The sequence below is a fragment of the Paenibacillus sp. EZ-K15 genome, from assembly GCF_002573715.1.
GTDB lineage: Bacteria > Bacillota > Bacilli > Paenibacillales > Paenibacillaceae > Paenibacillus_AQ.
In genome coordinates, this window is record NZ_PDHM01000009.1 from 80,621 (window position 1) to 138,291 (window position 57,671).

50 protein-coding genes (2 of these 50 running past the window's edge) are annotated in these 57,671 nt (G+C 51.1%); 35 read left to right on the forward strand and 15 right to left on the reverse strand.

All coding sequences use genetic code 11. The annotated features are described in order from the left end of the window. The 14 genes from CRG97_RS06330 to htpG form a co-directional block, all read left to right on the forward strand. On the forward strand, positions 1–196 hold the end of the coding sequence (locus CRG97_RS06330; RefSeq protein WP_098742277.1) for an RNA polymerase sigma factor. Its footprint begins 272 nt before the window's first position; 196 of the gene's 468 nt are visible here — the last part of the coding sequence; its start codon lies off the left edge, out of view; the stop codon is at positions 194–196. After that, positions 193–1,401 carry a hypothetical protein gene (locus tag CRG97_RS06335; RefSeq protein ID WP_098742278.1) on the forward strand — a complete coding sequence of 403 codons (1,209 nt, stop codon included), beginning with the start codon at positions 193–195 and terminating at the stop codon, positions 1,399–1,401. Before CRG97_RS06330 ends, CRG97_RS06335 begins: the two co-directional genes overlap by 4 nt. Before the next feature lie 21 nt (positions 1,402–1,422). Next, on the forward strand, positions 1,423–1,620 hold the full coding sequence (locus CRG97_RS06340) for a hypothetical protein (RefSeq protein WP_054401000.1): 198 nt from the start codon (positions 1,423–1,425) through the stop codon (positions 1,618–1,620). Positions 1,621–1,787: 167 nt separating this feature from the next. Beyond that, complete coding sequence (locus CRG97_RS06345) at positions 1,788–2,405, forward strand: TetR/AcrR family transcriptional regulator (RefSeq protein WP_098742279.1); 618 nt, start codon at positions 1,788–1,790, stop codon at positions 2,403–2,405. Next, a complete protein-coding gene (locus tag CRG97_RS06350; RefSeq protein WP_053489646.1) occupies positions 2,380–3,072 on the forward strand; it encodes a YqeB family protein in 693 nt (230 codons plus the stop codon). The genes CRG97_RS06345 and CRG97_RS06350 overlap by 26 nt, the downstream gene beginning before the upstream one ends. A 276-nt stretch (positions 3,073–3,348) precedes the next feature. Then, positions 3,349–5,055: an amylo-alpha-1,6-glucosidase gene (locus tag CRG97_RS06355; RefSeq protein ID WP_098742280.1), complete on the forward strand. Its 1,707-nt coding sequence runs from the start codon at positions 3,349–3,351 to the stop codon at positions 5,053–5,055. Positions 5,056–5,268: 213 nt separating this feature from the next. Beyond that, positions 5,269–7,014 carry a cache domain-containing sensor histidine kinase gene (locus CRG97_RS06360; protein WP_098742281.1) on the forward strand — a complete coding sequence of 582 codons (1,746 nt, stop codon included), beginning with the start codon at positions 5,269–5,271 and terminating at the stop codon, positions 7,012–7,014. Next, entirely contained in the window at positions 6,992–8,167 is a 1,176-nt protein-coding gene (locus CRG97_RS06365) for a response regulator transcription factor (protein WP_481856185.1), read from the forward strand. The genes CRG97_RS06360 and CRG97_RS06365 overlap by 23 nt, the downstream gene beginning before the upstream one ends. 141 nt (positions 8,168–8,308) lie before the next feature. Further along, a complete protein-coding gene (locus tag CRG97_RS06370; RefSeq protein ID WP_053489642.1) occupies positions 8,309–9,586 on the forward strand; it encodes an ABC transporter substrate-binding protein in 1,278 nt (425 codons plus the stop codon). A 23-nt stretch (positions 9,587–9,609) separates the two neighbouring features. Beyond that, the gene (locus CRG97_RS06375) at positions 9,610–10,617 is read left to right on the forward strand and encodes a carbohydrate ABC transporter permease (RefSeq protein WP_053489641.1); all 1,008 of its coding nucleotides are present in this window, start codon (positions 9,610–9,612) and stop codon (positions 10,615–10,617) included. Beyond that, entirely contained in the window at positions 10,614–11,426 is an 813-nt protein-coding gene (locus CRG97_RS06380) for a carbohydrate ABC transporter permease (protein WP_098742282.1), read from the forward strand. The genes CRG97_RS06375 and CRG97_RS06380 overlap by 4 nt, the downstream gene beginning before the upstream one ends. Before the next feature lie 148 nt (positions 11,427–11,574). Next, positions 11,575–14,673, forward strand: a complete 3,099-nt coding sequence (locus tag CRG97_RS06385) for a glycoside hydrolase family 2 TIM barrel-domain containing protein (RefSeq protein ID WP_098742283.1) — start codon at positions 11,575–11,577, stop codon at positions 14,671–14,673. A gap of 53 nt (positions 14,674–14,726) precedes the next feature. Beyond that, complete coding sequence (locus CRG97_RS06390) at positions 14,727–15,968, forward strand: MFS transporter (protein WP_098742284.1); 1,242 nt, start codon at positions 14,727–14,729, stop codon at positions 15,966–15,968. A 249-nt stretch (positions 15,969–16,217) separates the two neighbouring features. After that, on the forward strand, positions 16,218–18,095 hold the full coding sequence (gene htpG, locus CRG97_RS06395; protein ID WP_098742285.1) for a molecular chaperone HtpG: 1,878 nt from the start codon (positions 16,218–16,220) through the stop codon (positions 18,093–18,095). Between the two features lie 112 nt (positions 18,096–18,207). On the opposite strand, the gene CRG97_RS06400 is transcribed toward htpG, so the two are convergent. From CRG97_RS06400 to CRG97_RS06415, 4 genes are all read right to left on the reverse strand, one after another. Continuing rightward, entirely contained in the window at positions 18,208–18,834 is a 627-nt protein-coding gene (locus tag CRG97_RS06400) for a DUF3298 and DUF4163 domain-containing protein (protein ID WP_098742286.1), read from the reverse strand. 219 nt (positions 18,835–19,053) lie between these two features. Next, a complete protein-coding gene (locus CRG97_RS06405; RefSeq protein ID WP_098742287.1) occupies positions 19,054–20,205 on the reverse strand; it encodes an MFS transporter in 1,152 nt (383 codons plus the stop codon). 48 nt (positions 20,206–20,253) lie between these two features. After that, on the reverse strand, positions 20,254–20,799 hold the full coding sequence (locus CRG97_RS06410) for a PadR family transcriptional regulator (protein ID WP_098742288.1): 546 nt from the start codon (positions 20,797–20,799) through the stop codon (positions 20,254–20,256). Between the two features lie 451 nt (positions 20,800–21,250). Further along, positions 21,251–21,637: a winged helix-turn-helix transcriptional regulator gene (locus CRG97_RS06415; RefSeq protein WP_098742289.1), complete on the reverse strand. Its 387-nt coding sequence runs from the start codon at positions 21,635–21,637 to the stop codon at positions 21,251–21,253. A 243-nt stretch (positions 21,638–21,880) separates the two neighbouring features. Between CRG97_RS06415 and CRG97_RS06420 the strand changes: the two genes are divergently transcribed. Both CRG97_RS06420 and CRG97_RS06425 read left to right on the forward strand, forming a co-directional pair. Beyond that, positions 21,881–22,426, forward strand: a complete 546-nt coding sequence (locus CRG97_RS06420; RefSeq protein WP_098742290.1) for an NAD(P)H-dependent oxidoreductase — start codon at positions 21,881–21,883, stop codon at positions 22,424–22,426. A 182-nt stretch (positions 22,427–22,608) separates the two neighbouring features. Beyond that, positions 22,609–23,139 (forward strand): GrpB family protein, encoded by a 531-nt coding sequence (locus tag CRG97_RS06425; protein WP_098742291.1) that lies wholly within the window; start codon positions 22,609–22,611, stop codon positions 23,137–23,139. Between the two features lie 12 nt (positions 23,140–23,151). Here CRG97_RS06425 and CRG97_RS06430 read toward each other — a convergent pair whose 3' ends face one another. Then, positions 23,152–24,213: a response regulator gene (locus CRG97_RS06430; RefSeq protein ID WP_098742292.1), complete on the reverse strand. Its 1,062-nt coding sequence runs from the start codon at positions 24,211–24,213 to the stop codon at positions 23,152–23,154. Further along, positions 24,191–26,059 carry a sensor histidine kinase gene (locus CRG97_RS06435; RefSeq protein ID WP_098742293.1) on the reverse strand — a complete coding sequence of 623 codons (1,869 nt, stop codon included), beginning with the start codon at positions 26,057–26,059 and terminating at the stop codon, positions 24,191–24,193. Before CRG97_RS06435 ends, CRG97_RS06430 begins: the two co-directional genes overlap by 23 nt. A 192-nt stretch (positions 26,060–26,251) precedes the next feature. Between CRG97_RS06435 and CRG97_RS06440 the strand changes: the two genes are divergently transcribed. The 8 genes from CRG97_RS06440 to CRG97_RS06475 all read left to right on the forward strand — a co-directional run bounded on the left by CRG97_RS06440 (position 26,252) and on the right by CRG97_RS06475 (position 34,473). Then, the gene (locus tag CRG97_RS06440) at positions 26,252–27,613 is read left to right on the forward strand and encodes an ABC transporter substrate-binding protein (protein WP_098742294.1); all 1,362 of its coding nucleotides are present in this window, start codon (positions 26,252–26,254) and stop codon (positions 27,611–27,613) included. A gap of 29 nt (positions 27,614–27,642) precedes the next feature. Then, on the forward strand, positions 27,643–28,608 hold the full coding sequence (locus tag CRG97_RS06445; RefSeq protein WP_098742295.1) for a carbohydrate ABC transporter permease: 966 nt from the start codon (positions 27,643–27,645) through the stop codon (positions 28,606–28,608). A gap of 60 nt (positions 28,609–28,668) precedes the next feature. Beyond that, a complete protein-coding gene (locus tag CRG97_RS06450) occupies positions 28,669–29,493 on the forward strand; it encodes a carbohydrate ABC transporter permease (RefSeq protein WP_098742296.1) in 825 nt (274 codons plus the stop codon). Positions 29,494–29,554: 61 nt separating this feature from the next. Next, entirely contained in the window at positions 29,555–30,421 is an 867-nt protein-coding gene (locus CRG97_RS06455) for a sugar phosphate isomerase/epimerase family protein (protein ID WP_098742389.1), read from the forward strand. Continuing rightward, positions 30,418–31,476, forward strand: coding sequence for a Gfo/Idh/MocA family protein (locus CRG97_RS06460; protein WP_098742297.1), 1,059 nt, complete (start codon positions 30,418–30,420; stop codon positions 31,474–31,476). Before CRG97_RS06455 ends, CRG97_RS06460 begins: the two co-directional genes overlap by 4 nt. A gap of 5 nt (positions 31,477–31,481) precedes the next feature. Beyond that, complete coding sequence (locus CRG97_RS06465; RefSeq protein WP_098742298.1) at positions 31,482–32,510, forward strand: Gfo/Idh/MocA family protein; 1,029 nt, start codon at positions 31,482–31,484, stop codon at positions 32,508–32,510. A gap of 15 nt (positions 32,511–32,525) precedes the next feature. Further along, positions 32,526–33,317: a glucosamine-6-phosphate deaminase gene (locus CRG97_RS06470; RefSeq protein WP_098742299.1), complete on the forward strand. Its 792-nt coding sequence runs from the start codon at positions 32,526–32,528 to the stop codon at positions 33,315–33,317. Next, complete coding sequence (locus CRG97_RS06475; protein ID WP_098742300.1) at positions 33,310–34,473, forward strand: N-acetylglucosamine-6-phosphate deacetylase; 1,164 nt, start codon at positions 33,310–33,312, stop codon at positions 34,471–34,473. The genes CRG97_RS06470 and CRG97_RS06475 overlap by 8 nt, the downstream gene beginning before the upstream one ends. Positions 34,474–34,735: 262 nt before the next feature. Here CRG97_RS06475 and CRG97_RS06480 read toward each other — a convergent pair whose 3' ends face one another. Beyond that, positions 34,736–35,518: an aminoglycoside 6-adenylyltransferase gene (locus tag CRG97_RS06480; RefSeq protein WP_098742301.1), complete on the reverse strand. Its 783-nt coding sequence runs from the start codon at positions 35,516–35,518 to the stop codon at positions 34,736–34,738. A 256-nt stretch (positions 35,519–35,774) separates the two neighbouring features. Then, complete coding sequence (locus CRG97_RS06485; RefSeq protein ID WP_098742302.1) at positions 35,775–36,722, reverse strand: helix-turn-helix transcriptional regulator; 948 nt, start codon at positions 36,720–36,722, stop codon at positions 35,775–35,777. 111 nt (positions 36,723–36,833) lie between these two features. Here CRG97_RS06485 and CRG97_RS06490 point away from each other — a divergent pair, with 111 nt between their 5' ends. The 3 genes from CRG97_RS06490 (at position 36,834) to CRG97_RS06500 (ending at position 38,789) form a co-directional block, all read left to right on the forward strand. Then, positions 36,834–37,322, forward strand: a complete 489-nt coding sequence (locus tag CRG97_RS06490; protein ID WP_098742303.1) for a DinB family protein — start codon at positions 36,834–36,836, stop codon at positions 37,320–37,322. 45 nt (positions 37,323–37,367) lie between these two features. Continuing rightward, positions 37,368–37,979 (forward strand): Type 1 glutamine amidotransferase-like domain-containing protein, encoded by a 612-nt coding sequence (locus CRG97_RS06495; protein WP_098742304.1) that lies wholly within the window; start codon positions 37,368–37,370, stop codon positions 37,977–37,979. 141 nt (positions 37,980–38,120) lie between these two features. Continuing rightward, on the forward strand, positions 38,121–38,789 hold the full coding sequence (locus CRG97_RS06500) for a DUF4097 family beta strand repeat-containing protein (RefSeq protein WP_098742305.1): 669 nt from the start codon (positions 38,121–38,123) through the stop codon (positions 38,787–38,789). A 159-nt stretch (positions 38,790–38,948) separates the two neighbouring features. On the opposite strand, the gene CRG97_RS06505 is transcribed toward CRG97_RS06500, so the two are convergent. From CRG97_RS06505 to CRG97_RS06515, 3 genes are all read right to left on the reverse strand, one after another. Next, complete coding sequence (locus CRG97_RS06505; protein ID WP_098742306.1) at positions 38,949–40,400, reverse strand: erythromycin esterase family protein; 1,452 nt, start codon at positions 40,398–40,400, stop codon at positions 38,949–38,951. Between the two features lie 164 nt (positions 40,401–40,564). Next, the gene (locus CRG97_RS06510) at positions 40,565–40,762 is read right to left on the reverse strand and encodes a helix-turn-helix transcriptional regulator (RefSeq protein ID WP_009594955.1); all 198 of its coding nucleotides are present in this window, start codon (positions 40,760–40,762) and stop codon (positions 40,565–40,567) included. A gap of 23 nt (positions 40,763–40,785) precedes the next feature. Further along, positions 40,786–41,301, reverse strand: a complete 516-nt coding sequence (locus CRG97_RS06515; protein WP_098742390.1) for a DUF6773 family protein — start codon at positions 41,299–41,301, stop codon at positions 40,786–40,788. Positions 41,302–41,732: 431 nt separating this feature from the next. Between CRG97_RS06515 and CRG97_RS06520 the strand changes: the two genes are divergently transcribed. Together CRG97_RS06520 and CRG97_RS06525 are read left to right on the forward strand one after the other, a co-directional pair. After that, positions 41,733–42,629: a putative RNA methyltransferase gene (locus CRG97_RS06520; protein ID WP_098742307.1), complete on the forward strand. Its 897-nt coding sequence runs from the start codon at positions 41,733–41,735 to the stop codon at positions 42,627–42,629. 111 nt (positions 42,630–42,740) lie between these two features. Continuing rightward, the gene (locus CRG97_RS06525) at positions 42,741–43,166 is read left to right on the forward strand and encodes a VOC family protein (RefSeq protein ID WP_098742308.1); all 426 of its coding nucleotides are present in this window, start codon (positions 42,741–42,743) and stop codon (positions 43,164–43,166) included. A gap of 85 nt (positions 43,167–43,251) precedes the next feature. Here CRG97_RS06525 and CRG97_RS06530 read toward each other — a convergent pair whose 3' ends face one another. Further along, entirely contained in the window at positions 43,252–44,301 is a 1,050-nt protein-coding gene (locus CRG97_RS06530; protein WP_098742309.1) for an S-layer homology domain-containing protein, read from the reverse strand. A gap of 377 nt (positions 44,302–44,678) precedes the next feature. On the opposite strand from CRG97_RS06530, the gene CRG97_RS06535 reads away from it, so the two are divergent. From CRG97_RS06535 to CRG97_RS06555, 5 genes are all read left to right on the forward strand, one after another. After that, positions 44,679–45,593: a hypothetical protein gene (locus CRG97_RS06535; protein WP_098742310.1), complete on the forward strand. Its 915-nt coding sequence runs from the start codon at positions 44,679–44,681 to the stop codon at positions 45,591–45,593. Between the two features lie 216 nt (positions 45,594–45,809). Beyond that, on the forward strand, positions 45,810–46,853 hold the full coding sequence (locus tag CRG97_RS06540; protein WP_098742311.1) for a LacI family DNA-binding transcriptional regulator: 1,044 nt from the start codon (positions 45,810–45,812) through the stop codon (positions 46,851–46,853). Between the two features lie 466 nt (positions 46,854–47,319). After that, entirely contained in the window at positions 47,320–47,478 is a 159-nt protein-coding gene (locus CRG97_RS33555; RefSeq protein WP_237566319.1) for a hypothetical protein, read from the forward strand. After that, on the forward strand, positions 47,475–50,033 hold the full coding sequence (locus tag CRG97_RS06550; protein ID WP_098742312.1) for a beta-mannosidase: 2,559 nt from the start codon (positions 47,475–47,477) through the stop codon (positions 50,031–50,033). The genes CRG97_RS33555 and CRG97_RS06550 overlap by 4 nt, the downstream gene beginning before the upstream one ends. Before the next feature lie 323 nt (positions 50,034–50,356). Beyond that, positions 50,357–50,899, forward strand: coding sequence for an alpha/beta fold hydrolase (locus CRG97_RS06555; protein WP_098742313.1), 543 nt, complete (start codon positions 50,357–50,359; stop codon positions 50,897–50,899). Between the two features lie 433 nt (positions 50,900–51,332). On the opposite strand, the gene CRG97_RS06560 is transcribed toward CRG97_RS06555, so the two are convergent. The 3 genes from CRG97_RS06560 to CRG97_RS06570 all read right to left on the reverse strand — a co-directional run bounded on the left by CRG97_RS06560 (position 51,333) and on the right by CRG97_RS06570 (position 56,197). Further along, positions 51,333–53,153: an ABC transporter substrate-binding protein gene (locus CRG97_RS06560; RefSeq protein WP_098742314.1), complete on the reverse strand. Its 1,821-nt coding sequence runs from the start codon at positions 53,151–53,153 to the stop codon at positions 51,333–51,335. Between the two features lie 79 nt (positions 53,154–53,232). Further along, on the reverse strand, positions 53,233–54,741 hold the full coding sequence (locus tag CRG97_RS06565) for an ABC transporter permease (protein WP_098742315.1): 1,509 nt from the start codon (positions 54,739–54,741) through the stop codon (positions 53,233–53,235). Between the two features lie 13 nt (positions 54,742–54,754). Next, positions 54,755–56,197, reverse strand: a complete 1,443-nt coding sequence (locus CRG97_RS06570; protein WP_098742316.1) for an ABC transporter permease — start codon at positions 56,195–56,197, stop codon at positions 54,755–54,757. Between the two features lie 147 nt (positions 56,198–56,344). On the opposite strand from CRG97_RS06570, the gene CRG97_RS06575 reads away from it, so the two are divergent. Next, positions 56,345–57,671 carry the 5' portion of an ABC transporter ATP-binding protein gene (locus tag CRG97_RS06575; RefSeq protein ID WP_098742317.1) on the forward strand. Its footprint extends 416 nt past the window's final position, so only the first 1,327 of its 1,743 coding nucleotides appear in the window; its start codon is at positions 56,345–56,347; its stop codon lies beyond the right edge, outside the window.

A 57,671-nucleotide genomic window follows, 5' to 3' on the forward strand; every position in this document is an offset into this window, starting at 1 on the left:
CCGCAATATAGAAATGACGGAATGGCTCGCCCGTTTGCCGCAATCGCAGAGCGATATCGTGTTTAAGCGCTTTTGGCTCGGGATGTCCAGTCAGGAAATCGGTGAGCAGCTGGGTATGCCAGCAGCCACCATTCGGTACAAATTGCAAACCGCCATCAAAAAATTGAGAAAACTATGGGAGGAAGATATGAAATGAGCAGAATGATTGAGAACGTAGGGATGCTGGATCTTACGCAGGCAACGGAGGAAACCGTAACAAGCATCGAACGGATCGGAAACGTGGGACTTGTGATCTACCGGGCAGAGACGGCACACCTGCTCACGCTGTTGAAAAATGCAGGCAATATCGGCAAGACGCTTGAAATTCCGGAGGGGCACCGTTATTACAGCGGCACGCTGCGATTGGACGAGGAATATTTTCAGCTTCTGGAGCAGCCGGACCGCGTGTTCGTTAACGGCACGGTCATTATCGATAAAGAAGTATCTCTTGAAGTATTCCAGAACGGTACGCTGCATCTGGTGGTCAACGGCCAGGTTTATGCTCCCAGGCATCTGGCCGGAGCTGTTACCGCTGCGTTGATCAAAGCGGGAGGAGCCAGTGCGGAAATACACGCGTATCAATACGAGCCCAGGTTCGAGTCCGGGAAGGTTCAATTGAATAATGCGTACCTGGCCTCCAGCAACGAGCCCATGGAGCTGGTGTTGAACGGCATAGTTCAGTTGGATAAGGAGCTGGATATGGAGCAGTTCACGGCCCGAATTGAAAGTCTCCGCGTTAACGGCAAGGCGGTTATTCATGAACATCAATCTTCCTATTTTTACGAAAAATTGAAAACGATAAACGGCTTGGTCGAGGTGATCCCGGCAGGCTTCGAATATGTAACCAAACCCGTAAGGCTAAACGCGAGAACCGCTCGGCGCTTTAAAGACCATAAGCTCTACACGAATAAGCCGCTCATTCTCGAGGCGGACGTCACCCGGGATGCCTTCAGCCAGGCCTTGTCAGAGATACAGTCGACTTCGTTCATCATTTGCAGCGAGGAGATCGAGGATCTGGTCTGGGAGCGCTGTCCCAACCTGAACACGGAGATCGTAAGTTATGAGCGGTTGTTTGTTTTCATCAACGGTGAGGAGACCTGGTCGAGGGATCAGCTGCTGGCTTTGGGGCAGCCGGCTAGCTTTATCGTTGACGGGACGCTGACCTTTGACGATGACGTGACAGAGGAAGACATTAAGGCTTCGCTGTCCTCCCTGGATCTTTTCGGCGAAGTCGTTGTAGGGGAAAAAAGAATTAAAGGCATTTTGTACCCTTACCTTCGGGTAAACAATGGAAGTATCATAGTGAAGGGGACGGAAGAGGCGCTTGCAGGTATTGGTAATGTCGGAATGTTGTCGCTATAAAAAGAAATGAGGAATGAAACCATGAATATCAATAATGAAGATATTGCCAAACAGCATGTTCGCGATCTCCGTCAGGAATTGGAACGATGCAGGATGGCAACGAAATTGCGCTCTAAACGCAATCAAGCGGCCAACACCGCAACGACTGCACGTACAGTCGATGGAAAGTGGAAGTCGCTGCTTGAAACCATCATCATGATGGGAAGAAGAATGCTCTAATCGGTTGAGCCGGTTAAGGCACCAAACGAATCTATACGAATCGTCGATGCGGTAAGCATCGGCGATTTTTAGTTTTATGCCTACCGATAGTTAAAAAATATTGACACCTGTCATCATCCAGTTTAAAATTCTACCTATCGGTAGGTAAAAAAGGAGCGGATGACATCGTGAAAAAGAAAGATTTAACCTCGCAGCAAATCGTTGAGGCCGCCATCGGATTGTTTGCATCCCATGGCATAGAGAAGACCAGCCTTGCGATGATTGCCGGCGAGGTGGGTATTACGAAACCGTCGATCTACTACCATTTTGCATCCAAGGATGAACTGGTGGAGCGCGTCTTTGATTATATGTTCAGCGATTATCATTTCGATCATTATTTCTCCCTGACCGAAATGAACGAGCATAACTTCGCAGAGAAGCTGTACCAAGGGGGATTGCGCATGTTTCCGGAGGAGGAAGAGGCTTTTGTGCCGGTCATGCGCCTATTGAATGAGTTCATGCTGACCGCAAACCGGAGTGCCAATTACGGCCAGCGGGTGATAGCCATGCAGCAATCGTTCCTGGACGGCTTTCGGGAACTGATGCGGTTAGGAGCAGACTTCGGGATCATTGAGCGGCAGAATGCAGATTCCAAAGCGTATGTTTTGGCACTGGTCATTGATAATATCACGAGTTATATCATGATGGATATTCGATTGGATTACCAAGCGATATGGAGGGAAGCGGTGAACAGTACCCTCAGGAAAGGAGCGGATATACTTGAATCACGGGATGGAATACAGTGACCTTGGATTATCGGCTTCTGACCGGATCCTGATTTGGGCGGTACCGCCGTTATTAGGTGCGGTGGTCGGCTGGTTTATACCTGCAATCGCGGAATGGGCAACGGGCCTCGCCTGGGTGCCTTTTCAAGGACCGCTGGAGTTAATCGCATCCATACAGGGACCTTGGGTCGTCATCGTAACCGCTATTCTGGGCTTGCTTGCGGGCATGGTACTCTCCCACATTGCCATTAAAGAAAGCCTTGCCGTTCGCCTGTCGGATCAAGAGATCAGACTCCGCATGCATGATGCCGAACAAACGTTTACGAGAGACGAGGTTTCTGCGGTCTTTCTGGATGGCAAGCAGCTGGTCCTGCTGGGCACGGAGGGGCAGGAACTCTATCGGGAGAAACCCGAAGCCAAGCGGGATGCCGTGGCCGAAGCCTTCAAGCGGCACGGTTACTCCTGGAGAGAACGCGATCCGTTCGCCGATCATTATGTCCGATGGGTTGCCGATTCGCCGGAACTGACGCCCAGCCTGAACGCGCTCTTCCTGGCACGGGAGAAGGCGATGGAGAACGAGGAAAAAGAGGATGCAGCCGATCTGCGCAGGGAACTATCGAAGCTGGGAATTACGGTGCGGGATGAGGGAAAAAGACAGTATTGGCGGCAGCACGGCCAGCGGCCATAACGGCCTTAGAAGCAGTTGTAATTGTTCCGATCATACGCTACACACTCATCACGCCTACCGCCGATGCCGCGATCATCGGCGGTTTTTTATAGGGTCTTCACGTCGCTGTTGTTTTCCATAACATTTATTCCCCCTCTGATCGAACAAAATGACACCTCTCTCGCTCAAGCGAGCCTGCGGCAAACAATATCCCTCTTTTGGCAAGACATCCGGCAGTCCTCTCTTCCCATGAGAAGTTTTACAATGAAAGCGATACCTCAGCGAAGGAGATGTCTTATGAATTTTGATCTGAATATCGTACCTTTCAGCCGAAGAGAGTCTTTCTTGGCAATTTCCCTCCTGCCCGCGGCAAAGGACCGCAGACCAGGACTTTACCTGCGAACCGTCCGCGGAGGAGATGACAAGTTTGGCGAGGCGTTTCTGATAGAGCTGCTAAACCGGCAGAGCGAGCCGGTTCCGTTTGAACCTATGGCATCACCAGACCAAATCAGGCTAACGGCCTCCGATTCGGAGGGCCATGCGGACATTTGTTTATCGGACTCCCGGACCGTCCGATTCCGTTCGGAAGGCTGCGGCATCCGGCTTACCTTTTTTCCAGCAGCGTATGATTACGCCTATGAGACCCATCCGGACAGCTGGGAGGTGAACAGCTTCACGCATGGCTGCCGCTTCATGCTGACCCGGCTTGCAGGCCAGATGGGCATGGAGGTCGAATGGAACGAGATCAAGAGCTCGCGGGTGACCGCCGATTTCTCCGTGGACGCATTAACCAATATGGCGGAATTTGCGGTAGAGGAGTTCATGACCGTCATGACCCCACGCAAGGAATGGGAGTCCTTCGATGAGGCGGTTCATAGCGTCCGGGAAGATTATGCCGCATGGCTGAACAACACCCTTATCGTCTCTGAGCGGTGGCAGGAAGCAAGGGAGCTCGCGGCCTATATCACCTGGTCCTGCGTGGTTCCGGCCGAAGGCTGTCTGACCCGCCCAGCCATGTATATGTCCAAGAATTGGATGACCAATATCTGGAGCTGGGACAACTGCTTTAACGCGATGGCCCTTGTGCGGCATCAGCCGGAGCTGGCTTGGGATCAGTTCATGATCTTTTTTGACCGGCAGGATGAGAGCGGCCTGATCCCGGACTTCGTGAACGATAAATACGAGCTTTGGAATTGCAACAAGCCGCCGATTCACGGCTGGACACTGGCCTGGATGATGCGTCGGACCGATTTCATTAAGGAGACCCAGTTGCGCGAGGTCTATGGCCCATTATCGAAATGGACGGAGTGGTGGTTCACGCACCGGGACCATGACGGCGACGGCATTCCCCAGTATAACCACGGCAACGATTCAGGCTGGGACAACAGCACGGCGTTCAATAACGGCATTCCCGTCGAGAGTCCTGATCTTGCCGCCTATCTCATTATTCAGATGGAGACGCTGGCCGAAATCGCAGGCTTGCTCGGCCTGTCCGAGGAGTCGAGCCAATGGAGACGGAGAGCGGACGATACGTTGGACCGCATGATTCGACACTTCTGGAGGGATGGCCGGTTCACGGCCTGCCGTTCGGGAACGCATGAAATATCCGAGGGAGACAGCTTGCTGCTGTTCGTTCCCATCCTGCTGGGAAGACGCCTTCCCGAGTTTATTCGCAAGGCTCTACTGGAAGGACTTCGGGATGAAAGCCGATTCCTGACAAGCAACGGCTGGGCTACCGAGAGCGTAAGCAGCCGCTATTATAAGGCGGACGGATATTGGCGCGGGCCGATCTGGGCTCCTTCCACGATGCTGCTGGTCGAAGGGGTGGCAGCAGCAGGCGATATGGAGCTGGCGACGGAGATTGCGCAGCGGTACTGCCGGATGGTTAGTCTCAGCGGCATGGCCGAGAATTTTGATGCCCTGACCGGAGCGGGGCTTCGCGATCGAGCGTTCACCTGGACCTCCAGCGTATTTTTGATTCTTGGACATGAATACACCTTATAACGATGACGGACAAACACTTCTTCCCGGGCATTTTGCCTTGCGGGGGAGGTGCTTTTTCCGTTTCCTCTCCGTTTCCAGTTGCCGCCTAATTACAAGCCCTTTGTTCGGGTTTATAATGAAAGCGGTATCACGGGCGGATTAGCAGTCCTGCCGCATGACCAACGAGTTGGACGGAAAGGTTCACGATACGATACGACAACGGGGAGAGTAACCATGAATCTTCAGGGGATCAAAGATCGAGTGGGCCGGCTGTTCACCGGCACCTATCACAGTATACGAACGAAGCTGCTTACTTGTTTTTTAATCGTCACCCTGATTCCGCTGTTCTCGCTTGGCGGACTTTCCTATTATCAATCCGCTAAAGTGATTAACTCCCAGTTCGGCAAATACGGCGATAATGCCGTAGCGCAGCTGGAGCAGCAGACCAGTTCGGCATTAGGGCGGATGAAGCAGACGGCGGAAACGATTTATTCCTATTTACTGGACCCGAGCCATTCGGGGATCGGAGCCGGGACGCCATCCACATACGGCGACATTATGGAGAAGAACGACTTCGAATCGTTATTGAAGTCTCTTCGGACGCAGCTGACAGCGGGAATTTATATCATTACGACCTCCGGCTATTACTATGGGGAGAACAATCTGGATGTGAATAAACTCGGCAATATCCCGATGTGGAGCACAAGGCCGAAGGCCTATGCCGGGACTTATTGGCTCGGTTTTTACAAACAGGATCATTCCATTAAGAGCAGTGATAGCGATAACGTGCCGGTCATCGGGCTCGCCGTACCGATCCACCACCCGGATAAGGCTCAGGACGGCAGCATCATCCTCATTGAGGAGAGTGCCGAGGAACTGCTGCGCAGTTATGCCAAGTTCGAGGCCGACACGCACGCCCACCTGCTCATTACATCGCCGGACGGCACGGTCGTGTATGAGACGGATGCTCCGTATACGCCCCATGACAACGATGTGACCTGGTCCCGGACGCTTGGCGTCAACCAATGGACCATGGAAGCCAGAGTTCCCGCCAAGGCTTTCTATCAATCCTCGGGCGTTATCCGGGCGAACACGATGGTTGTTGCCATTGTCTCCTGCTTGCTCGCTTTTGGCATTGCTTATCTGTTCTCCTCCCGGTTCACCTCACGAATTCGGACCTTGAAGGACTCGATGCAGAAGGTGAGCTTTGGCAAGCTGGATACCCGTACGCCAATCGAGGGCAGGGATGAACTGGGCAGTCTCGACATGAGTTTTAACCGGATGGTTACGGGCGTGCAGACACTGATTGGCGAAGTGGAGCAGAGCGAGCGGCTGAAAAAAGAGGCGGAGCTGCGCGCATTCCATTATCAGATCAACCCCCATCTGCTGTTCAATACACTCAACTCCATCCAGTGGAAAGCCAGGCTGGAAGGCGCGGAGGACATCCGTCAGATGCTGTATCATCTGACGATGGTGCTGGAGGGGAATTTGGATATCTCGCAGGAGCTGGTCACGTTGAACAGGGAGCTGCGCATGATCGGTCACTTTTTGAAAATCCAGGAGATCAGGTACGGCGAGGTGTTCCGTTATGAGCTGGATTGCGATGAGGCGTTTCTGCCTTATTTGATTCCACGGATGACGCTTCAGCCGCTGTTTGAAAACATTTTTTTCCATGCCTTCACCGATGGTCAGGGAGAGATACATGTCAAGGTCGAGGAGGATCATGACGAGCTGGTGCTTACGCTTCGCGATAACGGGGCCGGCATCAAGGAGGAGAAGCTCGCTCAGTTATTCTCGCCGGAGATGAAGCGGAAGGGACGCGGCGGGCTTGGCGTGCGGAACGCCGATCAGAAATTTAAGCTGCATTTTGGTCCGCTATACGGACTGAAGGTACATTCGATTAAGGGAGAAGGAACAACGATCACCATACGCTGGCCGAAAAAGGAGGAGTCTTTCGATGATGAAAGCAGGGTACATTAAGGTGATGATTGCCGACGATGAGAGCATTGTGCGTAAGGGACTCCGCTCCACGGTGCCGTGGGACCGATTCGGGATGGAGGTTGTGGCGGACAGCCCCAACGGTCAGGCGGCTTGGGAGGCGTTTCTGGAGTTTCGCCCGCAGGTCGTCATTACGGATATCGTCATGCCGGAGATGGATGGAATCGAGCTGTCGCGCAAGGTGAAGGAGGTCGCGCCGGAAACCCGAATCATTCTGCTCAGCTGCCACCGGGATTTCGAGTATGCCCAAGAGGGGATGCGGCTTGGCGCCTCGGGATATCTGCTGAAAACCGCCTTCGAGGACGAAGAACTCGAAGCGATGCTGGGAAAATTCCAGCGTGAGCTGTCCGATACGCCGTCCTACGGGTACGAGCTGGCAGAGCAGGTTTCCGCTCACCTGTTTGCTTGGCTGAACGGTCATAGCGATCGATTCCCGGGAGAACTCCGGCAGCTCTGCAGCCGTGTGGGGCAGGGGGAGGGCAGGCCCATCTCCCTCTATCTGATCAAGACGGCGGGCTGCAGCAGCAATTGGGAGGGGCTGCTTCAGGAGCAGGGCTCCGACGAGCCGGGTTTGCGCTGCAGCAAGCTGATTCACTACGGCGCGGACAGCTGCTATTGGGCCGTACCGGAGGAGTTTAAGGGAGCGGCTGACAGCTTGCTGGTGGAGATCAAGAGCCGGTGCGGGAAGCTCGCATGGAATTCGCGGGAATGTCTTCACGATTCGGAGGATGTGCAGGCAGCTTTTCAATCCTTGCATAAGGAAGCCGAGCTGGAACGGGTGTACGGTCTTAGCGGGGAGCAGTGGCCTGAGCCGATTCTGCACGCGGTCCATCTCCTGCATGAACATCCCGCGGACGAGTGGTCGGCAGCGGAGCTGGCCCAGAAGGTGGGGCTGAGCCGCAGCCATTTTTCGATCCTGTTCAAGAAAACGGTTGGCGACAGCTTCATCACATTCCAATATAAACGCAAGCTCCGCCTCGCCTATGGCCTGCTGCGCGAAACCTCCTTAACGATGCAGGAGATCGCCGAGAAGACCGGGCTTGGCGACAGCAAATATTTCAGCAAATGGTTCAAGCGCTGCACAGGTCAGACGCCAAGCCAATACCGTGCCGAACAAAAAGGGGAATCATTGTAAACAAATGAACACCCGAGAACGAAAGTTCGAACAAAAATACGATCATCTGCGAATCAGCGCACGTTTTGAACCGCTTTCATCCGAGTTATGATGAAAGCGGTTCAATTCATATCAACTCAATACTTTAGGGGAGCTGACAATATGAAAAAGAAAATGTCATGGATCGCGTTGGTTTCGGTTATGACGTTAATGGCATCCTTGCTGGCCGCATGCGGCGGCAGCGGCGGGACCGGAGCATCGAAGGAGCCGGACGGCAATGCATCAGGCGCGGCGACAACGCTTCGCTTCGCTACCTGGGATACGGGAGATGCGCTGAAGATCGAGCAGGAGATCGCCAAGAAGTTCGAGGAATCGCATCCCGGCACGAAGGTGCAGGTGGAGGCTTATGCCGACGGATTTGATCAGAAGCTGGCCGCCGGTTTTGGCGCAGCCAATCCGCCGGACGTGATGTATATGTGGGATTTTCCGACGTATCACCAGTCCCTGGAGCCGCTGGACGGCTACGCGTCCAAGGACGAGGATTTGAATATCGATGATTTTTACCAAGGATTGTTTAACTACGGCAAGATCGATAATCAGCTGTACGGAATCCCGGCGGGCTTTACGACCCGGGTGGTGTACTACAACAAGAAGATGTTCGATGATGCGGGCATCGCCTATCCGAGCGATGGATGGACATGGACGGAATTCCAGGAGAACGCCCAGAAGCTGACGGATAAATCCAAGAAGCAGTATGGCTTCGGCGTACGAGCCGAGAACGATACGTATGACCTGCAAGGGTTCGTATGGAGCAACGGCGGTTCCTTCATTTCCGAGGACGGCACAACGATTGAAGGCTACATGAACAGCAAGGAAACGGCGGAAGCCATTCAGATGCTGGGCGATATGCTCAAGAACGGCTCAGCCGTCCTAACCGGAGGCAAAGGGCAGCAGAGCGGGGAGGATATTTTCAAAGCCGGCAAAATCGCCATGTGGGAGAGCGGTATCTGGCCGCTGGAATCCTTCAGGGAAGCTGGAATCGACGTGGGTACGGTGGAAATGCCGGCCTTCGAGGGCAAGCCTGTAAAGGGCGTATTGGCCGAGTCCGCGCTATCCATAGCGAAGGATTCCAAGAACAAGGATCTGGCGTGGGAGTTCATCAAGTTCTACGTATCGGATGAAGCGATCAAAATGCGCGTGGCCGACCTTCCGGTCCGGGTCAGCGTGGTGAACGAGCTGAAGAAGGATCAGGATCCGCTCTACAAGCCGTATTACACGATGCTGGAGCGTTCGGACAATACGCCGGCCTTCCTGCTGAATCCGAAATGGAACGAAGTGAACCGCCAGCTGTCGGCAGCCGTGGAATCCGTCATGTTTGGCAGCGATGCCCAGGAGGTTCTGAACCAGGCGGTGAAGGATAGCGAACGCTATTTGAAATAAACGAAGAAAGAAGGTTCGCGAATATGGCCCATACTGAAGTGCCTTACTCACAACAGCAGACAGCGGCCCCGAAGCGACTTGGACCAAAACGTTGGGGTGGGGCCGTGCCCTACCTCTTCATTTTTCCATGGATATTCGGATTCCTGGTTTTTACGCTTGGTCCGCTGCTGTTTTCCCTCGTTATTTCGTTTTTTGATTGGCCGATCGTAGGCCAAGTGACCTTTGTCGGCATCGACAACTATGTGGAGATGTTCTCGAACGATCCGTTGTTCTGGAAATCGCTGATGGTTACGTTAAAGTTCGCGGCTTTGTTCGTGCCGCTAAACATCATTGTAGCCTTAGGGCTCGCCATGCTGCTGAATCAAAAGGTAAAAGGGAGCGCGTTCTTCCGCACCGCCTTCTACCTGCCGTCGGTCATTTCCGGCGTAGCCCTCGCCATGATCTGGTCTTGGGTGTACAGCGGGGATTACGGGATCCTGAATTTTTTCTTATCGCTTGTCGGCATCGAAGGCCCGGACTGGCTGAACGATACGAAGTGGTCCTTGGTCGCCATGGTTATTGCAAGCCTGTGGGGACAGGGCTCGATGATGCTTATTTTTCTGGCGGGTCTCAAAGGCATTCCGAAGGACCTGTATGAGTCGGCCTCGATAGATGGAGCGGGCAAGATCAGGCAGTTCTTCAATGTGACCATCCCGATGATCACGCCGACCCTGCTGTTTAACCTGATTACGTCCATCATTGCGGCCTTCCAGCAATTGACGCTAGCGCTTCTGCTTACGGGCGGTGGCCCGCTGAAGTCGACGTTTTTCTATGCGATGTACATGTACGAGAATGCGTTCAAGTATTTCAAGATGGGTTATTCCGCAGCCAATGCCTGGTTCATGTTCCTGATCGTGCTGACGCTGACGTTCCTCGTGTTCAAGTCTTCGGAAGCCTGGGTGTTCTATGAGGGCGAGATGAAGAAGGAGAAGGCGAAGCCAAAGCGTAACAAAGCAGGCGTACCTGCCGGCAGAGAGGGGCGTTCCGCATGAAAAAAGTAATCACGTACACACTGCTCATCTTGTGCTCCCTGCTGTTCATTGCGCCGCTCTTCTGGGCGATCACGACAGCACTGAAGTCGCAGCAGGAGCTGTATCTGTTTCCTCCAAAATGGTTACCTTCCGTGTGGAGATTCAGTAATTTTGTGGAAGCCTGGAGCATTCAGCCGTTTAACCTGTTTTTGAAAAATACGCTGATCGTGACGCTGCTGTCGACGCTCGGGCAGCTCATATCGTGCACGCTGGTGGCATACGGGTTCGCCCGGTTTCAGTTCAAGGGACGGGATGCGCTATTTCTGATCGTGCTTGCCACCATGATGATTCCGTGGGAAGTGACGATGATTCCACAGTATATGGAATTCAACTACCTGGGCTGGATCAATACGCTCAAACCGCTCATCGTACCGTCCTGGTTTGGTTCCGCTTATTTCATTTTCCTGCTGCGCCAGTTCATCATGACTTTGCCGAAGGAGCTGGATGAAGCGGCAACGATTGACGGGGCGGGCAAAATGACGGTTCTGCTGCGGATCATCGTGCCGCTGATGGGTCCCTCACTCATTCTGGTGGCCGTGTTCCATATGATGAGCTGCTGGAACGATTATCTGGGTCCGCTCATCTTCCTGAATGATCAGACGAAATATACTCTGACGCTGGGGTTATCCCAGTTCAAGGGCATGCACGGCGTCGATATGCAATCCATTATGGCGATCACCTGCCTGATCTCGATCCCGCCGCTGGCCGTATTTTTCTTTGCGCAGCGTTATATCGTTGGCGGCATTGCCACGACGGGGATCAAGGGGTAAATGGGTGCCGGGGATAAATGCATCCACGATGATATGAAGCATGAAACAGCATCAGAACATAGAAGTGCGTGTTCAAAAAGTCATGGAGAGATGACTTTTTGAACTACCTCTAGAAGCCTAGACTGCTTGGGAAAGGATGGAGAGATATATGAAAGACCATCGTATCGGCCGCGACTGGGATGACCTAAATGTGCTGGAACGAAACCGGGCGAAAAGCCGGGCCTATTTCATTCCGTTCGCGGATGCGGACGGAGCGTTAAGTTATGACAGAGGCAGTTCGGCCTGGTATCAATCGCTGAACGGGGTGTGGAAATTCCACTATGCCGAGGAGCCGGAGACTGCTCCTGAAGCATTTTATGAAGAGGATTACGATGTATCGGCCTGGGATGACCTCCCGGTTCCGGGACACTGGCAGCTGCAGGGCTACGGGCATCCGCATTACACGGACCTGTACTATCCGTTCCCTGTGGATCCGCCGCATGTGCCAAACGCGAATCCGACCGGAAGTTACGTACGCGAGTTCGAGCTTCCGGAGCATTGGGACGGCAGAAAGATTTGCGTCAAATTCGACGGGGTGGACAGTGCGTTTCATGTGTGGCTAAACGGGTCGTTTATCGGCTATAGCCAGGGAAGCCGGCTGACCTCCGAGTTCGATCTGACGCCTTATGTAAAAGCCGGCGTAAACAAGATATCGGTTCGGGTATACCAGTGGTCCGATGGAAGTTATCTGGAAGATCAGGACATGTGGTGGATGAGCGGCATTTTCCGGGATGTGTATCTGGTAGCCGAGCCGTCGGCGCTTCGCATCAACGACTTCCGCGTAACGACCGATCTGGATGCGGAGTATCTGAATGCCAAGCTGAACGTGCGTTTGGAACTGGAAGGAAGAGAGCACGGCTCCGTCCAGTTGCGGTTGTTGAACGGAGCCGGAGTGGAAGTAGGGTCAGCGGGGAAGGATGTCCCGCACTCCGCCGTGGAGGACTTTGAGATCGAGGTAGCCGGTCCGGATTTATGGAGTGCCGAGTCCCCGGCGCTGTACCACTTGGTAATCATGTTGCAGGATGCTCAAGGGGGGACGCTCGAGACGGTGGCGCAGCGCGTCGGATTCCGCACCATTGAAGTGAAGGACGGACAGCTCCTGGTAAATGGCAAGGCGATCCTGCTTAAAGGCGTCAACCGCCATGACCATCATCCGAATACGGGCCGAACCGTCACCCTGTCCACGATGCTCGAGGACATCCGTTTGATGAAGCAGCACAACATCAATGCCGTCCGAACCGCTCATTACCCGAATGATCCCCGGTTCTACGAGCTGTGTGACGTGTATGGGCTGTACGTGATGGAAGAGACGGATCTGGAGACCCACGGCTTCGAGCCGCTAGGCAACATTTCCCGCCTGAGCGATGATCCGGATTGGAAGGAAGCCTATGTGGACCGTGTCCGCCGAATGGTGGAACGGGATAAGAACCATCCGTCCGTGCTGTTCTGGTCCCTCGGCAACGAATCCGGCTTCGGCTGCAATTTCCGTGCAATGGCGGACTGGTGCCGGGAGTTTGATCCAACGAGGCTGATCCATTACGAGGAGGACCGCGAAGCCGAGGTGTGCGACGTGGTGAGCACCATGTATTCCTCCGTCGAGAAGATGGAAGGCTTCGGCAAAATGACCGATCATCCCAAGCCGCATATTCTGTGCGAATTCGCGCATGCGATGGGCAACGGTCCCGGCGGCCTTCGCCCCTACTTCGATACCTTTGAGGCGCATCCCCGCCTGGCGGGCGGTTTCGTGTGGGAATGGATCGATCATGGGCTGAGCAGAAGGACGCCGGACGGCAGGATGGATTACGCATACGGCGGCGATTATGGCGATGTGCCAAACAACAGCAATTTTGTTATCGACGGTTTGGTCCGCCCGGACCGGACACCTTCACCCGGACTCTTGGAATACAAAAAGGTCATTGAACCTGTCCGTATGACGATGCCAAATCAGGGTCTGCTGCACATGATGAACCGCTATGATTTCATTTCGCTGGATGATCTGGTGGCCCATTACCGGGTGTTGGCCGATGGACAGCTTGTCCATAGCGGAGCGCTGGAGCTTCCCCGCATCGATGCAGGCACAATCGCGGAGTTAAGCCTCCAGGAGGTTTTGGAGCAGGCGACAATAGGCGTGAGTCCTTATGCCGAGCTGTGGCTTGAGGTATCCCTCTCGCTGGCTGCTGACTGCCGCTGGGCGGAACGGGGACATGAGGTGGCGTGGTCCCAGTTTCTGCTGCGGGAATCGTCCAAGCCTGAATTCGAGCAAACGGCAGCATTGCGGCGGGGACCACTACAGCTCACCGAGGAGAAGCACAAGCTTAAGGTGGGGAATGGCAGCTTTCAGCTGTCACTCGGTTCGCTTCATTCCGGATTTGAGAGCTTATTCCTGCATGGCAAAAGAATCACGCTTGGCGGACCGGCGCTGAATTTCTGGCGTCCGCCAATTGATAATGATATGTACGTGCTTCCGGATTGGCGCAAGGCCCATCTGGATCGACTCTCCGAGCGGATCGATCATTTCGAATGGAAGCGACTGGACCAAGACAGCGTGGAGGTACGGCGGATTTCCCGGATTGCGCCACCGGTATATGATTGGGGCTTCCGCTGCGAAACGACCTATACGATCACTTCCAGCGGCCTGATGATCATGGACGTGAAGGGTGAGCCGATCGGCACACCACCCGCCATGCTGCCGAAAATCGGATTGCAAATGCAAGTCGCGGGAGACATGGAACATGTCCGGTGGTACGGCAGAGGACCTGGGGAAAGCTACCCGGACAGCCTGGAAGCGGGACGGTTCGGGGAATATCGCAGCACTGTGGACGGGTTGTTTACGCCTTATATCTATCCGCAGGAGAACGGGAACCGATCGGATGTCCGCTGGATCTCGCTCGCGGATGGGGATGGATTGGGGCTCCTCGCCGTTGGCGATCCTGTCCTGAATTTCAGTGCGAGCCGGTACACCGACCAGGATGTGGAGACCGCGGCGCATGCCAGCGACCTTGTTCCACGCAGCTTCGTTACGCTGAATCTGGATTACCGGCAGAACGGACTAGGCAGCAACAGCTGCGGTCCGGCACAGTCTCCGGAGCATTCGATTAAGCCGGAGCCGTTCTCGTTCCGCATTCTCCTTAAGGCTTACGCTGCCGAGGATACCGATCCGGTAAGGTTGAGCCGGCGGATGCGCTCGGAAGCGGAATTATACAAGTAACCGACTGATTTCATTTCAGATCGTGATCGGATTTTCTGGAGAAGGGGAATAACATGTCCTTTTACATCAAAGACCTGCTGCAGCTGTCTACGGGGGTGCGCCGCTTCCTTATAAGCGAGGCCTTCTACGGCATTGGAATCGGCCTCTATACACTCGTCCTGAATCTGCATCTGCTTTTTCGGGGGCTAAGGGAGGACGAAATCGGCGCGTTGGTGTCGATGGGCATTCTGATCATGGGCGTGTTCGCCATTCCGGTATCTCTCCTCGCTAACCGGACCGGAAGGAAAAAACTGCTGGTTACCGGCGTATTCTTTATCGCCGCAGGCAATGTGCTGTTTGCCGTCAGCGATGATTTGCTGTGGTTCTATGCCGCTCAAATATTGGTGTCTACCGGCTTGACGCTTGTGGAGACGACGGAGATTCAGCTTCTCTTCCATTATTGCCGTTCCCGTAAGGAGGAGGCCCGTGCATTTTCCTTGATGTTTGCCGTCTTTACGGCTTTCACGGGTCTCGGAACGCTGGCTGCCGGATATATCTCGAAGGGATTTGAAGGAAGCAGGGGCTATGAAGTGTCACTTCTGCTGACCGGGCTGGTGCTTGTGCTTCACGGCATTATCCGGGCATTCTGGCTGCCTTCTGAGCGCAGGGACTTGGATGAGGAAGCGCCGACGGCTTCATCTTCTAAGGGAATATCCAGGTTAACGGGGCCTCTGTCGTCCGGGACCTTATGGCTGTTCGCCGTGTTTACGGCGCTGCTCGGCGGCTGTATTGCCATGACTGGCTCATTCTTGAACGTCATCGTGAAGTTCCGCCTGGATTGGATGGATGACCAGGTATCTTTAATTCTTGCCATCGGCGCGATCCTTCTGTTTATATGCTCATTGATGACGCCGTACGTCATGGAGCGGTTCGGTTATAACACGGCCATTATCTCGGTATTTATCGTTAATATGCTGCTGTTTGCCGCTCTATACATGATTCTCCCCGTATGGCTGTTTGTCGGGCTGTTTCTGCTGCGGGGCGGTGGCGTGACCATGCTGTCCAATCTGCTGGACAGTCTGCTGATGTCGGCTTTCAATGAGAAGGAACGTAATCTGTATGCCGGCATGCGGTCGGTATTTCGGAGTTTAGGCTCGTCCGGGGCAACCTTTGTTGCCGGACTGATCCTGGCCCGGCAGGATTATCGGCTTCCCTTTCTGGCCACGGCCGGCGTGCTGCTCCTATGCGGCCTGTATTACGTATGGTGGATTCGTCCTGTCTTATCCAAGAGATTAAACAGCGGTATCGAGCCGTGAATGTGAAGGGCCGTCTAAAAGGGGTATTCCCTTTTAGGCGGCCTTTTTGCTGATTGCAGCATGCTCCTTTCATATTCATCTTACATCGTCAGCTTCATCACTTCAGGCTGAACCCGTATTTGTTCCAGAGAAAGTCTTTAAACATATTGACATCAAAAATTGGTACATGTTTAAATAGAAGAAGTGTTAGCACTCTGCTGTAAAGAGTGCTAAAAGAAACCTCGTTCAGATTGGAAGGGAGATTTTTTCATGGCGAAAAAACAGTTTAAAGCTGAGTCCAAACGGCTGCTCGAGATGATGATCAACTCCATCTATACGCAGCGTGAAATTTTTCTGCGTGAGCTGATTTCAAATGCCAGCGACGCGATTGACAAGATTTACTATAAAGCGCTGACTGACGACAACTTGACCTTTAACAAAGAAGATTACTACGTTAAGATTACCGCAGATAAAGCAAACCGTACGCTGACCATTACCGACACGGGGATCGGGATGACAAAGGAAGACCTCGAGAACAACCTCGGCATCATCGCGAAGAGCGGTTCCCTTGCATTCAAGAGTGAGAACGAAGCGAAGGACGGCCACAACATTATCGGTCAGTTCGGCGTAGGCTTCTACTCGGCTTTCATGGTTGCCGATGTCGTTACCGTGACCAGCAGAGCCCTCGGCAGCGACGAAGCATACAAGTGGGAATCCGAAGGCGCGGATGGATATACCATTATGCCGGCCGAGAAGGATTCCGTCGGAACCGAGATCGTGCTGAAGATCAAAGAGAACACGGAAGACGATCAGTATGACGAGTATTTGGAAGAATATCGTCTAAGAGCGATCATCAAGAAGTACTCGGACTTCATCCGCTATCCGATCAAGATGGACGTGAAAACGCAGCGTCCTTCAGATGCTGCCGAGAATGAGTTCGAAGAAGTTCAGGAAGAGCAGACGATTAACAGCATGGTGCCGATCTGGCGCAAGAATAAAAGCGAGCTGACCGACGCGGATTACGAGAATTTCTACAATGAGAAGCGGTACGGCTTCGATAAACCGCTCAAGCACATTCATGTCAAAGCGGACGGCGCTGTTGTATACAACGCGATTTTGTTCATTCCCGAGAATACGCCATTCGATTATTACACCAAGGAATACGAGAAAGGGCTTGAACTCTATTCCAACGGCGTCCTGATCATGGACAAATGCGGCGACCTCCTGCCGGACTACTTCAGCTTCGTGAAAGGGATGGTCGATTCCGAGGATCTGTCGCTGAACATCTCCCGCGAGATGCTCCAGCATGACCGTCAGTTGACACTGATCGCGAAGAACATCAAGAGCAAAGTGAAAAGCGCGCTGCAGGGCATGATGAAGGACGAACGAGACAACTATGAGAAGTTCTTTGCATCCTTCGGCAGAGGCCTGAAATTCGGCGTCTATAACGATTACGGCATGAACAAGGAAGATCTTCAGGATCTGCTCCTGTTCACTTCCTCCAAGGAGAAGAAGCTGGTCTCGCTGGATGAGTACGTATCGAGAATGCCGGAGGATCAGAAGTATATTTATTATGCTTCCGGTGATTCCATCGACCGGATCGAGAAGCTCCCGCAGACGGAAATGGTGCTCGATAAAGGTTATGAAATCCTGTACTTCACCGATGATGTTGATGAGTTTGCAATCAAGATGCTCATGAAATACAAGGAGAAGGAATTCAAATCGGTATCTAGCGGGGATCTCGGCATCGATTCCGAGGCCGACAAACAGGAGAATGAAGCCGAAGAGAGCGACAACAAGGAACTCTTTGAAGCCATGGGCAGCTTCTTGGCCGGAAAAGTGAAATCCGTTAAAGCCTCCAAACGACTGAAATCTCATCCGGTATGCCTATCCACGGAAGGCGATGTCTCGATCGAGATGGAGAAAATCCTGAAGGCAATGCCGAACGGACAGGATATCCAAGCCGACAAGGTGCTGGAGATCAACACGAACCATGAGGTATACAAATCCCTGAAGGCATTGCAAGCGGATCAGGATAAGCTGAAGCTTTACACGAATCTGCTGTACAATCAGGCGCTGCTGATCGAAGGCTTGCCGATTGCCGATCCGGTGGAATTCACGAACGATATTTGCAAAATCATGGTGTAACCGGCGCAGCTGGATTATAAGATAATAACAAACAAACCCGAAACTCTGGTGTAAGGAACCAGGGAATCGGGTTTGTTTTTTTGTACATCTAATCTGAGTGCGATGTAGATCGTTACACTACGTCGGCGGCGAGATCCGATAACAGTCCGTTCTCGGGCGCAAAGCCTAGAAGGTCGTACACCGATATTGGGAACATCGGAAAGCCGACATAGTATGGGGTGATGGCATATAGCGGATAGAAGATCACCAGTGACTTATCCGCCAGATAGAAGTCCTGATTCGGCGAAACGGCAACCGGACTGTTCTCCAGCACGGGAATGCCGCGTTCCTTGATCTGACGGTTCACTTCGGCAGCCAAGACGGCTTGATAGTTGGAGCCTGGGAGGAACAAATCGGATAAGGCATAGGATTTTCCGGTGGCCGTCGTAAAGGTCAGGCCTTTCGTCACCGTATACCCGTGCGCCATATGCTCGGAATAGGTGTAGTTCGTCAGCACGAGGCTAAGAATGCCGCGCTCGTTCGTTTTGATCTCAAAGGTGCCCGTCGTTTGCGGGTTGGTGCCGGTCTGAACCTGCTGCTGTTCACGCTGCATTTCCTGGATTTGAAGAATAATGGCCCGGTTGATGGCTTCTTCCGCCCCCGGATTCATAAGGCCGTATACCTGCGGATAATGAATCACGAGACCGGGTGCCGTATGCGTAAAGGTATGGATACTTACCGGGGGTACATATTGCGCCATGCGTACAATCGCTCCAATCTAACATCAGATACGTTAGGCTATTCCGAAGTGGGCGCAGAGGTTACGAAGCTGGAGGGTCGTGGAGACTTGACTTGAGACTTGGAGCTTTAGTGACTCGGTCACCCCGACTCGCCAGAAGGGTCCCGGGCAGGCAGAACGCTCCAATGCGACAGCAGTAGTCCAAGGCAGCGGGCGTGTTTGTTGTAAATCAGCTAGCCTTCACTCCTTGTCTGTAACGCCAGACGTAAGCAACCTTCTCACAAAGATCGTGAATATGACTAAGGAAACGACTACCGATGCTGCCGTAACCGTGAACAAATACGTATAGCCGATACGCTCGGAAACCAAGCCGAGTATAATGGCGCCAAGTCCGATACCGAGATCGAATGCCGTCATGAACGAGGCATTGGCTGCGCCTCTCCGGTTCTCCGGAGCAATGCGCAGGGTCGCTGCTTGAAGCGCGGGCTGGGCCGAGCCGAAGCCGATGCCGTATAGAATGGCGGCCGTAATCAGCCCGGGCAATCCCTTTGACATACTTAAGACGACCAGAGCCGCCGCCGTCACGACAAGGGACGGAATGATGACAGCCGCTTCGCCGAAACGGTCCGACAGCTTCCCGGCAAAGGGCCTGATCAAGGTAAGAGCGACGGCGTACACCAGGAAAAAGGTTCCCGGATTGACCCGGATGGACTCGGCAAACAGCGGGAGGAAGGTCGTGATTCCCCCGTAAGCGACAGCCAGGAAAAAGATTGCGACCGTGACAGGGAGAACGGATTTCTCGACTAACTGAATTCGCCCTGCCGAGGGTTTGGCTTGATAAGGTGCTCTGGTCATGTAGGCCAGTATGAAGGCAATCAGAGAGAGCCCGGTAGCGACAAGAAACAACGTCTGAAACGAATACCCGCTGACGATAAAAGTACCCAGCATGGGGCCGATGGCCATCGCAACCGTCATCGCCATACCGTACCAGCCCATGCCTTCCCCGCGGCGGGAGGTCGGGATTAAATCCGTAATGACCGTTCCGATGGAGGTTGTCGAGAAAGCCCAACTCGCTCCGTGCAAGATCCGCAGCGCAAGCAGAAGCAGAATGCTGCCAACCCAATCGTAGAGATACATCGAAAGAACAAAGAAGATAAGACCCCAAATGTAAAATGCTCTTCTGCCGTACCGATCCACCAGTCCCCCGACCATCGGGCGAAAGACCACAGCCGTCAGCGTGAACGCACCGGCCGCCAAGCCCACCTGGGTTTCGGAGCCGCCTAAATGCTTGATATACAGCGGAAGCGTAGGCAGCAACAGATAGAAGCCCGTAAACAGAAATAACATCCCGATCGTCATTTGAATAAACGGTTTCGTCCATAAACGTTCCATTTCGTTCCCTCCTTATTTCCAATTCCCCAATGCAAAAACGTCTGAACTCTAGTCTTCTTCGGACTTAACAGCCGATATTTCTTTCCGGATCCACTCGATATTCGTTATTCCTATCTGCTTCCGGTGATCGAGTACCCGCAGCAATTGAAGCCGCTGTTTCTCAGGATCAGGTTTATAAAACGTGATCTCCGCTTCAAAGTCCGTCACATGTTTCAGGTTGGTCTCCAGATAAATCAAATACTGCTCTAGACAATCGAGTCGAACCTTCTTCGGAACATACCGGAAATAGACCATTTTAAAATGGAATATCTGCTCCGTATCCATGTTGTATTCCAGGGGGTTCTCCATGAGTTCAAGAAACTTCTTCCGTCCGGAATCGGTGATCCCGTAGATTTTGCGGGGGCGTTTGCCTCCGCCGGATTCGTCCAGACGAAGATGGATCCACTCGTGATCCACCATCCGTGAGAGCAGGGGATATAACGTTCCGGAACTAATCTGACGGTAAGGACCACCTGCATTTTTTAATATTTCTTGAAGCATATAGCCGTGTTTATCCCCGGTCATCAATTCACCCAACACAAAAATTTCATACATATGAGCGCCTCCAACAATATGTCGATACGATATAAATATATATCGTATCGACATAATTATGCAATACCTGGAAGTGAATTTCTGCAATCGATTTTCAAACTATCGTCAACCGTTGGCTGACATTTGTTTAGATATGCATAGGTGAAGAGAAGCAAGTGGCGATACATTTAAACTGCGTCAGACACAAAAAATAGGAAGGATGGATTAGCGGCTTAAAACGGAGTCTTTTAAAAAGCTGATCACGATTAGAAATACCAAGATAGAGGGGACCTAACAAATGAAGCCAATCCGAGTAGGTATCGGCTGGAAGAATGCGAAGAGGGAGGAGGAAGCCAACTGTAACATGAGGTGTTTGGCAGGCACGAATCCGTTGTGCCAACAAGGAGTAAATGCATTCGTTCGTATAGGTGGGCAGTGCCCAGCATAAGCCTTAAGGGTTTTACTTCTTACTTTACAGTCCGCCTGCGTTTTTCCCTTGACTTTCACCTTGTTGTCCGTTGTTCTTCTCGACATAATCCAAATGTAGAAACCCCCAGGTGCACATGTCGGTCAGAACGCTGCCCAAGCTCTTTCCGTGCTCCGAGATGGAATACTCTACCTTGGGCGGAATCTCCTGATATACCTTGCGTACGACCAGCCCATCCTGTTCCAGTTCGCGGAGCTGATTTGTGAGCATGCCTTGGGTCACGCCCGGAAGCAGACGCCGGAGCTCCCCGAACCGTTTGGTTCCGTCCTGCAGTAGTATAAACAGAATCAGCGGTTTCCACTTGCCTCCGATTAATTGCAGCGTTGTCAGGATGCCTTCGGTGTTAGGCCGTTCATGATCGCTTGTTCTCATATTCTCATCTCCCATAGGAAGTGTCGGTTTTTGTTCATGTGATGTTAGTAATGTAGCACAGTATTCAGTTTAAACCCAGTACTATTCTTATTCGTACTTAGTACGTTTTATCGTACTATGCATGGGATGAATAGGTACGCTAAAACCGACTAAGTACATAAAAAGAGCGTACTTTTCAACGAAACGGATCCGAAACATAATGGGGGTGTCAAACAAACCAAATGAGACAGGAGAGACCTGAATATGAAAATCATGGTGATTGTGGCTCACCCGAATTTAGACAACTCGCGTGCGAATCGAGTGCTGATGCAGAACAGCAGGCTGTATGCGAATGGAAATGTAGATATCCGGGATCTTTACAAGGAGTATCCGGACTGGAATATCGATATCGAGCGCGAGCAGAAGCTTCTTCTTCAGTATGATCGGGTGGTGTTCCAGTTCCCGTTTTACTGGTATAGCTGCCCGCCACTGTTGAAGAAATGGTTCGATGACGTGCTGACCTTCGGCTGGGCGTTCGGACCGGAAGGCAACAGTCTGAAGGGCAAGGAGTTTATGCTGGCCACGACGGCAGCAGGCACGGAACAGGAGTATCAGGCAGGTGGGGACAATTGGTACACCGTCAGTGAGCTGCTGCGCCCGATTCAAGCCACGTTGGACCGGTGTAAAGTCCGTTATTTGCCGGCCTTCGCGACCTATAACGTGGAGCGGGTAAGCGATGAAACCCTCCAGGCGGAGGCCGACAGATATGCCAATCAGGTTCTAGCACCTGCAGCCGAAAGCCGATACTGAGGCTCGCTTCTCCGTTAACCGATAGAAGATTGGCTCTTGCCGGCCGAAACCATTAAGGGCATGATAGAGTCATATATGACATGACCTGAAGCAGTTCTTATGCTCTTTTATGGGGGCCCGCTACTTTTGGCTCGTGGCAGCTTCATAAGCACATGCGCACCAAATTGGAAGGAGGAAGCTTTATGACGATTGATGAAGATATTCATTTGGAGCCCTATGACAAGCAGTGGGCGGATTGGTTTAGCGACGAACATCAGAAGTTAACTAAGGAGATAGGTCCCTATACAGCTGCTATCGAACATTTCGGAAGCACATCGGTGCCGGGGATGACGGCTAAACCCATCATCGATATTCTGGTGGGCGTGGAGAACGTTTTGCATACGAATGAAATCATCCCCAAGCTGACCGGTATGGGTTACGAGGACTTGGGAGAAGCCGGGATTCCCGGCCGTTTATATCTGCGCAAAAGAGGTAGGCATGCCTATAATGTTCACATTGTGTTATACCGTGGCGATATTTGGAATCATAACATCATGATCCGGGAGTACTTGCGAGCGCATGCCGTGGAAGCCGAGCGTTACAGTGAGATCAAACGGCGGATCTTTTCGCAAGGAACCCGGACCCTGCTCCGATATTCCGATGAGAAGAATGCGTTCGTTGAGCAGCTTCTTGCCAGAGCGAAAGCCTGGATGAATGGTGTGCAATCCGAATAAGCGCCTGCTAAGTCATCCTCCATTCATGGCCTTGCACTGCTTTCGGTAAGCGGAAGGGGTGAGGCCATGAAATTTTTTGAACGTCTTGCTGAAATGGACATAGTCCGAGAAGCCGACGCGGTAGGCCGTTTCCTGGGCGGAAAGCTCAGACTCCTCCAGCAATTCCCTCGCTTTTTCCATGCGGACCTGTACCAGGTATTTCACGAAGTTCATATTCGTTTCGCTCTTGAAGGTACGGCTTAAATAAGTGACCGACATCCCCACTGAATCAGCCACCTCCTGTAAGGACAAATCCTCCATCGCGTAATTCTCTTCAATGTATCGCTTGGCTTTCTGAATATTGTGGCGAGACCCTAGATTTCGGGAGCCCTTAATCAACGCCAGCATTTCCTTGACCTTATCCTCGATTTGACGGCGGCAGGCCATGGGATTGTCCTGCGGCCATTGATCCTCGCCGATATCCATTGCAAGAAGCAAACCGCGTTCTTCAAGCGCAGCCAGCAGATCCTGCATCAGCATATGAGCATATCGTGATAAGCTCACCTCTTCAGGTCCCCTCGTCTCAAAAAGAGCCATGATCTCGCGGATTTGTTCCAATGCTCCCTGCTCATCGGCAGAATACAGCAGCTGGGCGAGCCTGGCTTTATGGCGCTGCTGCGCAAGCGTCCATTCCGTTTGCCGGGAGAATCGCGCTTTCCGGTTATCCAGCTCCTTGCAGGCACGTTCCAGTGTTGTATGGAACTGCCCCGGGTCGAGGGGCTTTAGCAGGAAATCCGCTGCACCATAGCGCAGGGCCTGACGTGCAAACTCGAAGTTGTCGTGGCCCGACAGGATAATGAAATGCATCTGCGGGTGGGATTCCCTGACACGGCGGATAAATTCCAGTCCATCCATTTCAGGCATGCAAATATCGGTCACGATAATATCAGGCCGGCTGTTCTCTAGCATCTGCAGGGCTTCAACCCCGTCTTCGGCTTCTCCGGTGACCACCAGTTGAAGACCAGACCTCTCAACAAGCTTTCGCAAACTCAAGTGAATGGCGTATTCGTCATCAATCATCATTAACCGGTACATGGTGTCCCTCCTCGCTAGTACTATACGGCAGTCTAATCTCAAATATCGTGCCTTCCAAGGGCACGGACTCCACAAGGTGCAGGCCATACTCGTCACCGAAGGTAAGCTGAAGTCTTTGATGTACGTTTAAGAGCCCGATGCCGCCGGTGGTTTCCTCCCCGCCGTTACGCATCATGTCTTCACCCGGCTTCTCTCGGGTTTGCAGGATTCGCCTGATCTGCCACAGCGTTTCCGCTGTCATGCCAATCCCCTTGTCACGGATCATGATGGCAAAATAGCCCGCCTCCGCACGGGTATTTATTCCAAGGTAGCTTGGCTTCTTGCCTCGGTATCCGTGTATGAACACATTCTCTACGATCGGCTGCAGTGTCAGCCTGACGGCGTTTACGCGATCCAGGTCCTGTTCGCTCACGTTCATATCGATCTGGAGTCTGCGGAAACGGGCGCTTTGAAGATCGAGGTAATACTGGACATGCGTCATCTCCTCCCGCAGCGGCACGACAGACCCGGCATGGCCGATATTGTAACGGAACATATGGGCCAGCGCCCGCGTCATGCGACTTATCTCCATATGATCGTCCGCAATGGCATATGAATTAATAATCTCCAGTGAATTGTACAAAAAATGCGGGTTGATGTGGGACTGCATGGAGCGGAGCTCGGATTCCTTCTGCTTGATCATGAGCTCCCGTTCCTTCAGTTGGGAATCCTGGACCTCCCGGATCAGCCGCTTCAGCTCTCCCGTCATGCTATAAAAGCTCTGGAATACGGCGGTCATTTCATTGTTGCGGAAACGGTTCATTTTGGTAGGAAGCACAAAATCACCCCGCTCGACGCGGGCCATCAATTTCTGGAGCATGGATAGTGCTCTCGTCAAGGACAAGGAGAATCCGCCCACAAGCGCCAATGCAATGATCAAGAGAATGGCTGCGGCCGCAAGCGAGTAATTACGCTGGGTGATCAAACCGCCGATGAGATTGTTCAGCGGCAGGTCGGCGACGACCGTCCAGCCGGTGATCTGCGAGCGTTCATGCAGGACCATCTTTTCGGTGCTGGAAGCTGCGTCTTGATGCCGGAAGAAGGAGGAGTCCCGGTTTTGAATATGCGTTAACAGCCCCGGTTCGACTTGGGTTCCGACCCGACTCGGATCCGGGTGGTAGATCATCTGCCCATCCTTGCCCATGATCCAGACGTCAAAGCCGCCCAGCGAATCATTAGAGCAGATGGCTCCGATTTGCTTCAGATTGAGATCGACAATCAATAAGCCTTTATAGAGAAAGGAAGAATTGTCATAGAGCTTCCGGGCCACGGTAAGGGCTGGCGTGTTTCCTACCCGGCTGAGGCCGATGATTTGAAAATCGTTGAATTGATCCAGCTGCGCTTGAAAGGAACGGTTGCGTTTGCGGATTTCACTCATATCGAGCAGCCCCGGCGCGCTTTCGTAATCGGTGATTTGTCTCTTGTTCTCAGCGACGAGCGAGATTCCGATAATATCGGACCTGCCGTAGATCATCTGGGCAAACAAGTCGTCCTCCACTTTTTTGGCAAGCTGAAAGTACGCATAGGGGGTAAGCTGGGTGGTCGAGAGAAATTGCTGGATCTGCGGGTTGTGGATAAAGGGATAGGTAGAATTCTCCAGATTGGATATGTACGAATCCAGCGAGACGTTGGTTTGCTCGATGATACGCTTGTTAGCGCCTGCGGCAAACCGTTCAATCGCTTCGGTAGACGACTGGTACCAGAAGCTGCCGAGCAGAAAGAAGGGGAGGCCAATGAATAGGATGATCAGAACGAACAAACGTTGGTTAATGGTCAGATTACCTGTGGAAACGCCTTGGATCTTCATCGCTCTTCCGCCTTCCTCGCATTGAAGTAGGGAATGTAAGGAACATTGTAGCAAAAAAACACAAGTTGTAAATAAAAAACCATGATGCCGCAGCAAGAAATCACAAGTGGGCTAAGAAAGCACATGGGCGCATTGGGTCGTTATCAACTACAATCTCATTAATCCATTTTAAACAATAGGGGGCGAGGATTTGTGAAAAAGAGAAAAGGGCTTTACAGCTGGTTAACAGCCTTATTGCTGATAGCCGTTATAGTAAGCGGTTGCAGCAATGCTGATGAAGGAAAGGGCGGTACTGCCACACCCGGCACCGGAGGCGATGAAGGGAAAAAGGTAGAAATCCTGCTCGGGTATTATTCCAGCGACAGCTCCGATACGAAGATGAAGGAGCTGATCGAGCAGTTCGAAAAACAGCATTCGAACATTAAGGTGAAGACGCAAAGCGCGCCATACGGGCAGTTCTATCAAAAGCTGGATACGCAGATCGCGGCCGGCCAAGCGCCGGACGTATGGCTGTCCGACGGCGTCTACGTCATGAAATACGCCCAGCGGGGCGCCGCCAAGGATCTGACGGATTGGATCGCACGAGACCTGAAAGCCGACGAGTACTACGGCCTCGATTTTAATAAGGACGCGGACGGGCGCTATTGGGGTGTGCCGCAGGGCATTCAGGTCGGCGTGCTGTTTTACAACAAGGAGCTGTTTGATAAAGCAGGCGTAGCATATCCTTCGGATGAATGGACCTGGGAAGACCTGAAATCGTCGGCAGCCAAGCTGACGGTGGATGCCGGTGGAAAAACCGCTGAGGACAGCGGGTTTGACGCCGCAAGCGTGAATCAGTTCGGGCTGACGTTCTTCAGCATTACCGAAGGCTGGTTCTCCGTGATGAAATCCTACGGCGGCGGTGCCCTTGACGAGAAAGCGGAGAACTCCATCATCAATTCGCCGGAGAACAAGCAGGCGTTCGAATGGATGGTCGACGGCATGCAGCGCGGCATCATTACGGATCCGGTCGACCTGAAGAGCTTCCAGAGCAATACCGCCGTGTTCCCAAGCGGATCGGCAGCCATGCGGATCGGCATCTATGCCCGGGTACAGGCAGCGAATGAAGCCGGCCTGAATTACGATGTGACGCTGCTGCCGAAGGGACCTGACGGCAAGCGAGTGTCCCCCGTCATCGCCAACTCATGGGTGATTAATCAGAAGTCGAGCGACGAGAAAGCCGAGGCTGCCTGGGAGTGGATTAAATACTGGGCTACGGAAGACGATGTGCAGAAGCAGTGGACCGAACTGGGTGAAGCCGTGCCCGTCAAAAAATCCGTAGCGGAATCCGAAGTGTTCCTCAAGGCGGGAGAGCAGCCGGCTAACCGCCAGGCCTTCCTGGATAGCCTGGAGTTCGCACAGACACTCGACAATAACGCGGTCTGGGAAGAATGGGTAGGCAAATTCAACGAACATGCGGAGCGTGCTTTCCTTGGGGATGCAACTATCGATCAAGCGCTCAGCGAAGCGGATGCTGCCGTTCAATCGATTCTCGATGATTTTTATAAAAAATAAAACAAGGGTGGAAGAAAGGCGGGAGTGAAATGGGCAATACATTAAACGACAATGCAGCACTCAAAGCCGATCCGATGCCGCACGGAAAGCCCGCCCGAAAACGGAAATGGGATCATGAGGGGAGATGGGGGCTGCTCATGGCCTCCCCCTATTTTCTCCACTTTATCATCTTTGTGGCGGGTCCTCTCGCCGCATCCCTGTACTTCAGCTTTTCCGATTACGATATGCTGAATCCGCCCGAGTGGAGCGGACTGGATAATTTCCGGCGCATGGCCGAGGATTCGATGTTCTGGCGTTCCCTGTGGAACACCTTGTATTTTGCAGTTCTGTTCGTACCGCTCCAGACTTTTCTCGCTTTAGTACTGGCTGTCGCGCTAAACCAGCGTTTGAAAGGGCTTAAATGGTTTCGAATGGCCCATTTTATCCCGGTGATCTCCTCATGGACCGTCATCTTGTACGTCGCCGACGCCATATTCAACCCTCGCTTCGGTCTGGCGAACACGCTGCTTGCCAAGCTGGGGCTGGAAGGGCAAGGCTGGCTGCAGGACCCGAAGCTGGCCATTCCGCTGCTTGTCTTCATCGCGGTCTGGAAAGGGATCGGCTATATTATGGTCATTTATCTGGCGGGTCTGCAGAGCGTTCCCGGGGATCTGTATGAAGCCGCGGAGATGGACGGTGCCGGAGCTTTACGCAAGTTCCGCTACATTACGGTTCCGTTGATCTCGCCGACCACCTTCCTGGTTGTCATCATGAGCACGATTTCCACCTTCCAGGCATTTGAACAGATTTATGTACTAACCGGCAGAGGCGACATCAGCTCGGCGGGAGGCCCGAATAACTCCAGTCTGGTCATGATGCTGTATTTATATCGTGAAGGGTTCACGTTTATGAGGATGGGTTATGCTTCCGCCATTGCCTGGGTTCTGTTCATGATCCTCTTCCTGTTGACGCTGATACAGCTCAGGGGTCAGAAGAAGTGGGTGCACTATGACTGATCAAGCGATCAAGATGGAACTGCAGATATGGAACCGCATCGGAGGAAGGAGGAGCCTCACATGAGAAGAAAGCTGCTGGGAAAAAGCATCGGTTACGTGCTGATCGGGATCAGTTCGCTCATCATGATCGTGCCGTTTCTGTCGGCGCTCATGAATTCATTGAAAACCTACAAGGAATATACAACCGTTCCGCCCCGCTGGATTCCCGAAGTATTCCAATGGACTAACTACGCGCAGGTGTTTCAGCTTGGGAATATTGGCGGCTACACGCTAAACAGCATCTTCGTAGCCGTATTGTCCGTCGTCGGCGCCCTGATCTCCTGCTCGATGGTCGGGTATGCGTTCGCAAGGCTGCGCTTTCCGCTGAAAAGTGCGCTGTTCGTGATGGTGCTGGGAACGATGATGATTCCGGCGGTGGTCATCATCATCCCGCATTTCATCATTTTTAATAAGCTGAACATGCTGGATACGCTCACGCCGCTGTGGATTATCGAATGGCTGGCTCAGCCGTTTGGGATTTTCCTCATGCGGCAGGCTTTTATGAATATACCTAAGGAGTACGAGGAGGCGGCCAAGATGGAGGGCTGCAATCCGTTCCAGATTTACCTGCGAATTTTTATCCCGATGGCCAGGCCTACGCTGGCGACACTGGCGATCTTTACGTTTATGGGCAAGTGGAACGAGATTCTGACGCCTGTCATTTATTTGACCTCGAATGAGAAGTATACACTGCCCATCGGCATTCTCTCCTTATCAGGCCAATGGACCGGCAATGAACAGCTTATGATCGCGGCTGCACTCGTCAGTCTCGTTCCGATCCTGCTGGTATTCCTGTTTGCCGAGAAATATTTTGTACAGAACCACAATATGGCCGGGATTAAATAATGGAACGTTACTATCGGCTCCGGAAGGAGCCATGTCTGTGATGGAAAGGATGAAAGACGAAATGAAAATAGCGGCATTCAGCGGATCACTCATCGACTACAGCGTCCATGAAGCGATGTCGATCGCGGCCGGGCTCGGTTTCGACGGAATCGAAATCGCCTGCCGCGAACCGCACTTAAGTCCGAAAGCTTCGCTGCCGCGGGTTCGCAAAATGAAGGCTGTTGCGGAAGGTCATGGCTTGGAGATTCCGGCATTGGCAGGTTATATGGGACATTTCTCGACAAGCGGAGATGCGGAATGCGCTGAGGCTTATGATCAGTTTTTGGGCCTGCTGGAACGCGCGGTAATGTTGGAGGCGGGAATGATCCGGATCTTTCAGGGAGGGCCTAATGCTTTTCTGGCGGAGGATTATCATTATGCCAAGGCGGCTTTCTGGATTCGGAAATGCGCGGAGGAAGCCCGCGCTGCGGGAAAACGGATCGTGCTGGAGATTCACAACCAGAGCCTGGTAGAGACGACAGATAGCGCTCTGCGACTGCTGGATTTGATCGGCGATGATCAGGTTGGCCTGATTCATGACGCAGGGAATATGTACATCACGGACACGGAGTTTGGGGAAGCGTCGGTCCGGCAGCTCGGAAGCCGTTTGTTTCATGTGCACATCAAGGATGAACGGCGGATCGGGCAAGGGGGGGCGCCGGGAACGTTCAAGAATTTGACCCGTCACGGGGAAGAGTTCTTCCTGCAGTGCCGCCTTGGTGAGGGAGAAGTGGATCACGGCGGGCTGCTCAGGGGACTCCGGGAACAGCGGTACGCAGGCTGGCTTACGCTGGAATGCGCAGCTCCCTATCCGCCGAAGGAACGGCTTGCTTATGATCTGTCGGTCATCAAGGAATGGCTGCAGGCTGTGGAGGTGTCGACAGGATGACGGGGAATGCGCGTAAATTTGGAATCATCGGCTGCCAGCATGCCCACATCGGCATGTTTATCGAGGAGATGCTGGCACTGGGCTACGAATGTGCAGGAGTATACGAACCGGACAATAAGCCGTTAGCTCGTACACTCGCCGACCGGTACGGCCTGGAGCTGACGTGGGATCGGGAATCGCTGCTGAGCGATGAAGGAGTGAGTGTTATCGGCTGCGCGGCCATCAACCATGAGAAGATGGATGTCATTGAGCTGTGCGAGCTGCATGGCAAACCTATCATGATCGACAAGCCCGCCGTGACGAATCGGGCGGGGCTGACCCGGCTGCGCGGCGTTCTGGAGCGGGGAAGGATTGAGGTAGGCATGATGCTCACCGAGCGTTTTCGTCCTTCCCTGCATACCGTTCAGCGGATGATCCGGGCGGGTGATCTGGGGGACATTGTCCATATCTCGATGCGTAAGCCGCATCGGCTAAATCCGGAAGCCAGGCCGGCCTGGCACTTTGACAAGTCACAATCCGGGGGCATCATTAACGATCTCTTCGTGCACGATTTTGACCTGTTACGGTGGCTGACGGGCCGGGAAGTGGAGACGACATCCGGTTATCTGGCGAAGAATATACTGCCTGAATATCCGACCTTCTATGATACGGCCGGCGTGCAGGTATTCATGGCTGGCGGCATAACGGCACAGCTTTACGCGGACTGGCATACACCGGCAGGCAGCTGGACTTGGGGAGACGGACGGATATTCATTACGGGGACGCACGGCATTGCGGAAATTCGGCTGGAAGGTGATCCTTTATTATCGAGCAATGAGGTTGCGCTTGTGATCACCGATCAGGAGCTGCGCTCTTTGCTTTTGGCACCGCCTCCCCTCTCCCTTGCACAGGATTTCCTGAACCGGGTGGAGGGAGAAGAGGGCATCATCACGCATGACGATATTTATAAAGCCTCGGAGGCTACGGTAACTGCCGATGAGGAGGCTCGGATCCTGATCGGGAATAGGGAATGTATGCGACTTTCACCGCAAACAGAGCGTATTGAGGAGGCGTAGGATACATGACAAAGGAAAAGCTGCCCGTCCGATTCGGTATCATCGGCTGTGGGATTATTGCGGATATTCATGCTCAGGGCATCTTGAATACGGAGGAAGCTGAGCTTGCCGCCGTATTCGATACGAAACGGGAATCTGCGGTCAAACTGACTGAAACGTACGGAGGAGATATCTGCGACACCTTGGAAGAACTGCTGGCACGCGAGGATGTGGAGGTAGTCTGTATCTGCACGCCAAGTGGAATGCATGCAGATCAGACGGCGATGGTTGCCCGGGCGGGTAAACATGTGCTGGTGGAGAAGCCGATGGCGATCCGCCTTGACGATGTGGAGCGTATGATCGAGGTATGTGCGGAGAATGGTGTGCTGCTGGCAACCGTCTTTCCGAGGCGCATGTCCCCGCAGGCCCGATACGCCCGGCAGGTCATTCAAGAAGGACGGCTTGGGAAGCTTAGCTTATGCTCGGCGTATGTCATGCTGTACCGCGATCAAGCCTATTATGACAGTGCGGGCTGGCGCGGGACCTGGGAGATGGATGGCGGCGGGGCCATGATGAATCAGGGAATTCACACGGTGGATATGCTGCAATGGCTCGTTGGACCCGTTGCCTCCCTGTCTGCGAAGGCCAAGGCCGTGCTGCGCAGCATCGAGGTCGAAGATACCGTTATTGCTGCGCTTGAATTTGCGAGCGGCGCGCTCGGCGTCATGGAGATTACGACGACGGCCTGCGACGGGAAAGGGCAGCGGCTGGTCATCCATGGAGAGAAGGGTGTGCTCGTCATTGAAGAAGATACGATCGTATCCCTTGAGATCGATGGTCAGCAGGTTCAGCTGCCTGAATTCGAACCGTTTAAAGTTATACCTGACGGACACCGGCTGCAAATTCGAGATATGGCGCTTGCCGTTCGCGAAGGCCGCGAGCCTGTCATCACCGGGAAGGACGGCCTGCATTCATTGGAGATTATTCTCGGCACATATGAAGCTTCCCGGCAGCGCAAGGAAATCAAACTGCAGCCCGGAATGCCGGTATTATAGGGTGGAGGAGAGTCTATGATGTCTCAGCGCAGCATAAAGCCTGTTCTTGAAGACGTGCAAGAACAACTGAAGATTCGCGTTTATGACCAGCGCGAAGCGATGGGGAGAGCGGCAGCAGCCGATATCCGCGCGGCTATGCAGCGCCTGCTGGCAGAGAAAGAGCGCATTCGCATCGTCTTTGCAGCCGCCCCGTCCCAGAATGAGTGCCTGGCGGCGCTAGTTCAATCGGAAGGATTGGACTGGAGTCGGGTCACGGCTTTTCATATGGATGAATACATCGGCCTTCCTCCGTCGGCACCGCAGCGGTTCGGGAACTTTTTGTCTCGGCAGCTGTTTGATCTGGTATCTCCAGGAGAGGTGCATTTGATCGACGGCATGAATGATCCTGAGGCGGAGTGCGACAGATACAGCGGATTGATTACCGCTGCGCCGATCGATATGGTGGTCCTGGGTATTGGCGAGAACGGGCATATCGCCTTCAACGATCCGCCCGTTGCCGATTTTGCGGATCCGTTATGGGTAAAGCGGGTGAAGCTGGACGAGGATTGCCGCCGACAGCAGGTGAATGACGGCTGTTTCGCAAGCTTGGAGGAGGTTCCGGAATACGCCCTTACGCTCACCATTCCGGCGTTAATGTCAGGTGCCCATCTGTTCTGCGTCGTTCCGGGTGCAAGCAAGCGGGCAGCGGTACAAAGGACGCTGCACGGCGATATACACGAGGCCTGTCCTGCCAGCATTCTTCGAAGGCATGCGGATTGCAAGCTGTACGTGGACCGGGAGTCGTATGGGGAAATCCGGAATGGATAGCCATACCCTTGTTCGTGTGGGCCGTCATTACGCAACAGGTGAGCGGATAAAGCTAACATGGACTCCTGACGGCCGGATCGAGCAGATGCTTCCGCACGATGGTGACGAGGACGCCTGGATCGCTCCCGGACTTGTTGATCTTCAAATTAACGGCGGGTACGGCCATGATTTCAATTCCTTGCCGCTCACAACGGAGACGGTTATCCAGGCAACCCGGCGTTTATGGGAAAAGGGTATAACGCTTTACTACCCAACCGTCATTACCAATGACGATGAAGAGATCGAACATTTGCTGCGGGTTATCGACGCCGCTTGCCTGGAGGATGAAGCGGTCGGTTCAACCATTGGCGGGATTCATTTGGAGGGCCCCTTTCTTTCTCCGGAGGAAGGGCCCAGGGGAGCCCATGATTCCCGGTACATCAAAGCGCCGGATTGGGCGTTGTTTACAAGATGGCAGGCGGCATCGGGAAATCGGATTCGGATCGTGACGCTATCGCCAGAGTGGCCGGAAGCTGCGAGTTTTATCCGGTCGTGCGTAGAGGCGGGAATCACGGTATCGATCGGGCACACCGCCGCGACGCCAGCGCAAATTCGGGATGCCGTGGAAGCGGGAGCGACGATGTCCACGCATCTTGGCAATGGCGCGCATCTAACGCTGCCGCGCCATCCGAATTATATATGGGAGCAGCTTGCGCAAGATCAGCTGTGGGCAGGGATCATCGCGGATGGGTACCATCTGCCGGACTCGGTCATCAAAGTGATGCTCCGCGCCAAGTCCTCCAAAGCGCTGCTCGTCAGCGATGCCGTCTATTTAAGCGGTATGCCGCCAGGCGAATACGAGACCCATATCGGCGGCAATGTCGTATTAACACCCGAAGGTCGATTGCATCTCGCCCGCAAGCCCGAGCTGTTGGCCGGCTCGGCCATGATGCTTGCCGATGCGGTATGGCGGCTGGCTCAGTCGGGGCTGTGCACGTTTCCTGAAGCTTGGGACATGGCTTCAACGCTGCCAGCGCAGGCGATGGGGAAAGCAGACCATTATGGATTAAAGAGAGGGGCGCAGGCCGACTTCGTGGTGTTGGAGAAGGAACAGGGAAGTCTTCGCATTGTGGAGACGATTAAGGGAGGGCATTCGGTTTACCGGGCGGCTCGTTAGGTGTTAAAATAATGGACAGGATTCAAAGAGTTTTGAACGATGAACAAAAGTATCATCCCGGGATGAAAAATATCGCTTCTTGAATTCAAGAAGCGATATTTGCATTCGTTTTGATATCGATCAGTACGATCTACATGCCGATAAGACAGCCGACTTCTACGATTTTGATTGAAAAGCAGCAAACTAAGATGTGGAATCAAGTCTTAGTTGCCGCTATTCTTATATTGAACGAGTATGTATCGATTGTTCGATAGAACTATCGTTACATTTCTTCGTAAACCTCTTCTAAATACTTAATGGATACATGTTGAGCTTCAGATTTTATTTGTATATCGTTTTCATATCCTCGTCTTAGTTTTAAATATAATGATATCGTATGCTTAATTGCGTTATAGCAACTTTCTTTTTCATGAAGAGCAATTGTTTTTCCCAGTTCCTCGATAAGTTCAGGAGCATGTCTTTCAATTTTCCGTACCCCATTTGGAAGTGAATTGTGTTGCATTAAAATTAATGGACCAATAACAGCCTCTCTAACAAATGAAAGAAAGCTGATTACTTCGAATAACTCTCCTCTGCCGAGTTTAGTAGCACCATAATGCATCCAAACCCAGAAACGGTCTTCAATCCATTGAAGATCGGGGGAAGGATAAGAAAACTTGATTTCATTCAGCTGCTGTTCCAAAGAGGAATTTCGTTGCCATAACACAACAGGCTTTTCTACTCCATCCTTTATTTCTTCGATCGTTACAAATTTAAAATCAACATGAAGAGGGCCGTGGTACAAGCCAATGAGCAACCGTGGCTCACCTACATGTTCACCAGTAAACCCGGATAAAAGGTGACCAAATTCACCAGCTATTTGCAGCCTATTCATCATAATGTCCGTTTTAAAGGTTGGATCATAGACAAGAATCAAATCAAGATCGCTAAACTGATCCATCGTATTATTTCTCATTGACCCCCCAGCAAGTACACCTACAAATCGTTCGTCATCTTTTATCCTCTTTATAAGATTTTGAATAAACTCCTCATGTTGTTTTAACATGCTTATCACTCCTGTAATTTGACCTATTAAAAATAGGTATTACGCCATCGTAACATAATTGATGAATCATATTCAATATTGATTATCTAATCGAAAGAGTTTTTCTTAGTTGATAAATTTATCTTACCAGGTAGCTTAATTAGGCAAAAAGACGAGCTTTAGATGGCTCGTCCTTTTTTGTTGGGAGTGGTGATGGTGTAGCATGTAATTGCCAATAATCAACTTATCTATATGCCAACCATGGTCTTCGCTGTCTCTAATCGTATTTCGCCATCATCTCCGTGAGAATCCCCTTCATACGAACCACCAGCTCCTGCGGCTCCTTCACGGTGGCTTCATTTCCTAACCCGATAAAAAATTTAGCAAAATACAAAAGCTCGCTCGCAGGGACGTTCTGATCGAGCCGTCCGCTTCCATCCGGCCGCATGTCAATGCGGGGAACAGGACACAATTCGGATTCACAGCGCTGAACGCCTTCCCGGCTCAGATCAACCACCATCCGGACATAGACCGATTTCTCTGCCCCGTATTCCCTCCAATTGCCCAGATGGATATGGCGGTGATTCCGCGGCTCGATTCCGGTTGTATCATAGGCCACGGACTGCATGCGGTCGCAGCGGAACAGGCGAAAATCATCGCGCAGAAAACAATAAGCGGGACAATACCAGAAGCCATTGCTTGCATAGATGCCCACGGGCTGGATACTTCGCTCGGCATAGCCTTCCCTGCTCTCGTATAACACCGTAACGACCCGCTGGTCGACGGCGGCATCCAGAAGAACGCCGAGAGATTCAACCTTCTGCTGCCTTGTATGCGTCAGAAAATCCACCCGGTTCTTCATCTGGTCAATCCGGTCGCGCACATCCCCGGGCATGTAATAATAAAATTTTTGAAGTGCGGTAGAGGACTCGGCTTCAAAGGGAAGAAATAGATAGTGACGCAGGGCGTGGCTGGCAAAAAACATCGCGACGGCTTCTTCCTCGCTGAAGGCGATCGGGGGGAGAATTCGTTCTTTGAGCACCTGGTATCCGCCGTGCGGTCCTACCTCGGAATAAAGTGGAACGCCCAGCTCGCTCAGCTCCTGCAGGTCCCGCAAGATCGTGCGAGACGACACGCCGAATTGATCGGCCAATTCCCTTACCGTGAATTTCCGCATCCGGTTCACGGTCATCATCAGCTCCATGAGACGTTTGGATTTGGACATAAGATCAGCTCCGTATCGTTTGATGACTATGACAATAGTTGTCACCATTATACGCTATACTGACCGTAGAACCCAGATACCCCTTATAACTAAAAAATGGAGTGATGAAACGTGAGTCAATTGAATGAAATGAAGCAGCTGTTATTTGAGGAGCTGGAGCTTATCGTTAGAACCAGTTCGAATCTGATCGGCAAAATTTCGCCAGAACACTGGGATTACAGACCTGCCCACAATATGAGGTCGCTTCAGGAGCTGGTTTACCATCTCGTTTCGGTACCTGCTACCGATTTATTGATTCTGCAAGAGAAGAGTGAAGCGGAGATCCGGGAGCTGGAGGCAAGCATTGCTGCAGACGGCGTAGACAAGGACAAGCTGATCTCCTGGATGACGAAGGGACTTGCAGATGTAAAGTCATACATGAATGGGTTGACGGATGAAGAATTTATGCAAAAGAAAACAAAACCCTTCTATTTGGAGCACGGATCGACACAAGCCAAGTGGCTGATTGAAATCGTCACGCACGCCCAGCATCACCGGGCGCAAATGTTCAATTACCTGAAAGCCCAGGGCTATGAAGTGAGCATGTTCGATTTATATTAAAGTTAAAGCACGGATACCCAGCGATAATTAAAAGGAGAAGTAAAGATGCTGAATATGTTTTTAACATCTTCGTTTAAAGATGTTGTTGATCTTTTTAGAGAATTCGTTGCTGATGACCTGAAAGGCAGGAGTTTAACGTTTATTCCTACTGCGAGTATTCCAGAAGAAATCACCCACTATATTCATACAGCAAAAGAAGCATTCGAAAAGTTGGGAGTCGTCGTTGAAGAGCTTGATATTTCTGCAGCACCATTGCAGGAAGTCAAAGAAAAGCTAGAACGAAATGATTTTATTTACGTATCTGGTGGAAATACGTTCTACTTGTTACAAGAGCTGCGGAAATCAGGGGCAGACAAGATCATAACAGAGCAAGTTCATTCGGGAAAATTGTATATTGGAGAATCAGCGGGATCTATAATAACATCTCCCGATATAGAGTATGTAAAATTCATGGATGATATAGGTAAAGCAACTACATTGAAATCGTTTGAGGGTTTAAACTTCATCAATGTTTATCCTGTTCCGCATTATAACAACGAACCTTTTAAAGACGCAGCTTCTGATTTAATGGCTCACTACAATTCTAAATTAAATCTCGTGCCTATTTCCAATACGCAAGTAATCCAAGTTGAAAAAAATAAAATAGTTGTTCGTTAGAATGATATTCGATTCGATGATTGAAGGGATGGCGACTGCCATCCCTTTTTTTATCTTATACCATCAATATAAATTCACTTGAAAGTGACGCAACGTCATCCTGTACAATGGCTTCAAAGTTGAAAAGGGGGTGAGAAAGATATGAAACGATACGCAGCTGTAATTCTATGCGTCCTCAGCGTGTTCTTGCTCAGTGCATGCAGCTCGAGCAGCGAAGAGGAGACTCTTCAACGCGTAACGCTTGAGGAGGTTGAAGTGCTGGAGATTGACCATGGCAGCACGACCTTGTTCGTCGAGACAGCGAATGTGGAAGCATTGGAAGTTTCGCTGCTCAGAAACACCAAGTCCGCTGGGGCTGTTGTTGAACAGGATGGCAATCGGGTAAAGATTCGTTTAGATAACGACATCACGCGGATGTTGAATATCGGCAGGATGCCGCAGCTTAGCGTGAGAATTCCTGCGGACTATGCAGGGAAGGTCGTAATTGATGGTTCTTCCGGCAATGTATCGGGAACCGGATTGCAAAATCATAGCCTACAGGTGAAGGGGAAAAGCGGGAATATCTCACTTGCGTTCACCCGTTTGAACAACGACGTGGAGGTATCGGCGACAAGTGGAAACGTGAACATCCAGCTGGATGAAGAAACGCCTGATGCGACATGGATGCTGCAATCCGGAAGCGGACATCGGTCCATTGCCGTTTTGCTCCAGGACAGGAAGGAGAGCAATCGGAAGACGGAAGGGCGATCTGGTCATGGCAAGCATGAGGTGAAGCTCAAAACCTCCTCGGGGAACATCTCGATAAAATAATCATGCAAGAACAGAGCTTAAGAAAAAACAAGCATCCCCGTACTCGTCCTTTGCAAGAGTTCACAGCTTTTACGGCTCTTGAAGCAGACCATCAGAGGATGCTTGGCATGTTAACCTATTCAAGTTTTTTATATGACAAAGAAGAATGATAGCACTTATTTATTCTTCAGCAGGTACAGAAGCCTTGGATGAAGCGGAGGATCTCATATATTGCGGCGGGTTTACGTCATCAATAAGCAGAATACCATCGTATTGATCACGGGCAATCAGACTTTCGGGGATCATGCCCCAGCTGTAGGCAAAACGCGGCTCGAACATCCAGGAGTTACCCGCCTCACGCTTCTGGTATCGCAAATCAACGAAGGTATACGGCGCACCTGCGGCCGACAGGATCGATTCAATGGAGCCTGGTTCTGCCGGCAGAACGTCATGCACATTGCCCATATTATCTGCGGTTTGTCCGCTGGCCGGATACAAGCCGAGTACGTAACTGTATTTTTTCATTTCGTCCGAGAGTTTTTCTCCCATGAGAGTAACCGGATATGGCGTACCCATGACTTCGGTTTGAGCCTTGCGGATGTGGTCGTTATGTCCCCAGACGATGAATTTCTCCGTTGGATAGACTTCGGTAGCCAGCCACATGAGATTATCGTGCATCGCCTGATCCCGCCATTCCATCGATTCCAGGAATGGTGCATAATCCCCGTTCTCCATGCCGAGGGTCGACTTGATGGAGAGCTCTACATACTCCTGAGCTACCCGAATTCGGTCGTTCAAACTTCTTTCAAGCAGCAAGGGCAGCTGGGGTTTATCTGGATATAGCTGCTTCAAATGAGCTTCGTTTGCCTCCGTCTTTAAGGATTTAATAGCATCTTTGTACACTTGAATCAGCTGATGTTTCTCTTTGCGGTAAGCGGCAAGATCCGTACCGAGAGAGTAGCTGGACAATTTCTTCTCAGCGTCCGAAAGACGCTTAGCCATGGTCTGATCCTGCAGCCATTGCCCATCCAACAGCGGGTGCTGCAGCTGCATGTCAAAACCGGTCAGCACGAGCGGCTGTTTGCTCTTTTGTGCTGTTTTCATGTAGTCGAACAACGGCAAAACCTCCTTGGACCACCAGACGCCGAAGATGGAGTCCTTCATGGTCGACTCTGGGCTCTGTTGCCCTGCTTTACCATATGCCAAAGAGGTATTACTGAGGCCGCTTTCGAAGGCAAGCACGTTATAGCCCATTTCCTGATGCAGGAACTGGATTAAACGAGTCTTGGCCAGATTGAACTCGGCAACGCCGTGGGAGCTCTCGCCGAGGAACACAAAACGTTTATCTTGCAGCAATGGTTTTAGCATTGCCAGATCCTTATATTGGTTTGGACCGCCCGCCGTGTCGGCGGGCTGAATCGTATCCAATCGGTATACGTGGTCTTTAGCCCAGTCCTCCCACTCGGCAATCTTTTCGTCAGAGGTTCGGGCCGTTTTCACTTCTGTAACCTGACCTTGGATGGTATCCGGGGTGGAAGCGTAAATTTTTCCGGCAGGGATTAGGGATGTCCCCACAAGGGAAGCAGTGAGCAGAAACACGGTAAATGCTTTTCTAGCGTTATGTAGCGGCATGCAGGATCACTCCTTATAAGATGATTAGTTGTATGATTCTCTAATTGAATGGACGTATAGCAAAAAAAGATATCGTCATGATTACCTTGGGGAACGCAGCATCACCTCCTTAACATAGACACAGTTACCGTGATTTTGCTGGAGAACTGCACAGCTGCACAGCCTTAGTCCTCTTCCCAGAACAGATCATTCAGAGTACGAGAGAGCGCCTTGCATATGGCAACGCACAGACTGAGGGACGGATTGTATTTTCCAAGCTCGATCAGACCGATGGTCTGCCTGGAGACACCAACAATCTGGGCCAGTTCTTCTTGCGATAGATCCTTCTCAACCCGGGCCATCTTTAGTTTGATATTTTTCATGCGAAAATCACCTGATACCCTTTCTACGAGTCGAACGGATCGTTCTGCGACATTTTCTGGCTTACCTTGTTGGCACCATAGTGGATCACCAAATTCACTCCTACAAAGAGCGGGATATAGATGATCAGTGAGACGAAGAAAACGATAAAGAAGTATTTGATCTCGGTCGCACTGCTGTCATTGCCAAACAGAATCGCGCTGCGGATACCGAAATAAAGAGCAAGTGCGACACCGATAATGAGTCCCCATATCGCTGTGCGCTTACTGAATGAAACTTTGCTTCGCTGGTCATGGACCTCCACTTCATCCGAATAAATTCCCATCGCCACGCTGCGGATGCCGAAATATATGCTTCCTCCCAGTATGATCAGCATTTCCAGCCATACGGATTCCGTTCGGGACAGCGCAAAAGATTTAATAATGACGGAAATGCTGCAAATGATCATGATCAAGGTATACACCTCTTTATATAGCTTGTTCTTCAGATTGACGATACGCTCATCCTCAACCGTGCTCTTCTTGAACCAATTCACACTCATCATTCCTTCCATTTTGGTTAGCAATCGTTCCTGAGATTTCTTGGATACATGGATTGTAATAGTATTTACGTCTTTTTGCAATATATATATGTCATTTTGGTTTTAATATTAGCCAATTTGGAAAATAAAAGTGCATTCAGCCTCGAGTAAACATCATATCGCACAGGGCTGCCTTTTTCTTGATATATTTTGCTAATAAGCTGCACATTAGGTTTACAACACTTCTCAGCGTGTTACAATTGGAATTGGGCAGTTCTCTTGCCCGAATTGATACTAGGAGTGTGTTCGTTCTCATGATCCATTTCATTCGCTTACGATAATGTGAGGTACAGATTCAAGTAGGCTCGGCCCTTTTTTTTGTGATTGCGGCTTGAGTTTATTTTTCTGTGCCTTTTTCATTGCGTATGATCGAATGAAAGGGTGATTTTGCTGTGTCCAGAAATGACAGGTTATTAAAAAAAGCACAATGGCTATCGATGCATGAGAAGATGTTTAGATGCCCGATTTGCGGCAGTTCCATGAGGGTTCAGCAGCTGGCAAGCTTGGTGTGCGAGAAGCTCCATAGCTATGATATATCCAGACAGGGGTACGTCAACCTGCTGTCCCATAGAGCCAAAACCAAATATGATAAGGCCTTGTTTGAGGCACGAAAGATGATTAACAGCAGCGGGTTCTTTGACCCGATGATTGAAGAGATTTCGAACCGTCTGATGCGGATGCAGAAACAGAAGCTGCCGGAATCCGGCAGGCCTCTGAGATTGCTTGATGCAGGATGCGGGGAAGGCTCCCATCTCTCGGCAATTGGACATAACCTAGGGGAGCAGGGGCATGAGTCCAATGTTGTTGGTGTGGGCATGGATATTGCCAAAGAGGGAGTCGTAATGGCTGCCAAGACATATTCGGACCCTATGTGGTGCGTGGCCGACCTGTCTCAGTGCCCGTTTGTAGACGAACAGTTTAATTACATTTTGAATATTCTGTCTCCTTCCAATTATTCGGAGTTCAGGCGATTGCTTACGAGTGACGGAATGTTGGTGAAGGTCATTCCGGGGAGCCTGTATTTGCAGGAGCTTCGAGCTCTGTTCTATACAGGTACAGGTAAAGAGACGTATTCCAATGACGGCACCATGGAGCTGTTCAGCCGTCACTTTGAACGGATCGAGTTCGAAGAGCTTCGGTATCGCGTCGTTCTGGATTCCGAGCAGATGAAGCAATTGATTCATATGACGCCGTTATCCTGGAGCGTTTCGTCTGAGGTTATTGAACGGATGTCAGGTGGAGAGATGGAGATAACCGCCGACTTCACACTTCTGTATGGATGGAAATAAGGTAGGTATTTTTCCAGCCTTAGATTTCCGTCATATTTTACTAAAGTGTCCACAGTGGGAGATAATAGGAGTTATCTTTGACAATATGAAAAAAAGGTGGTTAACGATCGCATGACACTTCGAATGAATCCGTATCTCTTTATGGACGGGAACGCTAAGGAAGCTATTCAATTCTATGAGAAGGCTTTGGACGCCAAAGTCGTCATGGTTCAGACTTTCGGCGAGATGCCGGCTAACCCGGACTTTCCGCTGCCGGAGAGCGCGCGGGATCGGGTATCCCACGCAAATCTTATCGTTGGAGAGACGGTCTTGATGTTATCCGATACGTTTCCCGGTCAACCGGTCCAATCCAGCAATCAGGTCCAGATCTGCATCATGACCGATTCAGCCGAGCGTGCGAAGCAGATATATGAAGCGCTGCGGGAGGGCGGCAAGGTGGTTATGCCGCTGCAGGAAACGTTCTGGAGCCCGGCCTACGGGATCGTTGAGGACAAATACGGTGTGAATTGGAATATATCAACCGAAGTTGAAGCGTAGAAGTAGATTTTATACCTAATAAAAAGGGCCCTGACGATTTGCCGTCAGGGCCCTTTTTCAATTATAGCAAATCCAGTTTCCTAAATTACGCCCGCGTTCCATCCCACCACTTATAGTAGATATGGACATGCCCGGCAGGGCTTGCCACGAGCGGATCGATAACGAGTGTCTTGCCGCTTACCTTCAGCTCGATCACCTTCTTGTTCTTCTCGGCGGAGTCCACCTTTGCGAGGAAGGAGGAATCGACCTGGAAGCCATACAGTTGGAGGAGCTCGATCAGCATGCTGCGCTGCGTTTTATCGGCGGCATTGGAAAGCGCGATTCCGCTGAACTGCATAATCTGCGGCTCGAATTGAACGGACACGGCGTAATCCGTTTCGCCAGTTTGCTTCGTGCTGGTCATCACAATTTTGTTCGACCCGTCGTCATAGATGCGGTATCCGCTGTAGTTCGAGAATACCTTCTGACGAATCACGAGATACATCTCGTCCCGATACACATCCCAAGGCGTTGGCAGCTTCGGAAGCATCGCCTCCGCACTTGGCACGGTGGGGCGATCATACAGGTTCGACATTCCGCGATCGGTCAGGTTCTTGATCAGCTGAAGCACTTCGGCGCGCGTGATGGTGCCGCTGCCTACATACCCTTCAATCGTATTTTCGCCTTTAATCCGGCCCTGCGCGTACTTTTTACCCAAAACGTATTGAACCGCTTGATTTCCGTCGTAGTTCACACCATCGGCGCTGGATATCAGCTCGGCCACATGGGCCCGCGTTATGTATTGGCTGCGCTTGGTTTTGTCGGTGAATCCGTGAACAGGATAGTTCTTGAAGTACAGAAAATGATAATACTTATCCGACCATAGCTCGGTCAAATAGTTCTCCTGCAGGTCTTTGCCCGTAATGCCGACAACCAGCATGCGGATGAATTCGGCCTCGGTTACATTCTGGTTGGGCATGAACATCCCATTGGCATAGCCGTTGACAATCCCCTTATCGACGCCCCATTCGATGGTCGTTTTTGCCCAGTGATTATCAATGTCCCGAAACGTAACCCCGGCGGAAGCGCTGCCAGCCCCTACGAATAAGAAGACAACCAGGAGTATAGGCGCACATAGTGTCCTGAACTTCAACATCTGCAATCCTCCATCTATAATTTGCTAAAATACTACAAAATACATTGTATAAGTCTGTTTTTCGAGCGGTCAAGCGTCTGGAAGCGGTTCTTGTCAAAGATGGGCTGTTATAACTAGCTAACTAACTTAAGCGATACTTAGTGACTACAGGACTAAGGAAGTGCATAAATCCTCCACTTTGAAATATGGAATAATGAAAGAAAGACATGTTTTTCGCGAAGGAGCTAGGAAATGAAGTACGCTGTACTGTGAAATATTCGAGCACGCAGTAGGAAGGGTGTAGTCTAAAAGTTAGGGGTTCGTAATTCCTATTGGAAGATACCAAGCCATTAGGTAAAATATCCCTTGTTTACTATCTATAAAAGAGGGGCGATTTAATGAGATTGGTGCGAAAATCCTTATTGACCCTATGCAGCCTTTTGCTTGCAGTCTCGGTCCTGATTCCGCAAACAACGGTTCACGCAGCGGATCAGAAATGGATGAATCAAGTATGGAGCGAGTATCAATCGTATAACAAGAAGACCGTAAATGCATATAACACTTATCAGAAGCAAGCAGATAAGAAATATCAGCAATTTTTTGATGAAAGTCATGCTTCCCTGGATCAGCTGGAGAGAACAGTGCTGGAGGATCAAAAGCAGTGGAATGAGAAGCTGAAGGCCGATCTGGACGAACTGAAGCGTATATACGCCGGTAATCGAGATATGCAGAGCAAACTGACTCAATATGAGAGGATGATAAGTCCGCATCAGCTGAACAGTCCGATGTGGAGTTATACCAAAGCTGCGACTCGAAGTTACTTGAACGGGACACTCTGGAAGCTGGACAAAGAGGCCAGTGAGACCTATTTAAACAGCTTGATGTGGACCTATAAGAAAACGATCACTCCGACGTATTTGAACAGTTCAGCATGGAAGTTCAGGAATACGGTCAGTGCAACTTACTTGAACAGTCCGATGTGGAATCTTCGGAACGCATCCAGCTCCACTTATTTGAATAGCTCGATGTGGAAGTACAAGCACGGAAAAATTAGCAAGGCAACAGCCAAGAGCCAATACAATAAACTGTTTAAAGAATATACGGGCCAGCTGTCAAAGAGCAATGCTGCCAGAAAATCCGAAATAGCGAACATGGAGAGCAGTACGCGGCAGAAATTAGGTCAGCTATTTAATGATACTGTGCTCTCATTAGAGAAACGCCGTGAAGAGGCACTGAAGAGCATCTCCGATCTGCGGATCGAAATCACCGGAGAAGGCTTGCAATGGGAAGCGCTGCTTGTGGAGAGACCGTAATATTATTTTATTGTTAACAAGGGAAGAGCTGCGCTACTGGTCTGAACATGACCAGAGGGCAGTTTTTTCTTTTGTAAAAATGAAAACAAGAAAATGCAGGATATTCTTTGACTTTGACTGCTTTTTCAAATAATATTATGTCTGTAACCTAACAAAAACTAACATAAATAACACGAAAAATGAACGACAAATTCGCACTTAAGTAGGTAGATAACGATGAAAACGAAAGTGACGATTCAGGAAATTGCCGATTTTACCGGCGTGTCTAAATTCGCGGTATCCCGGGCTTTGTCGGGGAAATCGGGCGTCAGTCCGCAGACCAGGGACATGATTCTGAAGGCAGCCGGACAGCTGGGATATTTTAAGGATCAGCCGCACCAAGCCACGGGAAAAAACCAGCAGCTTCAAGATCCGGAGATCAGAAAATGGGCGGGGGCGGTGCTTGTCCTGTTCCCGAATGTCCGTTATCAAAATCGGGAATCCCTTTATTGGGGACCGGTGTTTGAAGGCATATCCGCACGCCTGAATCAGAAGGGACTGGACATTCTGACACTGACGGAGCCTTCGAATGACCATATATTCACTCTGCTAAATCCCCAGGGAATTCTCGGCATTGTGACGGTGGGATCGGTATCCACCCAAAATTTAATGGACATCAAGAAGCTGAACATCCCCGTGGTCATGGTGGACCACATGGACCCGGCATTCCAATCGGACACGGTGTTCACCGACAATATGCACAGCATGAAACAAATCATGACCAAGCTGATCAGCAGAGGTTATAAAAAATATCAGTTCATTGGCAATATCGAAGATGCCCAGAGCTTTTACGAGCGTTGGATCGGCTTCTCGTCCGCGCTGGCAGATTATAAAATCGAACATCGGCAGCTGCCTTCCCTGATCAGCCCGGAGATTGAGAATATACACGTAACGTTAGAAAAGGCTCTTGCCGGAAACGAGCTTCCGGAAGTGTTTGTTTGTGCCAACGATATCACCGCCATGTTCGCAATGGAGGCGCTCAGGAATCAGGGCATCGATGTACCGGGGCGCGTACAGGTGACCGGATTTGATAATACGTACGATAATCTACCGATTATGGCAACGGTCAACATCGATAAGGAACTGCTCGGGATGCGTGCCGTTGATCAATTGCTCTGGCGGATACTGAACCCGGATTCGAATTACGAGCGGCTTCTCATTCAAGCGGATGTCATTGTTAGGGATTTGAATAACGCAACACGCGATATGGATGAACCATAAGCTGCATTTTCATATTTTCACGTTAGCCCCGATGTCTTCATGACATCGGGGCTTTTTACATCCCATAACAAAAAAATAACAACTGTAGTGGTTTTGTATCGGCCGTTTCAACCGAATGAATTGAAGTATATCGTTGATATATAAGAGATTATATCGAAAAAGGCCGAGTTGTTCAGATTCACATGGCAATCGACAATGCTAAATAATTAGATTGTTTATGAATTTTAATTAGTTTGGTTGTTATTATTAACATAATTTATGTTGACGAACTCATAAACAGGGTGATATATTTTTTGGCAAACAGAGATAATGGATCGGGGGCGGGGAAAGCAGCAGGGAATGCCGGGAATAAATCCATTCAACAACATCTTGGGGGGTACATGCAGCAGTTGTTAAACAGGTTTAAACAAATAGGGGAGAAATATAATTGCAAAATTGGGTTTGTTCACGTTCCCTTGAGGATTACATGAATAAATTTACGACAAGCGTGCTGGCAGGCGAGCCGTTTGCCGATATGGTGCAGCTGGAGTATAAATCGGCACTGTCGGTCGGAGAAGCCATGTCTTTATGGAGTATGACCCGATCCGCATCAAATCAATGTATAGAGATGGAGATGCTATCATGAATCATAACGTTATGAGCTTAAACCAATGGAGATTCAAAGCGTGCGACGAATCCGAATGGCTTCCGGCCCAGGTGCCGGGCTGTGTACACACGGACCTGCTGAAAAATGGAAAAATCCCGGATCCCTTCTACGGAACAAATGAGCATGACCTGCAATGGATCGACAAGAAGGATTGGGAGTATGAGACGACGTTTGATCTGGATCCGAATGTAAGTGCACAATCCAGCATTGAACTCGTATTCGATGGCCTGGATACCTACGCGGACGTATTCGTGAACGGGACGAAGGTGCTTTCTGCAGATAATATGTTCCGTTCATGGCGGATCGATGCGAAATCGCAGCTAAAGGCTTCCGGCAACGTGATTAACATCCGCTTCCGTTCCCCTATCCAGGAGGACCTACCGAAGCTTGCGAAGCTCGGATATCCGCTGCCGGCTTCGAACGACCAGTCTGAGCTTGGGGGGTTGGGCGATCAGAAACTGAGCATTTTTACCCGTAAAGCGCCTTATCATTATGGATGGGATTGGGGGCCGCGGTTTGTGACCAGCGGAATCTGGCGGGAAGCCCGGATTGAGGCTTGGTCGGAGGCGCGAATCGATGACTTGTTCATCCGTCAGGATGAGGTTACGGCTGAATTGGCTAGGGTTACGGCGGTAGCTGCAATCGAGGCGGGGCAACCTTGGCAAGGGGTGCTGCGTGTAACGACAGGCAGTCAGGTATGGGAACAGCACGTACAGCTTGAAGCAGGCAGTCACTCGGTTGAATTGAATCTTGCGATTGCGGAGCCAAAGCTGTGGTGGTGCCGCGGCCTGGGCGAGGCTCATCTGTACTCGTTCCATGCCGAGCTGGTGAAAGCGGAACGTACCGTTGCGGAGAAAAAGGTTAGAACCGGCCTCCGCACCGTGAAGCTCGTTCGGGAACAGGATAGCCGCGGCACTTCCTTTTACATTGAGCTCAACGGGACGCCCGTGTTTGCCAAAGGAGCGAACCACATCCCGAATGACAGCTTCATAACGGAAGTGACGGCAGAGCGTTACCGTCATGAAATCGCGTCCGCAGCGGAGTCCAACATGAACATGCTGCGCGTATGGGGCGGCGGTATTTATGAAGAGGACGTATTCTACGATCTCTGTGATGAATACGGACTTATGGTGTGGCAGGATTTCATGTTCGCTTGCAGCATGTACCCCGGCGACGAAGCGTTTCTGGAAAATGTGCGGCTGGAAGCCGAGGAGAACATAGTCCGGCTGCGGAATCATCCGAGCATCGTGCTCTGGTGCGGTAACAACGAGATTGATTCCGCTTGGGCGCACTATGAAGAGAAGGGCGGCTGGGGCTGGAAGCAGCAGTATACCGAGGAACTCCGCGAGAAGATCTGGAGCGACTACGAAAAGGTGTTCCACGAAATTCTGCCTGAGGCTGTAACCGGTTATGCACCTGGAGCGGAGTATTGGCCTTCATCCCCGCTGGTATCGCTCAGCCATGACAAGCAGCAGCATGCCAACCCGTCCACAACGAGCGGAGATATTCATTACTGGGGCGTGTGGCATAACACGGAGCCGTTTGATAACTACAATGTTTATGTTGGCCGGTTCATGAGCGAATACGGGTTCCAGTCCTTCCCGGAACCGAAGACGGTCCGCACCTACGCGGAAGACGGCGATATGGAGCTGGAGTCGACGATTATGCTGGCACACCAGAAGAACGGTGCCGGCAACCGCTTGATCAAGACTTACATGGATCAATATTATAATGAGCCGAAGGATTTTGAAGCTTTCCTGCATATGAGCCAAATTCAGCAGGCCGAAGCGATGAAGATGGCGATTGAAGCCCATCGCCGCAACAAACCGTACTGCATGGGCACGCTCTATTGGCAGATGAATGACTGCTGGCCTGTCGCTTCGTGGGCGGGGATGGATTACCTCGGCAGATGGAAGGCGCTGCAGTATGTGGCCAAGCGTTGCTTCCGGGATGTCAGTCTCTCGATCGAATCCAAGGAACAAGAAATTATCGTTCATCTCGTATCCGACATTTCAGAAGTGGTCCAGGGAACGATTAAGATTCAATTATTTGATTTTAACGGCAAAGAACTGTTTGTATCCGAGCAGCCGATCCGTGCGGAAGAGCAGGCGTCGCTCGTCGTATTCCGGGCTGCTACCGATGAGCTGCTTGGCGGACATGATCCATCCGAGGTCGTGCTGTTGGCGCAATTGCTTCAGGATGGAGGCCTGATCGACAGCAAAACATTCTATTTCATGAACGACAAACATCTTCGTCTGCACAGCCCGACCATACGCGTCAAAGAAGTCGAGGGAAGCGACGGCACCACGTTTGTACTGGAGAGCAACGTGCTCGCCCGCCACGTATGGCTGTCCTCGGAAGCGGAAGGCTTCTACGGCGATAACTTCTTCGACCTGATTCCGGGCATCCCGATGACGGTATCCTTCAGCCGCCGAGATAACGGAGAGCAGGCATTCGTACCTGGCAAGCCAGGCCAAGTACAGGTTCGGTCCATGGCCGATTGTATCGATCCGGAGATGGTGCTGACGGTTTAATTCATCCTGTAATCGATCAACTAAAAAAAAGAGCCGCCCCTTCAACCGATTCTGGTGAAGGGGCGGCTTGTTTGATGTATATGGAAACCATCGAGGATTGCGGCTATTAGAGAAACCAATCTTCGATGGTTGATCATAAGCAACGATAACCTAGGGGTATCTTCATCTCCATGTGATGAGGGCATGTAAAGGGTGTCCGATTCCGGCTAGATGTCAGCAAATGAAAAGAAGTCTAGCACTCTACTATCGGTTACCCTAGATTGGTAGACATTCTGTTGAGATATGTCCATACCCTTAAGCAAAGATCGGGAAGGAGACTAAACATGAAAAAACAAGTTTTGTTCATCCATAGTGCCGGACCACAAGGCATTCACCAAGGCAGCAGTGACTTGATTGCCCATCTACAAGATCAGCTTGGGGAAGCTTACCATGTCTTATCTCCCGGCATGCCGGATCCGGATTACGCTCTGTGGAAAGCGCAGATTGCCAATGAAATCAATGCATTGAATGGGGAGGTGCTGTTCGTAGGTCATTCCCAAGGCGGCTCCATGCTATTGAAATATCTTTCGGAAGAAGACTGCCAGCTAACCGTCCCGGGACTGTTCTTGATCGCCGCCCCCTATTGGGGCAAAGACGACGATTGGCAGAACGAAGAATATACGTTATCCAATTCATTTGCAGCCAAGCTATCGCACATATCAAAGCTATTTCTATACCACAGTCGTCACGATCCAGTAGTCCCTTTCGCGCACGCTCAGCACTACGCGAAGCAGCTCCCCCAAGCTGTCACCCGAGAATACGAGGGCGACGATCACTATTTCCGCGAGGGCTTGCCCGAGCTTGTAGATGATATCAAGCGTATATAATCTAAGTCTTCAATCTTGTTCAGCCACCCCTGTATATGTTAATTACAGGGGTGTTTTCCCCCTCACTCTCCCACCCAAAAAGGGACGACATTAGCTGCGCCGTGGCTAATTGTTCGTCCCTTTTTATGGCTAATGTGAGATGCATCGAAGCATGAGCTAACAACGCACTACTTAAAGGTAGTGCTTCAGCGGAGAAGGCGGAATGATGCTGGAGAAGCGATAGCGGTCTCCTTTGCCCCCGGATTTCTACATTAGCTCATTCATTCATGGAAATCTGGGGGCAACAGAGATCGGAAGAATCATCCGCATGCGGAGCGATGCAAAGATCTACCTGCGAACATAGCAATGCTATGGGAGCCATGAACTAAGAGGCGCATATAAACCTCGCATCAAAAAAGACGACATCAGCTTATCGCTAATGTCGTCCTCTTTTTTACTTGCTCGCTTTATATGCGCTCAAGTATTCCTTCACCTTCGCCGGATCGGCGACCAGCTCGTTGCCGGTTTTAACGATTGGGCTGACGGTGGAGTAAGCTTTGATTTTGTTGTTGTTGTAGTAAGTCAGGATCTCATCCTGGTTGATGGAGTAGAGAACCGCTCTTCTCAGATCATCGCTTGTTGCCACATCACGGTTTTTCGTGTTGAACAGCAAGTAGGATACGGCGTTGCTTTCGATGGTTTGCAGCTTCAGCTTACTGTCGCCTTTAACCACATCGTATTTCGTTTCAGGCACGCCGTAGTACAGGTGAATTTCGCCGCTGCGCAGCGCGGAAAGCGTGCTGTCCGCATCTTTGATAAAGCGAACTTTCACTTGCTCGATTTTCGGTTCGTGCTCGGTGCCCTTCATGTAGCCAGGGTTTTTGTAGAAGGTCGCTTCATAGTCATTTTTGGAAGACAGAATGTAAGGACCGCTGGCATACAGCGTGTTGTTGTATTTGTCGCCTTCGGTTACCGTGTTTTGGTCGCCGTAAGGGATGTCTTTGTTCACATCGAATTTCTCAACGTCATACGTGTTGATGGATTCCACTTGTTTCTTCGATACGATACCGGCCGATTGGTGAGCCAGGTAGTTCAACACTTGCGGGAACGGCTCGGTGGTCGTCAATTTAATGACTTGGTATTTACCATCTTTCGTGCTTGCTTGATTCTTGTCGTCGACGAGGGAAGTGATCTTGGTATCCAAACCAGCTTCCAGTGCTTCTTTGATGCTTTCGCTGCCACCGGACACTTTAGTGTTCTCCAGTGCGCTCAGATCGGTTACAGCTTCAACCGTGTTGATATGCTCGTGAAGCGTGTAGGTGCGATGATCAGGTACCGAATCTTTGTCCTTGGCTCTGTTCATGGAGAAGATGACATCGTCAGCGCCTACGCGCTCGCCGGAATCTTCCGCCTTTTTATTTGTGATTTTCGCAAAGTCAATATCGTCTCTAAGAATGAAGTAGTACTCCGAGTTGCCTTCGCCAATGGCATGGTTATAAGACAGCGATCCTTCGGATGTGATCTTGTCATCATCGGTCAGGTTGATCAGACGTACGTTCATGTTGGTGTTGATGATGTTGATGGAACCATCGTTACCCTTGATTGGATCAAGAGAAGTCAGTTCAGAGATCGATTGGGACAGAATCAGCGGCTGCGTAGCACGCTTGGATTGGTCTTTGAAATCAACGGCTTCCCAAGGAAGGGAACGGGATTTCGAGAGACGGACGGAGTTTTCGTCCAGCACATCCTTGTTGAACGCTTGGCTCTTCAGGGAAATGTACAATGGCGCGATGTAAGCTTTGTCCGTAACGAGACGCTGTTCAAGCTGTTTGTAGGTTTCGGCAGCGTCCTCAGGCGTTTGTGTTGCCGCTTGGTCGATCAGCTTGTCCACTTCTTCGTCGGACATGATGCTGTAGTCGCCGCCCGTTTTGAACAGGGAACGTACAGCGTAGTCAGGGTTACCCGTAACGGTTGTCCAGCTGGACAGTGCGATGTCGTAATTTCCGGCATCTTGCTGTGCCTTGTAGCTGCCGTAGTCCGGCTGCAGATTCAGCTTCACGTTGAAGCCGTTCTTTGTGAGCTGGTCGCGAATGATGTTGACATCGGATTCGTTAGAGCTCATGCCAAGCAGTTCAATATTAACAGCGGATGTATCTGTAGCTGTATCCGATGGTTCTTGCTGATTTTGCTGTGCATCATCTTTGGTTGTTACGTTGCATCCAGCCAGTACAATGACTAGCGAGAGGAACAGTAACAGCAAGGAACTCTTTTTCATTTGTGATACCCTCCTGAGTTGTATATATATAAAATATTTTTGAAACCATTAGTTAGTGTGCCATGGGCACTGAAGCACATTAATCCAGCTTAGGATCTAGGGCATCCCGCAGTCCGTCGCCAAGGAAGTTGAAGGACAGGACAAGCGCGATGATGGCGAGACCCGGATAAATGGCCAAGTAGGAATGTGTCTCAAGATACGTGCTTCCGATCTTAAGGATATTACCCCATTCCGGGATGTGCGGCTCAACGCCGAGACCCAGATAACTCAAGCTGCTCGTCGAGATGACGGCTGCACCAATGGTTAGCGTAGATTTGACAATCATGGGTGCAAGCGAGTTTGGAACGATATGCTTGAATATAATCGAAAAATTGCTCGAGCCGAAAGCTCTGGCCGCATCAACGTATTCAAAGGTAGAGGCCAGGAGCACATTCGCCCTCATGGTTCTCGCATATGTCGGGATAGCGCCTACGCTGAGTGCCAGGATGAGGTTGATGGTGTTGGCTCCGAATGCAGCAATGATCGCAATGGCGAGTAAGATACCCGGAATGGCGTACAGCACATCCAGCAAACGCATGATGATGTTATCGGTATGGCGGCCATAGTAGCCGGAGATGGCACCGAGAACACCGCCGATGACAACCGGGATCGCCGTAGAGGCAAATCCGACGATCAGCGAGATTCGGGCCCCGAACACAATTCGGGAGAACAAATCCCGGCCGAAGTTGTCCGTACCGAAGGGGTACACAAGGCTTGGCGGCTGCAGGATGGCACTGTAGTTGTTATCAATCGCGATGCTGTAATCAAAGGTAAACAGACTGCTAACGGACAGACAGAACAGGAAGATCACAAAGAACAGTCCGGACATGGCCGTGGAGTTAGCGGTAAGCTTCACCCACACGTCGCCCCAGCGGGTCATCGCCGGATTGCCGTTCTTGCGTATCTTCGCTAGCAGGTTGATGCCGAGCACCAGGGCAAAAATATTACCCGTCACCGCAGTCAGAATGACCGGAAAGGCAAGCCAGGCCATTTTGGGATGTGCATAATTCGTTGTTACATATCGGGCAACGAGTATAAGCGCGATCAGCTGAATGACTGCAATAATCAGAAGCGCGGCCATCGCCGGCAGGAATGTATTCGAGACGTAAGGCTTGAACAGATTCAGTGCCGATACCGCGATAACAAACAGCTGGGTTAACAGCATGTAGACGGCAATCGTATATTCAGGAGGCTTCTGTTTTTTTATCAGATTGAAACCGAACGTGACGGTAAACAGATTTCCTGTGACGATGCTCAGCAGCTGAATGTATCCCAGGATCCTCGTCGAGCGCCGGATTTCTCCCTGGCTTTGAAGATCTCTTCGGATCAACAGCGTGATGATGATCTGAATGATGGTAAACAATGCATATACCGCAAAGGCGGTGAACACCCACGGTTTGATGGTTCCCCCAGTGAAATCAAAGCTGTTCAGAAGCAGGATCACCGTTAAGGTCAAAGAAATAACCCATGTGAAGCTGGCTTGACTGTACTCGTGTGAGGATTTCAGCTGGTGTTTGGTTTCTTGTTTAGAAAGAAGCTTCTTGATCATGAGTACACCTGCTTTAGTATTGTTTCATCTTGGACCTGATCCGTGGATCGAAGAACGCGTACAAGATATCAATGATGACGTTCACCAGCGATATGGTAATGGCGGTGTATACCACGCCGCCCATAATGGCCGGGATGTCAGGGATGAATTGTTTATCGACGATGTAGCTGCCGATACCGCTGATGTTGAACACCTTCTCTGTAACGGCAGAGCCGCCAAGCATCCCGCCGAACTGAAGTCCAATGACGGTAATGATCGGAATGATGGCGTTGCGGACAGCATGTTTCATCAGGATAGTGCCCTTGCTGAGCCCCTTCGCTCTGGCTGTGATCATGTAATCTTCATTAATAACCTCCAGCGTAGAGGAGCGCGTCATTCTCGCTACCGAAGCGGTAAGTCCTGTGCCGAGCACAATCACCGGCATGATCATGGACAACCAGTTCTCCGGATTAAAGGTGGCGGGCAGCCAATGCAGCTTGATCGAGAAATTCAAGATGAAGATCAGTCCCTGCCAGAAGTTCGGAATGGACAGCCCGAGCAGGGCCACGAACATAAAGGTATAGTCAAAGAACGAATTCGGTCTCGTAGCCGAGATAATCCCGATTGGCAATGCGATCGCAATCGCAATGATCAGGGAAATGACCGTGAGCGTCAGTGTGATCGGGAACTTTCTGGCGATGCTTGAGGTGATCTCTTCGTTGCCAGAGAAGGATTTGCCAAGATCGAAATAGGCGATTCCTTTAATATTGTTCCACAGCTGCGCCAGGTACCCTTGGTCTAGACCGTGCATTTTGTTAAAAGCCGCGATCTGTTCCGGCGTTGCCGTCTCGCCCAGGATGTTGGCTGCAGGGTTGAACGGCGACAAGTGGAGAATCGTAAAAACGAGCACGGCTACCCCAAAGATAACGAAGACCGTCATCACGAGTCTCTCCATAATATATTTCAGGTAAGGATTGCTGTACAAAAAAATAAGGATGTACATCAGCAAGCCTGGAATAAGTGATATAATGAAGAACAACGGATTCTCGATGAGAGAACCAAACGTATCGGCCATGGTCAACCGTTTCCGGTTGTTCAGCTTCAGTTCCTTGGCAGTCCGTTCCTTAAGGACTTCCTGGAACCTTGCTTCTACGATCTTGTCGACTTCCTGCCGGAGCTGACCCTCATTGACTTTTTGCTTGAAAAAGTCGTGCTTGCGTTTCTGCTGTTCCATAATCTCGGAGCGAAGGGCCTCCAGATATCCGGCAGCCAGCATCTCGCTGCGTATGCGGTTCTCCGCCGCTGTGTAGTCATCCTTCTTTCTCTGAACCAAATAAAATAGGAAGACCACGAGATTCACGGGCGCTCCCAATAATAATAGTAAGTATCTATAAGAAGGATTCAGAAGGATCTTACTGTATGTGCTGCTTATCAAACCTATGAGTCTGTTTGGTCTTGCTGCTTCTGTCCCCCCCATAAGCTGCCTTTCCTCCTTGTTTCAAATTGCATTATTCCGAGTGATATAGTATATTTTATTTTAGCCTATTTTAAAAGTCAATAGATTATAAGAGTTGTAGATGATATTCCTTTAATGACATAAACGCATAATGGCAGGTGAGCAGAGTTGGAACCGATATTGCAGGTTAAAAATTTGAGTGTAGCCTTTCAATCCCGTGATTCAGAATTTCACGCGGTGCGTGGGGTCAGCTTTGAAGTGAAGAAAGGGGAAACGCTCGGGATCGTTGGGGAATCCGGGAGCGGCAAAAGCGTCACCGCACGCTCGATCATGCGGCTGCTGCCGTCCCCGCCCTCTTATATGAAGGATGGGGAGATCCTGTTCCTTGGCCAGAACCTGGCGGAGAAAACCGAGAAAGAGATGGAGAGCATCCGCGGACGCGATATCGGGATGATTTTTCAGGACCCGATGACCTCGCTTAATCCGACTATCCGAATCGGGGAACAAATATCGGAGAGCCTGGTTAAACACCAGAAGCTGTCCAAGCAGGAAGCGAAGAAGCAGGCGCTTGAGATGCTGAAGCTGGTCGGCATACCGAACAGCGAAGCGCGCTATAATCAATACCCGCACGAGTTCTCGGGCGGCATGCGGCAGCGGGTCATGATCGCCATCGCGCTGGCGTGCAGACCTGCGCTGCTGATCGCGGATGAACCTACAACGGCGCTTGACGTAACGATTCAGGCCCAGATCCTCAATTTGATGAAAAATATGCAGGAGCGCTTCGGTTCTTCCATTATATTGATCACGCATGACCTCGGCGTTGTTGCGGGCATGTGCGACCGCGTGGCGGTGATGAAGGACGGCATGATCGTGGAGACGGGCACGACGGAGGAAATCTTCGAGAATCCTCAGCATCCTTATACCTTAAAGCTGTTAAACGCGCTTCCGCGTCTGGATGAGAAGAAGAAAGCGAAGCCGGCTCCGATCATTGTGCCAAGCACGGATTACAAGGGACCTCTGTTAGAGGTTAAATCCTTGAAGCAGTATTTTGATATGGGTAAAGGAAATGTGCTTAAAGCGGTGAATGATATCAGCTTTCATATTCAGGCTGGGGAAACGCTCGGGGTCGTCGGGGAATCCGGCAGCGGAAAATCGACGACGGGACGAGCCATCCTTCGCCTTCACCAGCCAACAGGCGGAGAAGTGCTGTATCAGGGAATGTCTGTGAATCGTCTTTCTCCTTCAGAAATGAAGGCGATGCGGCGCCATATGCAGATGATTTTCCAGGATCCGTATGCTTCGCTGAACCCGAGATTGAAGGTGGTGGACATTATCGGCGAAGCGCTGGATGTTCATAAATTGACCGGCAGTAAGCAGGAGCGGAAGAAACGGGTCGAGGAGCTGCTGGATATGGTCGGATTGGATCCGGCCTATGCCACGCGCTATCCGCATGAGTTCTCCGGCGGTCAACGCCAGCGGATCGGGATTGCCCGGG

What these genes read in the sequence shown, in the direction of transcription:
- CRG97_RS33555 (WP_237566319.1), top strand. Translation starts at nt 47,320, where the DNA reads ATGAATAAATTTACGACAAGCGTGCTGGCAGGCGAGCCGTTTGCCGAT.
- CRG97_RS06425 (WP_098742291.1), top strand. Translation starts at nt 22,609, where the DNA reads ATGACGATTGATGAAGATATTCATTTGGAGCCCTATGACAAGCAGTGG.
- CRG97_RS06340 (WP_054401000.1), top strand. Translation starts at nt 1,423, where the DNA reads ATGAATATCAATAATGAAGATATTGCCAAACAGCATGTTCGCGATCTC.
- CRG97_RS06465 (WP_098742298.1), top strand. Translation starts at nt 31,482, where the DNA reads ATGACAAAGGAAAAGCTGCCCGTCCGATTCGGTATCATCGGCTGTGGG.
- CRG97_RS06355 (WP_098742280.1), top strand. Translation starts at nt 3,349, where the DNA reads ATGAATTTTGATCTGAATATCGTACCTTTCAGCCGAAGAGAGTCTTTC.
- CRG97_RS06380 (WP_098742282.1), top strand. Translation starts at nt 10,614, where the DNA reads ATGAAAAAAGTAATCACGTACACACTGCTCATCTTGTGCTCCCTGCTG.
- CRG97_RS06455 (WP_098742389.1), top strand. Translation starts at nt 29,555, where the DNA reads ATGAAAATAGCGGCATTCAGCGGATCACTCATCGACTACAGCGTCCAT.
- CRG97_RS06510 (WP_009594955.1), bottom strand. Translation starts at nt 40,762, where the DNA reads ATGAAAAATATCAAACTAAAGATGGCCCGGGTTGAGAAGGATCTATCG.
- CRG97_RS06435 (WP_098742293.1), bottom strand. Translation starts at nt 26,059, where the DNA reads ATGAAGATCCAAGGCGTTTCCACAGGTAATCTGACCATTAACCAACGT.
- CRG97_RS06535 (WP_098742310.1), top strand. Translation starts at nt 44,679, where the DNA reads ATGAGATTGGTGCGAAAATCCTTATTGACCCTATGCAGCCTTTTGCTT.
- CRG97_RS06475 (WP_098742300.1), top strand. Translation starts at nt 33,310, where the DNA reads ATGGATAGCCATACCCTTGTTCGTGTGGGCCGTCATTACGCAACAGGT.
- CRG97_RS06470 (WP_098742299.1), top strand. Translation starts at nt 32,526, where the DNA reads ATGATGTCTCAGCGCAGCATAAAGCCTGTTCTTGAAGACGTGCAAGAA.
- CRG97_RS06390 (WP_098742284.1), top strand. Translation starts at nt 14,727, where the DNA reads ATGTCCTTTTACATCAAAGACCTGCTGCAGCTGTCTACGGGGGTGCGC.
- CRG97_RS06445 (WP_098742295.1), top strand. Translation starts at nt 27,643, where the DNA reads ATGGGCAATACATTAAACGACAATGCAGCACTCAAAGCCGATCCGATG.
- CRG97_RS06410 (WP_098742288.1), bottom strand. Translation starts at nt 20,799, where the DNA reads ATGTATGAAATTTTTGTGTTGGGTGAATTGATGACCGGGGATAAACAC.
- CRG97_RS06560 (WP_098742314.1), bottom strand. Translation starts at nt 53,153, where the DNA reads ATGAAAAAGAGTTCCTTGCTGTTACTGTTCCTCTCGCTAGTCATTGTA.
- CRG97_RS06460 (WP_098742297.1), top strand. Translation starts at nt 30,418, where the DNA reads ATGACGGGGAATGCGCGTAAATTTGGAATCATCGGCTGCCAGCATGCC.
- CRG97_RS06495 (WP_098742304.1), top strand. Translation starts at nt 37,368, where the DNA reads ATGCTGAATATGTTTTTAACATCTTCGTTTAAAGATGTTGTTGATCTT.
- htpG (WP_098742285.1), top strand. Translation starts at nt 16,218, where the DNA reads ATGGCGAAAAAACAGTTTAAAGCTGAGTCCAAACGGCTGCTCGAGATG.
- CRG97_RS06570 (WP_098742316.1), bottom strand. Translation starts at nt 56,197, where the DNA reads ATGGGGGGGACAGAAGCAGCAAGACCAAACAGACTCATAGGTTTGATA.
- CRG97_RS06565 (WP_098742315.1), bottom strand. Translation starts at nt 54,741, where the DNA reads ATGATCAAGAAGCTTCTTTCTAAACAAGAAACCAAACACCAGCTGAAA.
- CRG97_RS06450 (WP_098742296.1), top strand. Translation starts at nt 28,669, where the DNA reads ATGAGAAGAAAGCTGCTGGGAAAAAGCATCGGTTACGTGCTGATCGGG.
- CRG97_RS06485 (WP_098742302.1), bottom strand. Translation starts at nt 36,722, where the DNA reads ATGTCCAAATCCAAACGTCTCATGGAGCTGATGATGACCGTGAACCGG.
- CRG97_RS06540 (WP_098742311.1), top strand. Translation starts at nt 45,810, where the DNA reads ATGAAAACGAAAGTGACGATTCAGGAAATTGCCGATTTTACCGGCGTG.
- CRG97_RS06530 (WP_098742309.1), bottom strand. Translation starts at nt 44,301, where the DNA reads ATGTTGAAGTTCAGGACACTATGTGCGCCTATACTCCTGGTTGTCTTC.
- CRG97_RS06415 (WP_098742289.1), bottom strand. Translation starts at nt 21,637, where the DNA reads ATGAGAACAAGCGATCATGAACGGCCTAACACCGAAGGCATCCTGACA.
- CRG97_RS06375 (WP_053489641.1), top strand. Translation starts at nt 9,610, where the DNA reads ATGGCCCATACTGAAGTGCCTTACTCACAACAGCAGACAGCGGCCCCG.
- CRG97_RS06400 (WP_098742286.1), bottom strand. Translation starts at nt 18,834, where the DNA reads ATGGCGCAATATGTACCCCCGGTAAGTATCCATACCTTTACGCATACG.
- CRG97_RS06550 (WP_098742312.1), top strand. Translation starts at nt 47,475, where the DNA reads ATGAATCATAACGTTATGAGCTTAAACCAATGGAGATTCAAAGCGTGC.
- CRG97_RS06360 (WP_098742281.1), top strand. Translation starts at nt 5,269, where the DNA reads ATGAATCTTCAGGGGATCAAAGATCGAGTGGGCCGGCTGTTCACCGGC.
- CRG97_RS06365 (WP_481856185.1), top strand. Translation starts at nt 6,992, where the DNA reads ATGATGAAAGCAGGGTACATTAAGGTGATGATTGCCGACGATGAGAGC.
- CRG97_RS06480 (WP_098742301.1), bottom strand. Translation starts at nt 35,518, where the DNA reads ATGTTAAAACAACATGAGGAGTTTATTCAAAATCTTATAAAGAGGATA.
- CRG97_RS06420 (WP_098742290.1), top strand. Translation starts at nt 21,881, where the DNA reads ATGAAAATCATGGTGATTGTGGCTCACCCGAATTTAGACAACTCGCGT.
- CRG97_RS06430 (WP_098742292.1), bottom strand. Translation starts at nt 24,213, where the DNA reads ATGTACCGGTTAATGATGATTGATGACGAATACGCCATTCACTTGAGT.
- CRG97_RS06515 (WP_098742390.1), bottom strand. Translation starts at nt 41,301, where the DNA reads ATGAGTGTGAATTGGTTCAAGAAGAGCACGGTTGAGGATGAGCGTATC.
- CRG97_RS06505 (WP_098742306.1), bottom strand. Translation starts at nt 40,400, where the DNA reads ATGCCGCTACATAACGCTAGAAAAGCATTTACCGTGTTTCTGCTCACT.
- CRG97_RS06525 (WP_098742308.1), top strand. Translation starts at nt 42,741, where the DNA reads ATGACACTTCGAATGAATCCGTATCTCTTTATGGACGGGAACGCTAAG.
- CRG97_RS06555 (WP_098742313.1), top strand. Translation starts at nt 50,357, where the DNA reads ATGAAAAAACAAGTTTTGTTCATCCATAGTGCCGGACCACAAGGCATT.
- CRG97_RS06335 (WP_098742278.1), top strand. Translation starts at nt 193, where the DNA reads ATGAGCAGAATGATTGAGAACGTAGGGATGCTGGATCTTACGCAGGCA.
- CRG97_RS06405 (WP_098742287.1), bottom strand. Translation starts at nt 20,205, where the DNA reads ATGGAACGTTTATGGACGAAACCGTTTATTCAAATGACGATCGGGATG.
- CRG97_RS06385 (WP_098742283.1), top strand. Translation starts at nt 11,575, where the DNA reads ATGAAAGACCATCGTATCGGCCGCGACTGGGATGACCTAAATGTGCTG.
- CRG97_RS06370 (WP_053489642.1), top strand. Translation starts at nt 8,309, where the DNA reads ATGAAAAAGAAAATGTCATGGATCGCGTTGGTTTCGGTTATGACGTTA.
- CRG97_RS06500 (WP_098742305.1), top strand. Translation starts at nt 38,121, where the DNA reads ATGAAACGATACGCAGCTGTAATTCTATGCGTCCTCAGCGTGTTCTTG.